Origin of the sequence: Burkholderia sp. Bp8992 (genome assembly GCF_003853705.1) — a bacterium.
Classification (GTDB): Bacteria; Pseudomonadota; Gammaproteobacteria; order Burkholderiales; family Burkholderiaceae; genus Burkholderia.
Map to the genome: position 1 here is coordinate 1 of NZ_QTQI01000033.1, position 55,663 is coordinate 55,663.

At 69.1% G+C, this 55,663-nt stretch carries 54 protein-coding genes and 2 pseudogenes (1 of these 56 cut by a window edge); 31 read left to right on the top strand and 25 right to left on the bottom strand.

Going from position 1 to position 55,663, the window contains the following annotated elements:
• Positions 1-77 (bottom strand): annotated as a pseudogene (locus tag DIE03_RS38890) (short-chain dehydrogenase); the annotation flags it as partial.
• Between DIE03_RS38890 and DIE03_RS33055 the strand changes: the two are divergent.
• Positions 41-418, top strand: a complete 378-nt coding sequence (locus tag DIE03_RS33055) for a hypothetical protein (protein ID WP_185658271.1) — start codon at positions 41-43, stop codon at positions 416-418. The pseudogene DIE03_RS38890 and the gene DIE03_RS33055 sit on opposite strands and share 37 nt — an antisense overlap.
• 27 nt (positions 419-445) lie before the next feature.
• On the opposite strand, the gene DIE03_RS33060 is transcribed toward DIE03_RS33055, so the two are convergent.
• Positions 446-1,291: an aldo/keto reductase gene (locus DIE03_RS33060; protein ID WP_124456362.1), complete on the bottom strand. Its 846-nt coding sequence runs from the start codon at positions 1,289-1,291 to the stop codon at positions 446-448.
• A gap of 166 nt (positions 1,292-1,457) precedes the next feature.
• On the opposite strand from DIE03_RS33060, the gene DIE03_RS33065 reads away from it, so the two are divergent.
• Positions 1,458-2,204: a GntR family transcriptional regulator gene (locus tag DIE03_RS33065; RefSeq protein WP_089440857.1), complete on the top strand. Its 747-nt coding sequence runs from the start codon at positions 1,458-1,460 to the stop codon at positions 2,202-2,204.
• Positions 2,205-2,232: 28 nt separating this feature from the next.
• Here the strand turns inward: DIE03_RS33065 and DIE03_RS33070 are convergent, their stop codons facing one another.
• Complete coding sequence (locus DIE03_RS33070) at positions 2,233-3,624, bottom strand: CoA transferase (RefSeq protein ID WP_124456363.1); 1,392 nt, start codon at positions 3,622-3,624, stop codon at positions 2,233-2,235.
• A gap of 169 nt (positions 3,625-3,793) precedes the next feature.
• A pseudogene (locus DIE03_RS33075) lies at positions 3,794-4,088 on the bottom strand (DUF2917 domain-containing protein).
• Between the two features lie 217 nt (positions 4,089-4,305).
• Between DIE03_RS33075 and mdtD the strand changes: the two are divergent.
• Both mdtD and DIE03_RS33090 read left to right on the top strand, forming a co-directional pair.
• Complete coding sequence (gene mdtD, locus DIE03_RS33085; protein WP_124456364.1) at positions 4,306-5,742, top strand: multidrug transporter subunit MdtD; 1,437 nt, start codon at positions 4,306-4,308, stop codon at positions 5,740-5,742.
• Positions 5,743-5,933: 191 nt separating this feature from the next.
• On the top strand, positions 5,934-7,208 hold the full coding sequence (locus DIE03_RS33090; RefSeq protein ID WP_124456365.1) for an EAL domain-containing protein: 1,275 nt from the start codon (positions 5,934-5,936) through the stop codon (positions 7,206-7,208).
• Positions 7,209-7,227: 19 nt separating this feature from the next.
• On the opposite strand, the gene DIE03_RS33095 is transcribed toward DIE03_RS33090, so the two are convergent.
• Both DIE03_RS33095 and DIE03_RS33100 read right to left on the bottom strand, forming a co-directional pair.
• Positions 7,228-7,833: a bifunctional 2-polyprenyl-6-hydroxyphenol methylase/3-demethylubiquinol 3-O-methyltransferase UbiG gene (locus tag DIE03_RS33095; RefSeq protein WP_124456366.1), complete on the bottom strand. Its 606-nt coding sequence runs from the start codon at positions 7,831-7,833 to the stop codon at positions 7,228-7,230.
• A gap of 165 nt (positions 7,834-7,998) precedes the next feature.
• On the bottom strand, positions 7,999-8,523 hold the full coding sequence (locus DIE03_RS33100; RefSeq protein WP_124456367.1) for a DUF962 domain-containing protein: 525 nt from the start codon (positions 8,521-8,523) through the stop codon (positions 7,999-8,001).
• Positions 8,524-8,604: 81 nt separating this feature from the next.
• Here DIE03_RS33100 and DIE03_RS33105 point away from each other — a divergent pair, with 81 nt between their 5' ends.
• Positions 8,605-9,312, top strand: a complete 708-nt coding sequence (locus tag DIE03_RS33105; RefSeq protein ID WP_124456424.1) for a Crp/Fnr family transcriptional regulator — start codon at positions 8,605-8,607, stop codon at positions 9,310-9,312.
• Positions 9,313-9,414: 102 nt separating this feature from the next.
• Positions 9,415-10,626 carry a chromate efflux transporter gene (chrA, locus tag DIE03_RS33110; RefSeq protein ID WP_124456368.1) on the top strand — a complete coding sequence of 404 codons (1,212 nt, stop codon included), beginning with the start codon at positions 9,415-9,417 and terminating at the stop codon, positions 10,624-10,626.
• A 105-nt stretch (positions 10,627-10,731) separates the two neighbouring features.
• Here chrA and sodB read toward each other — a convergent pair whose 3' ends face one another.
• Together sodB and xseA are read right to left on the bottom strand one after the other, a co-directional pair.
• Positions 10,732-11,310, bottom strand: a complete 579-nt coding sequence (sodB, locus tag DIE03_RS33115; RefSeq protein ID WP_011352986.1) for a superoxide dismutase [Fe] — start codon at positions 11,308-11,310, stop codon at positions 10,732-10,734.
• A gap of 227 nt (positions 11,311-11,537) precedes the next feature.
• Positions 11,538-12,920: an exodeoxyribonuclease VII large subunit gene (gene xseA, locus DIE03_RS33120; RefSeq protein WP_124456369.1), complete on the bottom strand. Its 1,383-nt coding sequence runs from the start codon at positions 12,918-12,920 to the stop codon at positions 11,538-11,540.
• A gap of 449 nt (positions 12,921-13,369) precedes the next feature.
• On the opposite strand from xseA, the gene lpxK reads away from it, so the two are divergent.
• The 5 genes from lpxK (at position 13,370) to DIE03_RS33145 (ending at position 17,292) form a co-directional block, all read left to right on the top strand.
• On the top strand, positions 13,370-14,398 hold the full coding sequence (gene lpxK, locus DIE03_RS33125) for a tetraacyldisaccharide 4'-kinase (RefSeq protein WP_124456370.1): 1,029 nt from the start codon (positions 13,370-13,372) through the stop codon (positions 14,396-14,398).
• Complete coding sequence (locus DIE03_RS33130) at positions 14,379-14,573, top strand: Trm112 family protein (RefSeq protein WP_006482216.1); 195 nt, start codon at positions 14,379-14,381, stop codon at positions 14,571-14,573. The genes lpxK and DIE03_RS33130 overlap by 20 nt, the downstream gene beginning before the upstream one ends.
• A gap of 100 nt (positions 14,574-14,673) precedes the next feature.
• Positions 14,674-15,465 carry a 3-deoxy-manno-octulosonate cytidylyltransferase gene (gene kdsB, locus DIE03_RS33135; RefSeq protein ID WP_059233379.1) on the top strand — a complete coding sequence of 264 codons (792 nt, stop codon included), beginning with the start codon at positions 14,674-14,676 and terminating at the stop codon, positions 15,463-15,465.
• Positions 15,466-15,673: 208 nt separating this feature from the next.
• Entirely contained in the window at positions 15,674-16,336 is a 663-nt protein-coding gene (adk, locus tag DIE03_RS33140; RefSeq protein ID WP_124456371.1) for an adenylate kinase, read from the top strand.
• Positions 16,337-16,533: 197 nt separating this feature from the next.
• Positions 16,534-17,292 carry an SDR family NAD(P)-dependent oxidoreductase gene (locus DIE03_RS33145; RefSeq protein WP_124456372.1) on the top strand — a complete coding sequence of 253 codons (759 nt, stop codon included), beginning with the start codon at positions 16,534-16,536 and terminating at the stop codon, positions 17,290-17,292.
• 67 nt (positions 17,293-17,359) lie between these two features.
• On the opposite strand, the gene DIE03_RS33150 is transcribed toward DIE03_RS33145, so the two are convergent.
• Together DIE03_RS33150 and murJ are read right to left on the bottom strand one after the other, a co-directional pair.
• A complete protein-coding gene (locus DIE03_RS33150; RefSeq protein ID WP_060313760.1) occupies positions 17,360-18,202 on the bottom strand; it encodes a SirB1 family protein in 843 nt (280 codons plus the stop codon).
• Positions 18,203-18,210: 8 nt separating this feature from the next.
• Complete coding sequence (gene murJ, locus DIE03_RS33155; RefSeq protein ID WP_124456373.1) at positions 18,211-19,761, bottom strand: murein biosynthesis integral membrane protein MurJ; 1,551 nt, start codon at positions 19,759-19,761, stop codon at positions 18,211-18,213.
• A gap of 304 nt (positions 19,762-20,065) precedes the next feature.
• Between murJ and rpsT the strand changes: the two genes are divergently transcribed.
• Complete coding sequence (gene rpsT / locus DIE03_RS33160; protein ID WP_006482211.1) at positions 20,066-20,338, top strand: 30S ribosomal protein S20; 273 nt, start codon at positions 20,066-20,068, stop codon at positions 20,336-20,338.
• 154 nt (positions 20,339-20,492) lie between these two features.
• Here rpsT and DIE03_RS33165 read toward each other — a convergent pair whose 3' ends face one another.
• Complete coding sequence (locus tag DIE03_RS33165; protein ID WP_124456374.1) at positions 20,493-20,813, bottom strand: DUF3579 domain-containing protein; 321 nt, start codon at positions 20,811-20,813, stop codon at positions 20,493-20,495.
• 413 nt (positions 20,814-21,226) lie between these two features.
• On the opposite strand from DIE03_RS33165, the gene argF reads away from it, so the two are divergent.
• Positions 21,227-22,156 (top strand): ornithine carbamoyltransferase, encoded by a 930-nt coding sequence (gene argF / locus DIE03_RS33170; RefSeq protein WP_124456375.1) that lies wholly within the window; start codon positions 21,227-21,229, stop codon positions 22,154-22,156.
• Positions 22,157-22,244: 88 nt separating this feature from the next.
• Here argF and murB read toward each other — a convergent pair whose 3' ends face one another.
• Positions 22,245-23,294: a UDP-N-acetylmuramate dehydrogenase gene (gene murB, locus DIE03_RS33175; RefSeq protein ID WP_124456376.1), complete on the bottom strand. Its 1,050-nt coding sequence runs from the start codon at positions 23,292-23,294 to the stop codon at positions 22,245-22,247.
• Positions 23,295-23,432: 138 nt separating this feature from the next.
• Between murB and DIE03_RS33180 the strand changes: the two genes are divergently transcribed.
• Positions 23,433-23,918, top strand: a complete 486-nt coding sequence (locus DIE03_RS33180) for a YajQ family cyclic di-GMP-binding protein (RefSeq protein WP_021162564.1) — start codon at positions 23,433-23,435, stop codon at positions 23,916-23,918.
• An 80-nt stretch (positions 23,919-23,998) separates the two neighbouring features.
• Here DIE03_RS33180 and plsY read toward each other — a convergent pair whose 3' ends face one another.
• Both plsY and ybaK read right to left on the bottom strand, forming a co-directional pair.
• Positions 23,999-24,637, bottom strand: a complete 639-nt coding sequence (plsY, locus tag DIE03_RS33185; RefSeq protein WP_124456377.1) for a glycerol-3-phosphate 1-O-acyltransferase PlsY — start codon at positions 24,635-24,637, stop codon at positions 23,999-24,001.
• Between the two features lie 116 nt (positions 24,638-24,753).
• On the bottom strand, positions 24,754-25,245 hold the full coding sequence (gene ybaK, locus DIE03_RS33190; RefSeq protein ID WP_124456378.1) for a Cys-tRNA(Pro) deacylase: 492 nt from the start codon (positions 25,243-25,245) through the stop codon (positions 24,754-24,756).
• Positions 25,246-25,508: 263 nt separating this feature from the next.
• On the opposite strand from ybaK, the gene DIE03_RS33195 reads away from it, so the two are divergent.
• On the top strand, positions 25,509-27,071 hold the full coding sequence (locus tag DIE03_RS33195; RefSeq protein ID WP_124456379.1) for a class I adenylate-forming enzyme family protein: 1,563 nt from the start codon (positions 25,509-25,511) through the stop codon (positions 27,069-27,071).
• A 73-nt stretch (positions 27,072-27,144) separates the two neighbouring features.
• Here the strand turns inward: DIE03_RS33195 and xerD are convergent, their stop codons facing one another.
• The 3 genes from xerD to queG all read right to left on the bottom strand — a co-directional run bounded on the left by xerD (position 27,145) and on the right by queG (position 29,849).
• Positions 27,145-28,095, bottom strand: a complete 951-nt coding sequence (gene xerD, locus DIE03_RS33200) for a site-specific tyrosine recombinase XerD (protein ID WP_124456380.1) — start codon at positions 28,093-28,095, stop codon at positions 27,145-27,147.
• Positions 28,095-28,562: a methylated-DNA--[protein]-cysteine S-methyltransferase gene (locus DIE03_RS33205; protein WP_124456381.1), complete on the bottom strand. Its 468-nt coding sequence runs from the start codon at positions 28,560-28,562 to the stop codon at positions 28,095-28,097. Before DIE03_RS33205 ends, xerD begins: the two co-directional genes overlap by 1 nt.
• A 63-nt stretch (positions 28,563-28,625) precedes the next feature.
• The gene (queG, locus tag DIE03_RS33210; protein ID WP_124456382.1) at positions 28,626-29,849 is read right to left on the bottom strand and encodes a tRNA epoxyqueuosine(34) reductase QueG; all 1,224 of its coding nucleotides are present in this window, start codon (positions 29,847-29,849) and stop codon (positions 28,626-28,628) included.
• A 17-nt stretch (positions 29,850-29,866) separates the two neighbouring features.
• Between queG and tsaE the strand changes: the two genes are divergently transcribed.
• Positions 29,867-30,421, top strand: a complete 555-nt coding sequence (gene tsaE / locus DIE03_RS33215) for a tRNA (adenosine(37)-N6)-threonylcarbamoyltransferase complex ATPase subunit type 1 TsaE (RefSeq protein WP_124456383.1) — start codon at positions 29,867-29,869, stop codon at positions 30,419-30,421.
• Positions 30,403-31,929: an N-acetylmuramoyl-L-alanine amidase gene (locus DIE03_RS33220; RefSeq protein ID WP_124456384.1), complete on the top strand. Its 1,527-nt coding sequence runs from the start codon at positions 30,403-30,405 to the stop codon at positions 31,927-31,929. The genes tsaE and DIE03_RS33220 overlap by 19 nt, the downstream gene beginning before the upstream one ends.
• 45 nt (positions 31,930-31,974) lie before the next feature.
• Here DIE03_RS33220 and DIE03_RS33225 read toward each other — a convergent pair whose 3' ends face one another.
• On the bottom strand, positions 31,975-32,853 hold the full coding sequence (locus DIE03_RS33225) for an EamA family transporter (RefSeq protein ID WP_185658275.1): 879 nt from the start codon (positions 32,851-32,853) through the stop codon (positions 31,975-31,977).
• Positions 32,854-33,005: 152 nt separating this feature from the next.
• Here DIE03_RS33225 and DIE03_RS33230 point away from each other — a divergent pair, with 152 nt between their 5' ends.
• Positions 33,006-33,887: a pirin family protein gene (locus DIE03_RS33230; RefSeq protein WP_124456386.1), complete on the top strand. Its 882-nt coding sequence runs from the start codon at positions 33,006-33,008 to the stop codon at positions 33,885-33,887.
• A 52-nt stretch (positions 33,888-33,939) separates the two neighbouring features.
• Positions 33,940-34,788 carry a thioredoxin gene (trxA, locus tag DIE03_RS33235; protein WP_124456387.1) on the top strand — a complete coding sequence of 283 codons (849 nt, stop codon included), beginning with the start codon at positions 33,940-33,942 and terminating at the stop codon, positions 34,786-34,788.
• 97 nt (positions 34,789-34,885) lie between these two features.
• Here trxA and DIE03_RS33240 read toward each other — a convergent pair whose 3' ends face one another.
• Positions 34,886-35,743 (bottom strand): ThiF family adenylyltransferase, encoded by an 858-nt coding sequence (locus DIE03_RS33240; RefSeq protein WP_124456388.1) that lies wholly within the window; start codon positions 35,741-35,743, stop codon positions 34,886-34,888.
• Positions 35,744-35,871: 128 nt separating this feature from the next.
• On the opposite strand from DIE03_RS33240, the gene pdxH reads away from it, so the two are divergent.
• From pdxH to DIE03_RS33255, 3 genes are all read left to right on the top strand, one after another.
• The gene (pdxH, locus tag DIE03_RS33245; RefSeq protein ID WP_124456389.1) at positions 35,872-36,516 is read left to right on the top strand and encodes a pyridoxamine 5'-phosphate oxidase; all 645 of its coding nucleotides are present in this window, start codon (positions 35,872-35,874) and stop codon (positions 36,514-36,516) included.
• Positions 36,517-36,637: 121 nt separating this feature from the next.
• Positions 36,638-37,858, top strand: coding sequence for a cyclopropane-fatty-acyl-phospholipid synthase family protein (locus DIE03_RS33250; protein WP_124456390.1), 1,221 nt, complete (start codon positions 36,638-36,640; stop codon positions 37,856-37,858).
• Positions 37,859-37,881: 23 nt separating this feature from the next.
• The gene (locus DIE03_RS33255) at positions 37,882-39,174 is read left to right on the top strand and encodes a DUF72 domain-containing protein (RefSeq protein WP_124456391.1); all 1,293 of its coding nucleotides are present in this window, start codon (positions 37,882-37,884) and stop codon (positions 39,172-39,174) included.
• 64 nt (positions 39,175-39,238) lie between these two features.
• Here the strand turns inward: DIE03_RS33255 and msrA are convergent, their stop codons facing one another.
• Positions 39,239-39,799, bottom strand: a complete 561-nt coding sequence (msrA, locus tag DIE03_RS33260) for a peptide-methionine (S)-S-oxide reductase MsrA (RefSeq protein WP_124456392.1) — start codon at positions 39,797-39,799, stop codon at positions 39,239-39,241.
• A 591-nt stretch (positions 39,800-40,390) separates the two neighbouring features.
• Between msrA and DIE03_RS33265 the strand changes: the two genes are divergently transcribed.
• From DIE03_RS33265 to DIE03_RS33275, 3 genes are all read left to right on the top strand, one after another.
• Positions 40,391-41,797 carry a selenium-binding protein SBP56-related protein gene (locus DIE03_RS33265; RefSeq protein WP_124456393.1) on the top strand — a complete coding sequence of 469 codons (1,407 nt, stop codon included), beginning with the start codon at positions 40,391-40,393 and terminating at the stop codon, positions 41,795-41,797.
• Positions 41,794-42,459, top strand: a complete 666-nt coding sequence (locus DIE03_RS33270) for a hypothetical protein (RefSeq protein WP_124456394.1) — start codon at positions 41,794-41,796, stop codon at positions 42,457-42,459. Before DIE03_RS33265 ends, DIE03_RS33270 begins: the two co-directional genes overlap by 4 nt.
• 301 nt (positions 42,460-42,760) lie before the next feature.
• On the top strand, positions 42,761-43,270 hold the full coding sequence (locus DIE03_RS33275; RefSeq protein WP_124456395.1) for a flavin reductase family protein: 510 nt from the start codon (positions 42,761-42,763) through the stop codon (positions 43,268-43,270).
• Here DIE03_RS33275 and DIE03_RS33280 read toward each other — a convergent pair.
• The gene (locus DIE03_RS33280) at positions 43,257-43,757 is read right to left on the bottom strand and encodes an Lrp/AsnC family transcriptional regulator (protein WP_006477992.1); all 501 of its coding nucleotides are present in this window, start codon (positions 43,755-43,757) and stop codon (positions 43,257-43,259) included. The genes DIE03_RS33275 and DIE03_RS33280 overlap by 14 nt on opposite strands.
• Positions 43,758-43,887: 130 nt before the next feature.
• Between DIE03_RS33280 and kynB the strand changes: the two genes are divergently transcribed.
• From kynB to kynA, 3 genes are all read left to right on the top strand, one after another.
• On the top strand, positions 43,888-44,529 hold the full coding sequence (kynB, locus tag DIE03_RS33285; protein ID WP_124456396.1) for an arylformamidase: 642 nt from the start codon (positions 43,888-43,890) through the stop codon (positions 44,527-44,529).
• A gap of 27 nt (positions 44,530-44,556) precedes the next feature.
• Positions 44,557-45,810 (top strand): kynureninase, encoded by a 1,254-nt coding sequence (gene kynU / locus DIE03_RS33290; RefSeq protein ID WP_409364441.1) that lies wholly within the window; start codon positions 44,557-44,559, stop codon positions 45,808-45,810.
• A 90-nt stretch (positions 45,811-45,900) separates the two neighbouring features.
• Complete coding sequence (kynA, locus tag DIE03_RS33295; protein WP_124456426.1) at positions 45,901-46,836, top strand: tryptophan 2,3-dioxygenase; 936 nt, start codon at positions 45,901-45,903, stop codon at positions 46,834-46,836.
• A gap of 20 nt (positions 46,837-46,856) precedes the next feature.
• Here kynA and DIE03_RS33300 read toward each other — a convergent pair whose 3' ends face one another.
• From DIE03_RS33300 to mdlC, 4 genes are all read right to left on the bottom strand, one after another.
• Positions 46,857-48,254, bottom strand: a complete 1,398-nt coding sequence (locus DIE03_RS33300) for an MFS transporter (RefSeq protein ID WP_124456397.1) — start codon at positions 48,252-48,254, stop codon at positions 46,857-46,859.
• Between the two features lie 255 nt (positions 48,255-48,509).
• Positions 48,510-49,454 (bottom strand): ketopantoate reductase family protein, encoded by a 945-nt coding sequence (locus tag DIE03_RS33305; RefSeq protein WP_124456398.1) that lies wholly within the window; start codon positions 49,452-49,454, stop codon positions 48,510-48,512.
• Positions 49,455-49,468: 14 nt separating this feature from the next.
• Positions 49,469-50,920 (bottom strand): aldehyde dehydrogenase family protein, encoded by a 1,452-nt coding sequence (locus DIE03_RS33310; protein ID WP_124456399.1) that lies wholly within the window; start codon positions 50,918-50,920, stop codon positions 49,469-49,471.
• 29 nt (positions 50,921-50,949) lie between these two features.
• Positions 50,950-52,557, bottom strand: a complete 1,608-nt coding sequence (mdlC, locus tag DIE03_RS33315) for a benzoylformate decarboxylase (protein ID WP_124456400.1) — start codon at positions 52,555-52,557, stop codon at positions 50,950-50,952.
• A 99-nt stretch (positions 52,558-52,656) separates the two neighbouring features.
• Here mdlC and DIE03_RS33320 point away from each other — a divergent pair, with 99 nt between their 5' ends.
• From DIE03_RS33320 to xylB, 3 genes are all read left to right on the top strand, one after another.
• A complete protein-coding gene (locus DIE03_RS33320) occupies positions 52,657-53,568 on the top strand; it encodes a LysR family transcriptional regulator (RefSeq protein WP_124456401.1) in 912 nt (303 codons plus the stop codon).
• 166 nt (positions 53,569-53,734) lie between these two features.
• Positions 53,735-55,129, top strand: a complete 1,395-nt coding sequence (gene dalD, locus DIE03_RS33325) for a D-arabinitol 4-dehydrogenase (protein WP_124456402.1) — start codon at positions 53,735-53,737, stop codon at positions 55,127-55,129.
• Positions 55,130-55,212: 83 nt separating this feature from the next.
• Positions 55,213-55,663, top strand: partial view of a xylulokinase gene (gene xylB / locus DIE03_RS33330; protein WP_124456403.1) — the beginning only. The gene runs 1,031 nt beyond the window's last position; the window shows 451 of its 1,482 coding nt (coding positions 1-451); its start codon is at positions 55,213-55,215; its stop codon lies off the right edge, out of view.

Below are 55,663 nucleotides of genomic sequence, written 5' to 3' on the forward strand. Positions count from 1 at the left end.
CCGAGCGACTCGCGCGCATCGTGGATGACCTGCAGCACGGATGCCTCGTCGCGCACGTCGAGCGGCCGGCCGACCGCACGGCAACGGCGACGGCGGTGGCCATGGCACCGGTGGTCACGGCAATGGTGGTGGCAACGGCAATGGCAACGGCAGTGGTGGCGCTGGCAATGGTGGTGCCAATGGCGTTGGCAACGGCAACGGCGGCTCAGGCAACGGTGGCGGTAACGGCAACGGTGGCCAGGGCAACGGCGGCAACAACGGCAACGGTGGCCACGGCAATGGCGGCGGCAACGGCAATGGCAACGGCAGTGGTGGCGCCGGCAACGGCGGGCCCAACGGGGTCGGCAATGGCCACGGTACCGGCAACGGCAATGGCGGCGGTCACGGCAACGGCGGCTCGTCCGGCGGCAACCACTGACCGGACGCGTTGCCCGGCCGGGTGCCGTCAGAGCATCTCGAGCGCGCGCTTGCTGCGCGGCGGACGGAAGTACGCGTCAAGCTGCGCGCGCTCGTCATCGCTCAATTCGAAATCGAGCGCGGCGCGATTGTCGCGCACGTGCTCGATCCTCGATGCCTTGGGGATCGCGAATACGCCCGGCTGCGCGAGCACCCATGCCAGCGCGACGCGCATCACCGACACGCCGCGCAGCCGCGCAATCTCGTCGAGCGGCGAACGCTTCGGCAGCCGCCCGTGGTCGACCGGGCTGTACGCCATCGCCGGCATCCGGTGATCGGCGAGCCATGGCAGCAGGTCGAATTCCGGGCCGCGCCGCGCGATGTTGTAGAGGATCTGGTTGGTCGCGCAGGCACCGCCGCCCGCGTCGTCGACGAGTTCTTCCATATCGGCCGTATCGAAGTTGCTCACGCCCCAGCGACGAATCTTGCCCGCTCGCTGCAGCGCCTCGAAGCCCTCGACCGTCTCCGCGAGCGGCACCGCGCCGCGCCAGTGCAGCAGGTACAGATCGAGACGATCGGTGCGCAGGCGCTTGAGGCTCGCGTCGCATGCGGCGACGACGCCGCGCCGGCTCGCATGGTGCGGATAGACCTTGCTGACGAGGAACACGTCGTCGCGCAGGCCCGCGAGTGCTTCTCCGACCAATTCCTCGGTCGCGCCGTCGCCGTACATCTCGGCGGTATCGACCAGCGTCATCCCGAGTTCGATGCCTTCGCGCAGCGCGGCGATCTCGTCCGCCCGGCGGGCCGGCCGCTCACCCATTTCCCAGGTGCCCTGGCCGAGCTTCGGAATCGTTTCGCCGTCCGGCAGGACGACCGTGGCGATCGTGTCAGTCATGCGTTCCTCGTTGCGGATTCGTGGCCGCGCAGCGCGGCCGAATCATGGAATACGACGCGTCAGTGTAGTCAATCGGCACGCCGACGGCCTGTTGCACGGCAAAAACCGGCTATAACGGCACCGCATGATGACTTAGAATGGCCGCAACCTGATCGATACCCATTCCATGAAGGCACCCACGGACGACCGGTGGCAGGACCTGCGCCCCGACCCGGACAACGACACGCCGCTGTACCTGCAGCTCGCCCGCAAGCTCGGCGACGCGATCCACGACAACCGCTGGACAGCCGGCGAGGCCCTGCCTTCGGAGCGCGTGCTGTCCGATGCGCTCGGCGTGTCGCGCATCACCGCGCGCAAGGCGATCGCGCTGCTCGTCGAGCAGGGCTTGATCCGCCGCACGCAGGGCGCGGGCAATTTCATCCAGCCGCGCTACGAGGATCCGCTGTCGCGACTGTCGAGCTTCAGCGAAATGCTCGAGCGCCGCGGCTTCAAGCCGAGTTCGCAATGGCTCGCGCGCGAAATCCAGCCGGCGAACCGCGACGAAGTGATCCAGCTCGGGCTGTCGCCTGCCGCATCCGTTACACGCCTGAAACGCCTGCGCCTCGCCGACGGCATCGTGATGGCCGTCGAGAACTCGACGTTCCCCGCGACGCTGATTCCCGATCCGCAAGCGATCGGCGGTTCGCTGTACAGCTATCTCGAAGCGCGCGGCACGCCGATCGTGCGTGCGCTGCAGCATTTCCGCGCGGTCAACGCGACCGACGAAATCGCCGAACAGATGGGCATCGCGCCGCACGACGCGCTGCTGCTGATCACGCGGATCGGCTATACGTCAGACCAGCGCGCCATCGAACTGACCGATACCTACTGCCGCAACGACTACTACGACTTCGTCGTCGAGCTGCGCAAGTAAGGGCGGCCGCGCGGCCGGCGCTTGCCGCTCACAGCCAGCGCGCGACGTCGGTGCCGAGCGGCACGGGCGGCCGCGCGAACGCGGGCGGCGTGGCCGACAAGCGCTCGGCCGGCCGCACGGTATCGAGCATGCCGAACGGCGATGCGACGCGATCGATCCGGTCGCGCACGTCGGCGGCCGCGAGGTCGGGCACACTCAAGCCGTCCGGCACGTTGCCGAACGACTGCAGCCAGCGCCCCGTCTGCGCGAGCGACATCCGCACAAGCCAGCTTCCGCCTTCGCTCGCCCGCCGCGCGAGCGCAATCATCGCGCCGAACGCCGCGAGATACCCCGTCGCGTGATCGAGCGCCTGGCACGGCAGGTGGCGCGGCGTGGCCGCATGGGCGGCCTGCTGCTCCTGCGATGCGATCCCGCTCGCCGACTGCACGAGACTGTCGAAGCCGCGCCGCTCCGCCCACGGCCCCGTGTGTCCATACGCCGAGATCGATACGTACACGATGCCGGGCCGCCGCTCCGCCAGCGCGTGCGGCGCGAAACCGCGGGCCGCGAGCGCGCCGGGGCGGTACGACTGCAGGAACACGTCCGCATCGCGCACGAGCGCCTGCAGCCTAGCGACACCCGCCTTATCGCGCAGGTCGATCCACGCCGAACGCTTGCCGCGCCCGTTGTCGATCACCAGCGGTGCGATGTTCGGCAGGTGCGGCCCGTTGACGAGCAGCGTCTGCGCGCCATGCGACGCCAGCGTGCGACCCGCGACCGGCCCCGCGATGATGCGCGTGAGATCGAGCACGCGCACGCCGGCGAGCGGCTGCCCGGATGCGCCACGGCCGATCGGCTCGACCGGCGCGTCGCCGATCCGCTCGATCTCGAACAGCGGCAGCGATGCGATCGCATGCGCCTGCCCGTGCGCCGCCCATTCGTCAGGTGTTCTGATCAATGCCGCGCACAGACCGGCCTCGGCCAGCGCGCTATCGAGCGCCGTGCCGTCCCATGTGCGGATCGCCGCGGCGACGTCGGCCCGCTGCGCGCCGCAACCGAGCACGTCGAGGATTCCGCGCAGGTGATGCGGGAAGTTCGCATGCAGCTGGATCCAGCGTCCGTCGCCCGTCTCGAAGAAGCCCGTCACCGGATGACGCAATTCCGGCGGCGGGCCATCGTCCACGCGCAAATAGCGTTCGCTGCGGAACGCGACCAGCGCATCGCACACCGACACGTCGACGGCTTGCGCGACGCCCGTGCGAAGCCGGTGGCACTCGGCAGCCGCGAGCCCGGCAGCCGCGATCGTGGCTGCCGCGAGCGCGCCGACATGAAACGTCGACGGCAGCGTCGGGTCCTGCCCCGTCACGTTCGCGCGGGCCAGCGCGTCGCGCTCGCCGCGTGCGAGTTGCCACAGATGCGTCAATGCGAATTCGGGCGTCATGGTGAACGGAGCGCGATGGAGGGCACGGATTCGAGTCTAGAATTCGCGCCCGGCGCAATCAATCCGGATTGCGCGAATCCACGTGCGGGCATGCTTCATGCGGCACGGCAGGCGAGATCGCGCACGACATCCGCCGGCTTCCTCCATATTCGTGCGAACGCCCCGCACGCTACGTCGGCAGCGACGCGGCCGCGCGGCGCCGGCCGTCGCGCCACGCGACGAGCGGCCGCCACCACGCGTGCGCAACACGCACGGCCGGCGCCGCGTGGCCCCGCGCTGATCCACACGCGCACGCCGGGCTCGAACGCCAGCGAATCGCCGGCGCCGAGCCAGTGGTCGTCGGGCCGGCCCTCGACCGTCACCCACGCTTCGCCGTCGGCCACCTGCAGTGCGGTGCGATCGACGATCCGCCAGCGTCCGGCCGGCTCGTCGCCGTCGATCACGTAAAGTCGCAGTTCGCGCATGGCAGCCTCCTGGTCGCACGGGTTCGATGGCACCAGTATTTCGGACAGTGGCGGCACACGGACAGATACGGCTGCAGACACTTTTGACTGAACTGTACTGGCCGGGCGACGGGGACGGCATCCGGTTGCCGGCATTCGCGTCACACCGGGCGCCGAACCTGCACGGCCCATCGGCTTTCCCTACAATGTCGGCTGTCCCGCGCCACCGCCTACCCTCATGTTCCAGCGTCCACCTGCCGTCGCCCCCGGCGAAAAGAACCTCACCGTGATGCTCTGGCTCGTTGCGACGGGCTTCTTCATGCAGACGCTCGATGCGACGATCGTCAATACGGCGCTGCCGTCGATGGCCGCGAGCCTCGGCGAATCGCCGCTGCGGATGCAGTCGGTCGTGATCGCGTACTCGCTGACGATGGCGGTGATGATCCCGGTGTCGGGCTGGCTCGCCGATACCTTCGGCACGCGGCGCGTGTTCTTCAGCGCGATCCTGGTGTTCTCGCTCGGCTCGCTGCTGTGCGCGAATGCGCATACGCTCACGCAACTTGTCGCGTTCCGCGTCGTGCAGGGGGTCGGCGGCGCGATGCTGCTGCCGGTCGGACGGCTCGCGGTACTGCGCACCTTTCCGGCCGAGCGCTACCTGGCCGCGCTGTCGTTCGTCGCGATTCCCGGCCTGATCGGCCCGCTGATCGGGCCGACGCTCGGCGGCTGGCTCGTGAAGATCGCGTCGTGGCACTGGATCTTCCTGATCAACGTGCCGGTCGGCGTCGCGGGCTGCATCGCGACCTTCTACTCGATGCCCGATTCGCGCAATCCTGCCGTCGGCCGCTTCGACCTGAAGGGCTACCTGCTGCTGACGATCGGCATGGTCGCGATCTCGCTGTCGCTCGACGGGCTCGCCGATCTCGGCATGCAGCACGCGGCCGTGCTCGTCCTGCTGATCCTGAGCCTCGCGTGCTTCGTCGCGTACGGGCTGTACGCGGTGCGCGCGCCGCAACCGATCTTCTCGCTCGAACTGTTCCGGATCCACACGTTCAGCGTCGGGCTGCTCGGCAACCTGTTCGCGCGGATCGGCAGCGGCGCGATGCCGTACCTGATCCCGCTGCTGCTGCAGGTGAGCCTCGGCTACTCGGCGTTCGAGGCCGGGCTGATGATGCTGCCGGTCGCGGCGGCCGGGATGTTCTCGAAGCGGATCATCACGCGGCTGATCACGCAGCACGGCTACCGCAAGGTGCTGCTCGCGAACACGATCATGGTCGGCGTGATGATGGCGAGCTTCGCGCTGATGCGCGACTCGGTGCCGGTATGGGTGAAGGTCGTGCATCTCGCGCTGTTCGGCGGCTTCAACTCGATGCAGTTCACCGCGATGAACACGCTGACGCTGAAGGATCTCGGCACGGGCGGCGCGAGCAGCGGCAACAGCCTGTTCTCGCTCGTGCAGATGCTGTCGATGAGCCTCGGCGTCACGGTCGCGGGCGCGCTGCTCGCGACGTTCACGGGCATGCTGCGCACCGTGACACCGAGCAATACGCTGCCGGCGTTCCACGCGACCTTCATCTGCGTCGGGATCATCACGGCCGCGTCCGCGTGGATCTTCGCGCAACTCGCGCCCGAGATCCGCAGCACCGCGCGCAAGACCGATCCGTCCGAGCGCGCGTGATGCGCGGCGCGCGCCGTTTCGGGGGCCGCACCGCCGTCGCGCGCACCATTGAGGTGCATATCGCCCCGTCGATGCGCGCGTCGCAGCGCTCTTTCCCGTCCGCGACGCGCGGCCGCACGCGGCGCGATGCCGTGCATGCTTCTTGCTCGCCTATTCTCTAGGTAAACTGGCAGTCTTCCATCGGCGACATCATGAGCATGATCGAAATCGATCCCCCCGGCTTTCAGCCGCCCCGCCCCGTCGCCGGCGACGACGGGAACCGGCGCACCGTGCTGTACGGCGGCTACACCGTGTTCAGCGTGTTCCAGCCCGTTTTCTCGGTGTCGCACCGCCGCGCGATCGGCTATCACGCGTCGCTGCGCGCGCACGACGAGGAAAGCCGCCAGGTGGCATCGCACGAGGTGTTCACGCAGGCCGCGCGCCGCGGCGACCTGCTCGAACTCGGCCGGCTCGCCGAATCGTTGCATCTCGGCAACTTCCACGCGTTCGACAGTCACGACGAATGGCTCTTCCTGAGCCTGCATCCGGCGGCGCTGATGGACACCATCTACAGCGACGCGCTGCTCGCGAACCTGAAGGCGCTCGGGCTGCCGCCGCACCGTGTGGTGCTCGAGGTGCCCGAGCAGGCCGGCGGCGAAACGCCGCGTTACGCGGCGATCATCGACGGGCTGCGCAAGGCCGGCTTCCTGATCGCGCTGGGCGGGTTCGGCGCGAAGCATTCGAACATCGACCGCGTGTGGCACCTGCATCCCGACATCGTCACGCTCGACCGCGGCATCCTCGCGCAGGCAAGCGAGCACTCGCACCTCGAGCGCGTGCTGCCGGGGCTCGTGTCGCTGCTGCACGAATCCGGCCAGCTCGTACTGATGGGCGGCCTGTCGACCGAGCGCGACGCGCTGATCGCGCTCGAATGCGACGTCGATTTCGTGCAGGGCCAGTATTTCGCGGGGCCGAGCGTCGATCCCGTGCAACCGCAGGCCGCCGCGGGCTGCATGGATACGCTGTCGGCCGCGCTGCGGCTGCGCGTCGCGCAGCGCGAGCGCACGCAGGCGGAACGGCTCGCGCCGTATGTCGCCGCGCTCGAGGAAGCAAGCCAGAAGCTCGTCGCGGGCGAATCGCTCACCGACGCGGCCGTCGCCGTGCTGGGGCTGCCCGAAACCGCACGCTGCTTCCTGCTCGACGCATCGGGACGCCAGATCGGCGACAACGTGCTCGCGCGCGGCAGCGTATCGCAGCGCGCGAAGCGCTTCCGGCCGCTGCTGCATTCCGAAGGGGCAAGCTGGGAGCGTCGTCCGTACTTCATCGACGCGATGCGCGCGCCGGGGCGCGTGCACCTGACGCCGCCCTACCTGTCGATCAACGAGGCGCACCTGTGCGTGACCGCGTCGATCGCGGCGCCCGCCGCGACCGGCATGCAGGTGCTCTGCGTCGACATCAACTGGGAAGCGGCGCTCAGCCGCGAGTGAGCGCGCCGGCGCGCCGCCTTCACGCGGCGCCGGCCGCCTTGCGCATGATCAGCCGGTGTACGCGCTTGCCGGACGAGGCGCTCACGACCTCGTGCTCGTCGATCACGTGCACGCCGGCGCCGAGCGCCGCATGCATCCGCGCCGAATCCAGTGCCGTGTAGAGACGGCCGCGCTCGTCGCGCAACGTGCCGTTTCCGGCCACCCGCCAACTCAGGTACAACGTGCCGCCCGGCATCAGCAGATCGGCCAGCCGCGCGGCGGCCGCCGCCGCATCGGCCTGTTCGAGATGCATGACGACCGTTTCGCACAGCACGTTGCGAAACGCGCCGGACGGCACGCCGGCCAGCGCCGGCAGCACGGCGAGTTCGAAGGTCAGGCCCGGATGGTGCCGCCGCGCCTCGTCGAGCAGCGCGGCGCTCGCGTCGTAGCCGCGCACGTCGAAGCCGCGCGACGCGAGCCAGGCCGTATCGCGCCCCGCGCCGCAACCGACGTCCGCGGTCGGCCCCGGCGAGAAATGCTGTTCGAGCAGTGCGTACATGTCGTCGGGCGCGGCCTGGTCGAGCCAGTCCTGCGCGTATTGCGCGGCATGGGCGTCGTAGGCGTCGAGTGTCGGGCGATCCACCATGGCGAGTGCTCCGCATAGGCGTCGTATGACGCTCCCCGCATCTTAGCCGTTGCGCCCGGCCTGTGGTGCCGCGCGCGGCCCGCGCCGGCGATCGCGTGAAGCCGGGCTACGCGGCCGACGAGATAGCAGCCGATGGCGCCTGCACCGAACACGCAGACCGGCACATCAGACATGCGAGTGTGCACCGCCGTGCACGGGGCCGGCGCGCCGCTCGACTTCGCGGCGGACGTCGCCGCGCAGCCCCGCAAGGAACGCGACTTCGGCCACGACGAACAGCGGCCCGACCATCAGGCCCACCAGATCGTCGACGAACGCGGGCTTGCGCCCTTCGAACCAGTGCCCGACGAACTGCACGATCCAGCCGACGACGAACGTGCCGATGCCGATCGCGAGCCATTGCGCGGTCGGCAGCGGCGCGAGCGATTGCGCGGCCCACAACCCGAGCGCGAACAGCGCGGCCATCACGATCCCGAACCGCAGGTCGAGGCGCAGGTAAAAGACGACGAACGCGAGCGCCAGCAGCAGCGCCGGCGACAGCGCGACGCCGGCCAGCATCCCGACCGCCGGCCGCGACAGCAGCACCTCGGCCGCGAACACGATCATCGGAATGCCGACCAGGTGCGTCGCGATGTTGCGCGCGTCGCGATGGTAGGCCGCATACTGCGAAAGGTGATCTTCGAGCGTCTTCATCGCGTCTCCTGGTCGGTTATTGAGCGCTATGATGCGCGTCACGCCCGAGAACCTCTGTCAGCTACCCGACATCGCGTGCCCATGCCTTCCTCGCTCGCCCCGTACCTGCCGCAGATCGAAGCGCACCCGTGGTTCGCCGCGCTGCCGCCCGCGTTGCGCGCGGACCTGCTCGCCGGCGCGGTGCTGCGCCGCCTGCCGGCCGGCCATGCGCTGTTCCGGCGCGGCGACCCGCCGTGCGGGCTGTATGCGGTCCTGGCCGGTTCACTCACGATAGGTGCGGTCGACCCGCAGGGCAAGGAAACGCTGCTGACGGTGGCCGAGCCCGTCACGTGGTTCGGCGAAATCGCCCTGTTCGACGGCCAGCCGCGCACGCACGACGCCATCGCGCTCGACGACGCACTGCTGCTGCACGTCCCGCAGGCCGCGCTGCTCGCGATCCTCGAGGCGACGCCGCAATACTGGCGGCAGTTCGCGCTGCTGATGGCGCAGAAGCTGCGCCTGAGCTTCCTGACCGTCGAGTCGATGAGCGTGATGCCGGCCGCGCAACGGCTCGCCGCGCGCCTGCTGATGATCGCCGACGGCTATGGCGGCATCAGCGCCGGGCGCACGCGCGTTCGGCTGTCGCAGGAAACGCTCGCGTCGATGCTGTCGATCACGCGGCAGACCACCAACCAGCTGCTGAAGGCGCTGCAGGCCGACGGCGTCGTGCGGCTGCATGTCGGCGAAATCGAACTCGTCGACATCGATGCGCTGCGCCGCGCGAGCGGGCTGGGCGACGGCACGCGCTGAGCGACGCGCACTGCACTGCACTGCACTGCACTGCAGTACGTTGCCCCGCCGCTGCCGCATTGCGCTATCGTGGCGGCTCGTCCGTTCTCCCCGCGCCCCGTCTTGAATCCATCGACCGCCGCCGCCCCGTCCCGTCATCCGTGGCCCGTCTTCGTCGCGTTCCTGCGGCTCGGCCTCACGTCGTTCGGCGGCCCGGTCGCGCACCTCGGCTACTTCCGCGCCGAATTCGTCACGCGGCGCGGCTGGCTCACCGAACGCACGTATGCCGATCTCGTCGGGCTGTGCCAGTTCCTGCCGGGGCCCGCGAGCAGCCAGGTCGGGATGGCGATCGGCCTCGCGCGCGCCGGCTATGCGGGGATGTTCGCCGCGTGGCTCGGCTTCACGCTGCCGTCGGCGCTGCTGATGATGCTGTTCGCGCTCGGCGTGCATGCGACGGGCGCGCCGATCGAAGCCGGCGCGCTGCACGGGCTGCGCATCGTGTCGGTCGCGGTGATCGCGCAAGCCGTCTGGGGGATGGCGCGCACGCTGTGCCCCGATGCGCGCCGCGTCACGCTGATGGCCGCGGCCGCATGCGTCGCGCTGCTCGCGCCGGCCGCGTGGACGCAGATCGCGGTGATCGTCGCGGCCGGTGCGGCCGGCCTCGCGCTGCTGCCACAACCGGCACGCGACGCGCACGAACCGTTGCCGCTGCACGTGTCGCACCGCGCGGGCATGCTGTGGCTCGCGCTGTTCGCGGTGCTGCTCGTCGCGCTGCCGTTCGCGGCCCGCGCGCTCCACTCCGATACGCTCGCCGTCGTCGATGCATTTTTCCGCACCGGCGCGCTCGTGTTCGGCGGCGGGCATGTGGTGCTGCCGCTGCTGCAGGCGGCCGTGGTCGCGCCCGGCTGGGTCGGCGATTCGACGTTCCTCGCCGGGTACGGCGTCGCACAGGCCGTGCCGGGGCCGCTGTTCACGTTCTCGGCGTTCCTCGGCGCGTCGCTGCGCGATGCGCCGAACGGCTGGCTCGGCGGCACGATCGCGCTGGTCGCGATCTTCGCGCCGTCGTTCCTGCTCATTGCCGGCACTGCACCGTTCTGGGAGCGCCTGCGCCGCAGCGCGCGCATGCAGGCCGCGCTCGCGGGTGTGAACGCGGCCGTCGTCGGGCTGCTGCTCGCCGCGCTCTATCACCCGGTCTGGACCGACACGATCGCCGCACCGCGCGACCTGGCCGCCGCGCTCGTCGCATTCGTCGCGCTGGTGTTCTGGCGCGTGCCGCCGTGGGCCGTCGTGATCGCGAGCGCGGCACTCGGCTGGGCGCTCGGCCTGGTCGCCTGATCCCGGCAAGCGTGCCGCCTTCCTGCACGATAAAAACAAAAAAGCCCTCGTTTCGAGGGCTTTTTGCTGGGTGCCGCGCGCCGTGGCGACGCGCCGGCGCCGGACTTACGCGAAGTTCTTCGCTGCGAAGTCCCAGTTCACGATGTTCCAGAACGCTTCGACGAACTTCGGACGTGCGTTGCGGTAGTCGATGTAGTACGCGTGTTCCCACACGTCGATCGTCAGCAGTGCCTTGTCGGCGGTCGTCAGCGGCGTCGCTGCGTTGCTCGTCGACACGATGTCGAGCGAACCGTCAGCCTTCTTCACGAGCCATGCCCAGCCCGAACCGAACGTGCCGACCGCGGCCTTCGTGAACGCTTCCTTGAATGCGTCGTACGAACCCCACTTCGCGTTGATCGCGTCGCCCAGCGCGCCCGTCGGTGCGCCGCCGCCGTTCGGCGACAGGCTGTTCCAGAAGAACGTGTGGTTCCAGATTTGCGCGGCGTTGTTGAAGATGCCGCCCGACGACTTCTTCACGATCTCTTCCAGCGACAGGTTTTCGAATTCCGTGCCCGGGATCAGATTGTTCAGGTTCGTCACATAAGCCTGATGGTGCTTGCCGTAGTGGTACTGGATCGTCTCGAGCGAGATGGTCGGCGCGAGTGCGTCTTCAGCGTACGGGAGCGGCGGGAGCGTATGAGCCATGGCGATTCCTTCGTTGAGTATGTAGGGAGGCTGTGTTGGATGCTGCCGAGCGTCCGATTGTAGGCGAGGACGAATAACCCCGCAAACTCACGGGCCATTTATCCGCGGTATGCGGAAAAGCGATGTTTGCGCAACGTCCGGCAGGATGAACCCGATGCGGAGCAGCCTCCGTTCCCGAGCACGTTGCGTCCGTTGCAGCAGCCTTCGCCCCGCTTGCCGCCGTTACGTCAGATCGTATCGGCCAGCCGCGGCTGCACGTCGGCGAGCGACACGTCGGCCGAGCCTTCGGCCAGATGCACGGTCAGGCGCCGCTGCGGCTTCAGCGCGTTCGGCGCACGCACCGCACGACCCGTCTGCGCATCGATCAGCGCCGCATAGCCGCGCTCGAGCGTGCGCTGCGGGCTCAGCACCTCGAGCCGTGCCGCACAGGCCGACACGCGCGCCGTGTCGCGTTCATGACGGCGCTGCAATGCAATGACGAGACGCTGCGACAGCCCCGCGAGCGCCTGGCGCGCCTGCGACGCATCGGGCCGCGCGCGCTGCCAGCGCAGTTGTGCCAGCGCGAAGCGCGCGCGTGCGTCGCGCACCGGCCGCGACGCCGCGGACGCGAGCCGCACCGCGAGCTGCTCGACGTGCGTGCGCTGCCGCTGCAGCCGCTCGGCCGGGCTCACGAGCCGGCGCGCGAGCCAGTCGAGCTGCTGCGCGCGCTGTTCGAGCCGGCGCGCCATGCCGCGCGCGAGCGCACGCTGGCGCTCGTCGACCTCGCGCAGCAGCAGCGCACGCTGCGGGCTCGCGAGCTCGGCCGCGCCGGTGGGCGTCGGCGCGCGCACGTCGGCCGCGAAGTCCGCGATCGTGAAATCGGTTTCGTGCCCGACACCGCTGACGACCGGCAATTCGCTCGCCGCGATCGAGCGCGCCAGCGCTTCGTCGTTGAACGACCACAGATCCTCGATCGAGCCGCCGCCGCGACAGACGAGCAGCACGTCGACCTCACGGCGCGCATTCGCGGCCTCGACGGCCGCGACCAGTTTTTCGGCGGAACCGGCGCCCTGCACGGGCGCCGGATAGACGATCACCGGAATGTGCGGCGCGCGCCGGGCAAGCGTGGTCAGCACGTCGCGCAGCGCGGCTGCCTGCAGCGACGTGACGATGCCGATCGCGCGCGGGTGGACCGGCAGCGGCCGCTTGCGCTCGGGGGCGAACAGGCCCTCGCCTTCGAGTTGCGCCTTCAGCCGCAGGAACGCCTCGTACAGGCGCCCCTGCCCGGTGCGCCGCACGGCTTCGACGTTCAGCTGCACTTCGCCGCGCGGCTCGTACATCGTGACGACCGCGCGCACCTCGATGCGGTCGCCTTCGCGCGGCGTGAATTCCGCGTACTGCGCACGGCCGCGGAACATCACGCAGCGCATCTGCGCCTGCTGGTCCTTGATCGAGAAATACCAGTGGCCGCTCGCGGCGCGCGTGAAATTCGAGACTTCGCCCGAAATCCACAGCAGCGGAAACGAGCGCTCGAGCATCGTCGAAATCGCGCGATTGAGCGCCGAAACGGGAATCACTTCGTCGCCGCCGCGCGTCGCGCCGGGTGCGGAAAAAGGAGAGTCGGAAAGCATGGACGATTGGATGAATGCTGGCGGCGTCACGATAGTCCGACCTGCGCGCGACGTCCAGCGCCGCGGCATTCGCCGCCGAGCGCGGAAGGTGTCCACACTCTGGCATTCGTCCGCCTAAAACGCCTGGAAACCGCCAAAAAACCCAGACGATTCTTCGTAACACATTGATTTTTATAATTTTTTAAACCTTTCGAAATGATTCTCATCCGATTCGATGCCCGCCGGACGGGCGTTTGACGCAATCGACCGAGGAGTTTTTCACAGAGTTATCCACAGGCAGCCGCGATCCGGCCCCGCGGGCGGCGTCGGCCGGTCGCGCTTGCCGCGCCGGCGTGCGGCGCGCTAGAGTGCCGCCTTCCGCAGACCCCGCGGCATGTGCCGCCCAACGGAGAATCCGCCTTGACGAATCCGTCCCACGCCGCGGCGCACGACGCGCCGCGCCCGGCCCGATGAGCGCGCCCGGCGGCCCGCTCGCGCGGCTCGAAGCGCGCCTGACACGCGAATGGCAGCGGCGCGGCGCGCTCGCCTGGGCGCTCACGCCGTTCGCCTGCGTGTTCGGCCTGTGCGCGGCGCTGCGGCGCACCGCCTACACGCAGGGGTGGAAACGACCGGTCGACGTCGGCGTGCCCGTCGTCGTGGTCGGCAACGTGACCGTCGGCGGCACCGGCAAGACGCCGACCGTGATCGCGCTCGTCGACGCGCTGCGCGCGGCCGGCTTCACGCCGGGCGTTGTGTCGCGCGGCTACGGCGCGAACGTGAAGGCGCCGACTGCCGTCACGCCCGCGTCGCGCGCCAGCGTCGGCGGCGACGAACCGCTGCTGATCGCGCGCCGCACCGACGCGCCCGTCTGGGTGTGCCCCGACCGCGTCGCGGCCGCGCAGGCGCTGCGCGCCGCGCATCCGGACGTCGACGTGATCGTCAGCGACGACGGCCTCCAGCACTACCGCCTCGCACGCACGGTCGAGCTCGTCGTGTTCGACCACCGGCTCGGCGGCAACGGCTTCCTGCTGCCGGCCGGGCCGCTGCGCGAGCCGCTGTCGCGGCACCGCGACGCCACGCTCGTCAACGATCCGTACAGCGGCGCGCTGCCGCCGTGGCCCGACACCTACGCGCTGGCGCTGACGCCGGGCGCCGCGTGGCACCTCGACCAGCCCGCGCTGCGCCGCCCGCTGTCGCAGTTCGCGCACGAGCGCGTGCTCGCCGCGGCCGGCATCGGCGCGCCGGAACGCTTCTTCGCGACGCTGCGCGCGGCCGGTCTCGCGCCGGCGACGCGCGCGCTGCCCGACCATTACGCGTTCGCCGACAATCCGTTCGTCGACGACGCCGTCGACGCAATCCTGATCACCGAGAAGGATGCAGTAAAATTGGGCGCTTCCTGGCGCGACGCTCGACTGTGGGTGGTCCCCGTCGAAGCCGCGCTCGACCCTCGCCTCATTGCCCTCGTTGTGGAGAAACTCCGTGGACGCTCGCCTGCTTGAAATCATTGTGTGCCCTATCTGCAAAGGCCCGCTCCACTACGACCGCGCCGCGCAGGAGCTGATCTGCAACGCGGACAAGCTCGCGTACCCGATCCGCGACGGCATCCCCGTGATGCTCGTCGACGAAGCGCGCCAGACCGTCGAAGGCACGCCGGTCGATCCGGCCGGCCGCTAAGCCGCCCGACGCCACCCCGGCCCCGGCCGGGGTGACGAACCCTGCCGGCCGACCGGCTCCGGACGCGCCGCCTGCCCCGTTCTTCTCACCGCTCACCCCGATGACTCACCCGCAACCCTTCATCGCCGTCATTCCCGCCCGGCTCGCGTCGACGCGCCTTCCGAACAAGCCGCTCGCCGATCTCGGCGGCAAGCCGATGGTCGTGCGCGTCGCCGAGCGCGCGCGCGAAGCGGGCGCGCAGCAGGTGCTCGTCGCCTCCGACGCGCAGAGCGTGCTCGACGCGGCGCGCGATCACGGCTTCGAAGCGGTGCTCACGCGTGCCGACCATCCGTCCGGCACCGACCGGCTCGCGGAAGTCGCGGCGGCGTTCGGGTGGAGCGACGACACCGTCGTCGTCAACGTGCAGGGCGACGAGCCGCTGATCGACCCCGTGCTCGTGCGCGACGTAGCGTCGCACCTCGCCGCGCATCCGGCGTGCGCGATCGCGACTGCCGCCCACCCGATCCACGACGCGGCCGACGTGTTCAACCCGAACGTCGTGAAGGTCGCGCTCGACGCGCAAAGCGTCGCGCTGTACTTCTCGCGCGCGCCGATTCCGTGGAGCCGGGATGCGTACCAGCCGCACTGGCCGGACGTCGCGGCCATGCCAGCACCGGCTTTCCCGGTCTACCGGCACATCGGCCTCTATGCCTATCGCGCGCGTTTCCTGCGCACGTATCCGTCGCTCGCGCAGGCGCCGATCGAGCAGGCCGAGCAGCTCGAACAGCTGCGCGCGCTGTGGCACGGCGAGCGCATCGCAGTGCTGATCACCGAATCCGCACCCGAAGCCGGGATCGACACGCCTGCCGATCTCGCGCGCGTGCAGGCCCTTTTTCAGCCGGGTTCAAAATAACCCGTGGCATAATCAGGCGATTGTGCGAGCCGTCCGCGACCAGCGCGTCCTCGCTTGACCCCGCCCGCGGCCCTGCCGGCAGCCGCGCGTCGCCCAAGTCGACGCGCCGCATCAGACCGGTCCGCCGCGCGCCAGGCAAGCCCCGCGCCCGCTGTCGCCGACGCCTTCGAGGCTCGCCACACGAATCTACATACTTGGAGATATCACCATGCGTTTGATCCTGTTGGGCGCGCCCGGCGCGGGAAAGGGCACCCAGGCAAACTTCATCAAGGAAAAGTTCGGCATCCCGCAAATCTCGACGGGCGACATGCTGCGCGCGGCCGTGAAGGCCGGCACGCCGCTCGGCGTCGAGGCGAAGGGCTACATGGACGCCGGCAAGCTCGTGCCGGACGCGCTGATCATCGGCCTCGTCAAGGAACGCCTGAAGGAATCCGACTGCGCGAACGGCTATCTGTTCGACGGTTTCCCGCGCACGATCGCGCAGGCTGACGCGATGAAGGACGCCGGCGTCGCGATCGACTACGTGCTCGAGATCGACGTCCCGTTCTCGGAAATCATCGAGCGCATGAGCGGCCGCCGCACGCACCCGGCCTCGGGCCGCACGTACCACGTCAAGTTCAACCCGCCGAAGGTCGAAGGCCATGACGACGTGACGGGCGAGCCGCTGATCCAGCGCGACGACGACAAGGAAGAAACCGTCAAGAAGCGTCTCGAAGTGTACGAAGCGCAAACCAAGCCGCTGATCACGTACTACGGCGACTGGGCGCAGCGCGGCGAGGAAAACGGCCTGAAGGCCCCGCAGTATCGCAAGATCTCGGGTCTCGGCGCGGTCGAGGAAATCCGCGAGCGCGCGTTTGACGCACTGAAGTAAGCAGCGCGTCTCGCCCTCGCAGAAGCCGCCCTTTCCGGGCGGCTTTTTTTTTCGCCCGATGGGGATGCGCACGGCCGTGCGGGTATCGCCTTCGCGTGACGACGCCCCGTACAATCGCTCGGATGCGCGCCCCGCTCTCGCGGCGCACCGGCTTTCCGACTGCCCGATCGGCATCGGACAGAACCCTGGAGACAGTCATGGACATTCGCGGCAACGTGTTTCTGATCACGGGCGGTGCATCGGGCCTCGGCGCCGGCACCGCGCGGATGCTCGCGCAGGCTGGCGGCACGGTCGTGCTCGCCGACCTGAACGAAGCGGCGGGCACCGCGCTCGCGACCGAGCTGGGCGGCGCATTCGTACGCTGCGACGTGTCGAGCGAAGCCGACGCGCACGCGGCCGTCGACACGGCGACGCGCGCGGGCACGCTGCGCGGCCTCGTGAACTGCGCGGGCATCGCGCCGGCCGCGAAAACCGTCGGCAAGGACGGCGCGCACCCGCTCGACGTGTTCGCAAGGACGATCAACGTCAACCTGGTCGGCACGTTCAACATGATCCGGCTCGCGGCCGCCGCGATGGCCGCGACCGCGCCGACCGCGGAAGGCGAGCGCGGCGTGATCGTCAGCACCGCGTCGGTCGCCGCCTTCGACGGCCAGATCGGCCAGGCCGCCTATGCGGCGTCGAAGGCCGGCGTCGCGGGCATGACGCTGCCGATCGCACGCGACCTGGCGCGCAGCGGGATCCGCGTAATGACGATCGCGCCCGGCCTGTTCGAGACGCCGATGCTGCTCGGCATGCCGCAGGACGTGCAGGACGCGCTCGGCGCGATGGTGCCGTTCCCGCCGCGGCTCGGCAAACCGGCCGAATACGCGATGCTGGTACGCCAGATCGTCGAGAATCCGATGCTCAACGGCGAAGTGATCCGCCTCGACGGCGCGATCCGGATGCAGCCGAAGTAAACCGCGCATGAAAAAACGCCCGCGATGCGGGCGTTTTCGTTACGGGCTCAGGCAGCCGCGCTGCGGCTCAATCCTCGCCGTCGCGCTGCATCCGCTGGCGCAATTCGCTCACCTGCGACTCGACGACGGTCGCATCTTCCGCCTCCGGCCGCTCGCCGAGATACTGCTCGAGATCCTCGAGCGCGGGGCGCAGGTAATCGAGCCGCGCATACGCGAAGCCGCGGTCGCGCACCTCGTCGAGTTGCTCGGGCAACAGGATCACGAGCCGCTGCTGTACCGCGAGCAACCGCTGCCAGCGTTCCGTCTGCAGATAGATCGTCTTCAGGTTGCGCAGCATCCGCGCGATGATCTCGCGGCTCGTCGCCGGTTGCAGCAGCGCGCGCAACGCGCTGTCGACCGCCCCCGCCGCACGCGCGACGTACGGCTCGAGCATCTCGACCATCTCGGCTTCGGACAGCGAATGGCCGTTGGTCGGATCAATGATCAGGTCGCCGTCCGGCAGCGTCACGCGCAGCAGGAAATGGCCGGGGAACGACACGCCGCGCGCCGGCACGCCGATCTGCTCGGCGAGCTCCAGGTACAGCACCGACAGCGAGATCGGAATCCCCCGCCGCCGCTTCAGCACCGCGTTCAGGTGGCTGTTATCGGGGTCGTAGTAATCGTTGTGATTGCACGCGAAGCCGAGTTCGCGGAAGAAGAAGTCGTTCAGCGCGGCGACGCGGCCCTTCAGGTCCGCATCGTCGGCGAGCCGCCGGCGCAGTCGCGCCGCCAGCATGTCGAGCTCGGCCAGCGTGCCCTGCAGGTCGAGGTCGGGATACGCGTCCTGCGCCAGCGACAGCGCGGCTTCCGTGACGGGCAGACTGTCGTCGTCCGCCACGAGCGTGCTGAAGTAGTCGAGGACGCGGGTCATTGCGGTCGTCACTTGGCGCGCCTTCTGAAGTAAGCGTATTTGAAGCCCATCACCCACAACATACCGAAATATAGTGCAGCGAACAGCACGAGGCACGCCGCCATCAGCGCAATGCGGTCGAGCGGCTGCGTGCGCATCCCGGTCCAGTCGAAGTTGATCGCGCACCAATGCATCAGGCCCGCGAGCACGAGCGCCGCGCCGACGAGCTGCACGAAGAAGCGCAGCCAGCCCGGCGACGGCTGGTAGATGCCGCGCTTGCGCAGCCCGAGGAACAGCAGCAGCGAATTCAGGCACGCGCCGACGCCGATGCTCAGCGTGAGGCCCGCGTGGCCGATCAGCGGCACGAACACGTAGTTCGAGAGCTGCGTGACGATCAGCACGCCGATCGCGATCTTCACGGGCGTCTTGATGTCCTGCTTCGCATAGAAGCCCGGCGCGAGGATCTTGATCAGGATGATGCCGACGAGGCCGATCCCGTAGGTGGCGAGCGCGCGCGCGACCATCGTGACGGTATGCGCGTCGAACTTGCCGTAGTTGAACAGCGTCGCGGTAAGCGGCGTCGCGAAGAAGAACAGCGCGAGCGCGCTCGGCGCCGCGAGCAGGAACGTGACGCGCAGCCCCCAGTCGAGCAGCGCCGAATATTCGTGCGAATCGGCGTCGACGTGCGCCTTCGACAGGCTCGGCAGCAGGATCGTGCCGAGCGCGACGCCGAGCAGCGCCGTCGGGAATTCCATCAGGCGGTCGGCGTAGTTGATCCACGACACGGCGCCCTGCCCGAGCCGCGACGCAATGTTGGTGTTGATGATCAGCGACAGCTGCGCGACCGACACCGCGAACGTGGCGGGCACCATCTTCGCGAGCACGCGCTTCACGCCCGGGTGGCGCAGCGCGCGCAGCGGGTTCAGGCCGATCAGCGGCACCATGTCGATCTTCTTCAGCCCCGGCAGCTGCACGAGGAACTGCAGCACGCCGCCGACGATGACGGCCCATGCGAGCGCGTAGACCGGCACCTTCAGGTGCGGCGCGACGAACACGGCCGCGGCAATGAACGCGACGTTGAGCAGCACCGGCGCGAACGCGGGCAGCGAGAAGCTCTTGTACGTGTTGAGCACGCCGGACGCGAGCGTCGTCAGCGAGATGAACACGATGTACGGGAACATGATCTGCGTCATCGTGACCGCGAGCGGGAACGCCTGGCCATCGGTGTGCAGGCCGGACGCGACCGCGAACACGACCCACGACGCGCCGGCGATCCCGAGGACCGACAGCACGGCAAGCGCCCACGCGAGCACGGTGGACATCGCGTCGACGAGCGCCTTCGTCGCATCGTGCCCCTGCTGGTTCTTGAACTCGGCGAGGATCGGCACGAACGCCTGCGAGAACGCGCCTTCGGCGGACAGGCGGCGCAGCAGGTTCGGAATGCGGAAAGCGACGTAGAACGCGTCGGTGTATTGACTGGCGCCGAACGCACGGGCGATCAGCGTCTCGCGGGCCAGTCCGGTCACGCGCGACAGCAGCGTGAAGCCGCTGACCGTCAGCAGGGCTCGGAATAGATTCATGGGGCGCTTATTATACGGACGTTGCGCGACCCGGCCAGCGGCCGATGCCGAAAAGCGCGCACGCCGCCGGCGGCCCGTCCGGCGGATGTCACTTCGAACTTGCCACTCGCTTGATTTTGTTGCTATAATCGCCGGTTTCTGGGCTCGTACATGCACGGCAGCTGCCGTTTTCATGTCCCTGCCTCGGTTAAAATCACCGTTTTTTTATGCGCCCCTGGGCAATCGTTCTCAGGGGACGGATCGAAAAGCAGCGCTTGGCCGTCAGGCTCCAAGCTCTGGAAACAGGACAGGATAAGGAACCGTCATGGCTAACTCCGCACAAGCACGCAAGCGCGCCCGCCAGGCCGCGAAGGCAAACTCGCACAACTCGGCGCTGCGCTCGAAATTCCGTACCGCGATCAAGTCGGTTCGCAAGGCTGTTGAAGCCGGCGACCAAGCAAAGGCTGCCGAGCTGTTCAAGGCTGCCGTGAAGACGATCGACACGATCGCCGACAAGAAGATCGTTCACAAGAACAAGGCCGCTCGCAGCAAGAGCCGCCTGGCCGCAGCCGTCAAGGGCCTGCAGGCAGCAGCGTAATCCGGTGCGCCCGCTTACGCGGGCGTTCCTGTTTCCTGCGATCACGAAAAAGCCCGCCTAGGCGGGCTTTTTTGTTGCCTGTCGCCCGCGCATCATGCGAGGCGGCGACGGCACTTGCCAGGGCGGGCGCTGCATGCGCCCTCGCCCGTCGGCATCACTTCTTCGTGTTGTAATCCGGCAATTCGCAGGCCTCGGTGACGACGAGGTTGTTGTCCTTCGCGAAATTCAGCACGAAATCGAAAGCCATCGGTTCGATGTCGCGCAACCGCGAATCGAGGATCACGCATTTCAGGTCGCCGAGCATCGTCGGGCGCACGTACAGCGAATACTTGAGACGCGCATTCGGCCCGCTCGCCCCCGGCCCGAAGCAGGCCATCACACCGGCCAGACGCTCCGACCAGTCGCTCGGGCGAAACTTTTTCCCTTCTTTCGTGATGCCCTGGATGAAGAATTCGGTCGGAGGGGTTTCAGCCATGTGGTTACCCAAGTGACGGCCCGGCGATGTCCAGGCAACGGCGCCTGGATACGCGAACACAAAGCTGGAACGGACGGCGGCACAAGCATTCCGGTATCCCGAAAACGGGACGTCGATGCGCGCCGCCGGTAAACTGCACCGGATTTGTGCAGCGCACGGCTTGTGTCCGGCAGAGCGCGAAAAGCCTTGCCTGCCGGGCTGGAGAAAACTTTCGAATTATACCGCAGCGCGCCATCGCGCGTCGTCCCGACGGCCGCCTTCCCGCGCCATCCGCTGCCGGTCGCGATCGTGCCCCGTTTCGTTCGACGGCTCGTCAAAGCACAGAAAATCCTTTATGCTGCTTTGAGTTATCCACACCCGACGGCGGCGCCGTCCGGCCTCGCTGCCGGGTGAAACCCGCCGTATTTCGCTTCATGACCGCCAAAACCATTCGTCACTACCTGCAGTTCAAGGATTTCTCGCTGGAAGACTACGAGTACGTGCTCGAACGCACGGGTATCCTGAAGCGCAAGTTCAAGAACTACGAGACCTATCACCCGCTGCACGACCGCACGCTCGCGATGATCTTCGAGAAGAGCTCGACGCGCACGCGCCTGTCGTTCGAGGCCGGGATCTTCCAGCTCGGCGGCCACGCCGTCTTCATGAGCACGCGCGACACGCAGCTCGGCCGCGGCGAACCCGTCGAGGATTCCGCGCAGGTCATCTCGCGGATGGTCGACATCATCATGATCCGCACGTTCGAGCAGGACGTCATCACACGCTTCGCGGAAAACTCCCGCGTGCCGGTGATCAACGGCCTGACGAACGATTACCACCCGTGCCAGGTGCTCGCCGACATCTTCACGTACTACGAGCACCGCGGCCCGATCGCCGGCAAGACCGTCGCCTGGGTCGGCGACGCGAACAACATGCTCTACACGTGGATCGAAGCCGCGCAGATCCTCGGCTTCAAGCTGCGCCTGTCCACGCCGCCCGGCTATGCACTCGACATGAAGCTCGTGTCGCCCGGCAGCGCGCCGTTCTACGAGGTGTTCGACGATCCGAACGAAGCATGCAGGGGCGCCGATCTCGTCACCACCGACGTGTGGACGAGCATGGGCTTCGAAGCCGAGAACGAGGCGCGCAAGCAGGCGTTTGCCGACTGGTGCGTCGACGAGGAAATGATGGGCCACGCGAACCCGGACGCGCTCTTCATGCACTGCCTGCCCGCGCACCGCGGCGAGGAAGTGACGGCCGGCGTGATCGACGGCCCGCAGAGCGTCGTGTGGGACGAGGCGGAAAACCGCCTGCACGTGCAGAAGGCGCTGATGGAGTTCCTGCTGCTCGGCCGCCTCAAGCACTGACGCGCCGGAACGCACACGCGTAAAAAAAGCGCCGATCGACGATCGGCGCTTTTTGCTTGGGCACCTGGAAAGCGGCGCAGGACCGGCGCTACAGGCAGACCGGCTCCGCCTCCAGCTCGACGCCGAATTGCGCACGCACGTCAGCCTGGATCGCCTGCGCCAGCGCCAGCACGTCGGCGCCCGTCGCGCCGCCGCGATTGACGAGCACGAGCGCCTGGCGGTCGTGCACGGCCGCCGCACCGAGCGCGCGGCCCTTCCAGCCGCAGCGGTCGATCAGCCAGCCGGCCGCCAGCTTCACCTGCCCGTCCGGCTGCGGATACGACACGACCTCGGGTGCGCGGGCGCGCAGCGCGTCGAACTGCGCGGCGTCGATCACCGGATTCTTGAAGAAACTGCCCGCGTTGCCGAGCACGAGCGGATCGGGCAGCTTCGCGCGGCGGATCGCGACGACCGCGTCGAACACGTCGCGCGGCGTCGCCGCATCGGCCGCGATGCCCCGTGCGTCGAGCTCGCGCGTGACGTCCGCGTAGCCGAGCCGCGGCGTCCATTGCTTCGGCAGCCGGAACGTCACCGACACGATCGCGAACCGGCCGCGCCCGTCCCGCTTGAAGAAGCTGTCGCGGTAGCCGAACGCGCAGCGCGCGGCGTCGAAGCGCTCGCTGCGCCCCGTCGCCAGCTCGACCGCGACCAGCGAGTCGAAATACGCCTTCATCTCGAGGCCGTACGCGCCGATGTTCTGGATCGGCGCGGCGCCGACGGTGCCGGGAATCAGCGCGAGGTTCTCGAGGCCCGGCATCCCGTGCTCGAGCGTCCACGCGACGAACGCGTGCCAGTTCTCGCCGCCGCCGGCCTCGACGTACCACGCGCCGTCGTCCTCGCGCACGACGCGGCGGCCGGCGATCTCGTCGAGCAGCACGACGCCGTCGAAATCGCGCGTGAACACGACGTTGCTGCCGCCGCCGAGCACGAGCTGCGGCAGGTTCGCGACGCGCGGATCGCGGTGCAGCGCCTCGAACTGCGACGCCTGCGTGATGCGCGCGGCAAAGCGCGCGTTCGCGGCAATGCCGAACGTGTTGTGCGCGGCGAGCGGATGGTCGGGAAGCAGCGACAGGGCGGAATCGTCAGGAGGCATCGGCATTCGCGGTCACGTCGGCCCGGGGCCGGCGGACGGCCGGCCTTGGGCAAACGGAGGGGCATCGGTAAAATGGCAAACAGTCCGCAATTATAGCGAGTGCCCGCGCGCGAGCCGGGTGCCCGCATCTCAAGGGAGAATGCCATGCCATCGTTCGACGTCGTTTCCGAAGCGAACATGATCGAAGTGAAGAACGCCATCGAGCAGTCGAACAAGGAAATTTCGACGCGCTTCGACTTCAAGGGCTCCGACGCGCGCGTCGAGCAGAAGGAACGCGAGCTGACGCTGTTCGCCGACGACGATTTCAAGCTCGGCCAGGTCAAGGACGTGCTGATCGGCAAGCTGGCCAAGCGCAATGTCGACGTGCGCTTCCTCGACTACGGCAAGGTCGAGAAGATCGGCGGCGACAAGGTCAAGCAGATCGTCACCGTGAAGAAGGGCGTGACGGGCGATCTCGCGAAAAAGATCGTGCGCCTCGTGAAGGACAGCAAGATCAAGGTGCAGGCGAGCATCCAGGGCGATGCGGTGCGCGTATCGGGCACGAAGCGCGACGACCTGCAGAGCACGATCGCGATGCTGCGCAAGGACGTGACGGACACGCCGCTCGACTTCAACAACTTCCGCGACTGATCGCCAGCCGATCCGTCGCGTCATCCCGCCGGGCCCCGCATACGCGGCGCGCCCGGCGCGCGGCCAGGCGCCGCGCTTTCTCAGGCTTTCCCGCCGTCCTGCGCGCTGCTGTCTGCAGCCGCCTTCTTCTTGTCGCCGATCCGGCTTTCCTGCCCCGCAAGCAGCTTCGAAATGTTGCCGCGGTGACGCCACACGAGCAGCACGCTCATCGCGAGCACGGCCCACGCGACCGGATTGTGGCCCGTGCCGAACAGGAACACGTCGAACACCGGCGCGAACACGGCCGCCACCAGCGCCGCGAGCGACGAGTAGCGGAAGAAGAACGCGACGATCAGCCAGGTCAGCGCTGTCGCGAGCCCGAGCACCGGGTGCACGGCGAGCAGCACGCCGGCGGCCGTCGCGACGCCCTTGCCGCCCTGGAAGCGGAAGAACACCGGATACAGGTGGCCGAGGAACACGGCGATCGCGACCCACGCGACCGCGACGTCGGGCAGGCCCAGGCGCCGCGCGAGCCAGACGGCAATCCAGCCCTTGAATGCATCGCCGACGAGCGTCAGGATCGCGGCCTTCTTGTTGCCGCTGCGCAGCACGTTGGTCGCGCCGGGATTCTTCGACCCGTACGAACGCGGGTCGGCCAGGCCCATCGCGGAACTGACGACGACGGCGAACGACACCGAACCGATCAGGTAGGCAACGAGGGCGGCGAGCAGGATCTGCATGCGGAGGACTCTTCTTTCAACGTATCGGTGAAGGGACGGCCGTGCGCGGCAAGCCGGCAGGCCGAAACGGCGCCCATTCTACCGAACGGGCGCGGGGTGCCACGAAGGTGAAACCCTCAGTCGACGCTCGCGCACTGCACGGGCTGCGCGCCGAGCAGCGACACGAGCACCGCCGGCGCGAGGCTGACGAGGTAGCCGCGGCGGCCGCCGTTCAGGTAGATCGTCGGCAATTCGAGGATCGTCGCCTCGACGTAGACGGGCATCGTCTTGCGCGTGCCGAACGGCGACGTGCCGCCGACGAGATAGCCCGAATGGCGGTTCGCGACCTCGGGCTTGCACGGCTCGACGCGCTTCGCGCCGATCTGCCGCGCGAGGTTCTTCGTCGATACGGTGCGATCGCCGTGCATCAGCACGATCAGCGGCTTCGCGTGCTCGTCTTCCATCACGAGCGTCTTCACGACGCAGTGCTCGTCCGCGCCGAGCTGGCGCGCCGATTCGCCGGTGCCGCCGTGCTCGACGTAGTCGTACGGGTGCTCGCCGAACGTCACGCCATGGCGGCGCAACAGCTGGGTCGCGGGGGTTTCGGACACGTGTCTGGATTTGCTCATGGCGGCATTTTAATGGCGAACGACCGGCAGGCGGGCGGCCACGTGCGCGGGCCGGCGGGTGGGTCGGCGGTATACTCGCGGCCCGTTTTCCGCCGGATGGCCGCCCGGGTCGCCGCCACCACCGCCACGATTCCGCCCGTCATCATTGCGGACATCGCGAAGTGCTATTGCCCGATTGGCCGATTGTGGCGTGTGCGCCGTCATGGCACGATCGTTCGCAAACATCGTGAAGCCGCCGCCCGGCCCCCTTTTCTGGAGACGCCATGCCCTCGCCCATCCATTCTTCCGAGTCGCTCGACGTCGACGCCCTGCTCGCCGCGCTGCCGCGCCGCATCGCCGACGTGCCCGCGCGCTGGGCCGCGCAGGCGCCCGCGCATCCGGCGCTGATCGAAGATGCGCGCCGCCTGTCGTACGGCGAGCTGGCGCAGGCCGTCGATGCGGCGGCCGCGCGGCTCGCGAGCCTCGGCGTGCAGGGCGGCGACCGCGTGATGATCGTCGCCGAAAACTGTGTCGCGCAGGTCGTGCTGCTGTTCGCGGTCGCCCGCGTCGACGCGTGGGCGCTCGTGTCGAACGCGCGGCTGTCGGCCGGCGAACTCGATGCGATCGCCGCGCACGCGCGCCCGAAGCTGGTCGTGTTCACGATCGACGCATCGCCCGACGCGCGCGCGCATGCCGCGCGGCTCGGCGCGACGCCCGCCGGCGCGCTGCCGGTCGACATCGGCGCGTGGTCGTATCGCGTCGACGCGAACGCGCCCACCGAACCGGTCGCCGCCGACGGCGCTGCGCAATGTGCGGCGCTGATCTACACGACCGGCACGACGGGTGCGCCGAAAGGCGTGATGCTGTCGCACCGCAACCTGCTGTTCATCGCGGCCACGTCGAGCACGCTGCGCCGCGTGTCGCCCGACGACGTCGTCTACACGGTGCTGCCCGTGTCGCACGTGTACGGGCTCGCGTCGGTCTGCCTCGGCAGCCTGTACGCGGGCGCGACGCTGCGGCTTGCGCCGCGCTTCTCGCCGGAAGCCGTGCGCATCGCGCTCGCCGAAGAAGGCGTGACGATCTTCCAGGGCGTGCCCGCGATGCACGCGAAACTGCTCGAGCACCTGCACACGCACGGCCACGCGTGGCACGCGCCGCGCCTGCGCTTCGCGTATTCGGGCGGCTCGCCGCTCGACGCGAACCTGAAGGCACGCGTCGAGCGCCAGTACGGCGTGCCGCTGCACAACGGCTACGGGATGACCGAAAGCAGCCCGACGATCACGCAGACGCCGCTCGACGCGCCGCGCGCCGACAGCTCGGTCGGCGTGCCGATTCCGGGTGTCGAGATGCGGATCGTCGCGCCGGACGGCACCGACGTGCCGCCGGGTGAAGTCGGCGAGATCCGCGTGCGCGGGCCGAACGTGATGCTCGGCTATTACCGCAACGCCGACGCGACGCGTGCGGCCGTGTCGCCGGACGGCTGGCTGAGTACCGGCGATCTCGCGCGGCAGGAAGCCGACGGCGCGGTGACGATCGCGGGTCGCAGCAAGGAGCTGATCATCCGCTCGGGCTTCAACGTGTACCCGGTGGAAGTCGAGCAGGTGCTGAACGCGCATCCGGACGTCGTGCAGGCGGCCGTGATCGGCCGCTCGGTCGACGGCAACGAGGAAGTGCTCGCGTTCGTCGAGCTGGTGCCGGGCGCGACCGCGGACGAAGCCGCGCTGCACGCGTGGTGCGCGGAGCGGCTCACGCCTTACAAGCGCCCGGCGCACATCCGCGTGCTCGACGCGCTGCCGGCCGCCTCCACCGGCAAGGTGCTGAAGCACAAGCTGCGCGAGCTGGTCTGACGCCGGCGGCGGCTGCGCGCACATCGAGCGCACACCGGCGCCCGCGCGGTGCCGGATACGCGCGCCCCGCGCACTAACCGCGCGGGTGGTGCTGCGCGTGCAGCGTCTTCAGCCGCTCGCGCGCGACGTGCGTGTAGATCTGGGTGGTCGAGATGTCGCTGTGGCCGAGCAGCATCTGCACGACGCGCAGGTCGGCGCCGTGGTTCAGCAGGTGTGTCGCGAACGCATGCCGCAGCGTGTGCGGCGACAGGTGCGCACGCACGTCGGCCTGCTGCGCGTGGCGCTTGATGATGTTCCAGAACTGCTGGCGCGTCATCCCGTCGCCGCGCGCGGTCACGAACAGCGCGTCGGCCGCGCGCGCGCCGAGCAGTGCGGGCCGCGCCTCGCGCAGGTAGCGCTCGATCCAGCCGTGCGCGACTTCGCCGAACGGCACGAGCCGCTCCTTCGAACCCTTGCCCATCACGCGCACGACGCCTTCGTTCAGGCCGACCTCGACCGTCTTCAGCGTCACGAGCTCGCTCACGCGCAGCCCGCTCGCGTACATCAGCTCGAGCATCGTGCGATCGCGCAGGCCGAGCGGCGTGCCGACGTCGGGTGCGCCGAGCAGCGCCTCGACCTGCGCCTCCGACAGCGTCGACGGAAACCGCGCCGCCTGTTTCGCGGACGTGATCCGCAGCGTCGGGTCGGCGCTCGCGCGATGCTCGCGCACGGCCCAGCCGTAATAGCGACGGAACACCGACAGCCGCCGGTTCGACGACGTAGCCTTGCCGTCGCTGCGTGCGGCGATGTAGCCCGTCACCATCGCCTCGTCGGCCAGATCGAGCTGCGTATCGTGCGTCTCGGCCAGCCACTGGCAAAACAGCACCAGATCGCGCCGATAGGCATCGAGCGTGTTGCGCGCGAGCCCGTGCTCGAGCCACAGCGCATCGCAGAAGACGTCGATCGACGCGCGGCTCGCGAGCAGCGCGGGCGAGGCCGCGGCAGCATCGCCGTCGGCTTCGGGAGTCGTCAGTGGTTCACTCATCAGTACGGCACGCCTTCGTGCGCCAGCAGCCAGCGCTTCACTTTCTGGTAATAGCCGTTGTCGTCGTGGTTCGCGAAGCCGCCGAGGCCGCCCGCCGCGACGACGCGATGGCACGGAATCACGAGCGGGAAATAGTTCGCGCCGCACGCCTGGCCAACCGCGCGCGGTGCGCTGCCGATCCGCTTCGCGACCTGCCCGTAGGTCAGCACCGTGCCGGGCGGGATATCGCTGATCACGTCCCACACGCGGTGCTGGAATGCACTGCCGACTTCGGCGAGCGGCAGGTCGAAGCGCGCGGACGCACGCCCGAAATAACGTTCGATCTGCTGGACCGCGCGCTTCGCGAGCGGCGAATCCGGATCGACCGACTTCACCGATTCGGGCAGATAGACGATCTCGCGCACCACCGCGGCGTCCGTGCGGATGCCGACCTTGCCGAACGGCGCGTCGATCACTGCGTTGAACATTGCCTTCTCCTGACCGATGAATGCGCGCCCCGTGCCGCGCGCCGACGACACTTTACGCCGCCTTCACGCGGCACGCAGCGCCCATTCGACATGCTCGCGCACGACCGGCGACGGATCGTCGGCCCGCGCACGCAACGCGGCGACGATCGCGTCGCGCGCCGGCGGCGTGAGCCGGTCCGCGTCCGCGCGCAGCGCGTTGCCGAGCCCGACCGCGAGATTGCGCAACCAGCTTTCATAACCGATGCGCCGGATCGCGCTGCCCTGCATCCGCGTGTCGAATGTCTCCGCGTCCCACGCGAACAGCTCGACGAGCGTCGCGCGGTCGAGGCCGTGCCGCACGTCGAAATCGGCGACGGGCGCGGCCTGCGCGAACTTGTTCCACGGGCACACGAGCTGGCAGTCGTCGCAGCCGTACACGCGATTGCCGATCATCGGCCGCAGCGCTTCGGGGATGCTGCCTTTCAGCTCGATCGTCAGGTACGAGATGCAGCGGCGCGCGTCGACGCGGTACGGCTCGACGATCGCACCGGTCGGACACGCATCGATGCAGCGCGTGCAGCTGCCGCAGTGCGCACCCGGCGTCTCGGGCGCGGCATCCGGCGACGTGTGCGCGTCGGTCGGCAGCGGCAGGTCGACGTAGATCTCGCCGAGGAAGAACAGCGAGCCGGCGTCACGCTGCAGCAGCAGCGTGTGCTTGCCGCGCCAGCCGACGCCGGCCTTCTGCGCGAGCTCGACCTCGAGCACGGGCGCCGAATCGGTGAACACGCGGTAGCCGAATGCGCCGATCTCATGCTCGATGCGCTCCGCGAGCGTCTGCAGCCGGTTGCGCAGCACCTTGTGATAATCGCGACCGCGCGCATAGATCGACACGACGGCGGCCTGAGGATCGTCGAGCCGCGCGCGTTCACGGGCACGCCAGTCGTGCGGCACGAGCGCGCCGGGCTCGCCGCCCGCGAGCGTTTCTGCCGGCAAATAGGCGAGCCGCACGGAAACCACGCGTCGCGTACCGGCCACAAGTTCGGCCGGGCGCGCGCGTTTCATCCCATGTTTCGCCATATAATCCATTTCGCCGTGGTATCCGGCTTCCAGCCAGGCGGCGAGGCCTGCTTCGGCATCCGAGAGATCGGTATCGCTGATGCCGATCGCCCCGAAACCCAATTCGCGCCCCCACGCCCTGATGCGAGCGGCGAGCGCAGTCAACGCCGCATCATCGAGCGCGCACGGCGCCGCGCCTTCGGCATGAGTCGAAGGCCTGTCGGATGCGGCGAGTTCCGGTAATCGGTTCATCGCACTATTTTACGAGAATGCCAGCCACGTCCAGCCAATCGCCTCACGACGCCATGCTGCCCGCCCCGCTCGCGGAGCGCGTGATCGCGCTCGCCGACGAAGCGGCGACCGACGCATTCGGCACGCGCTTCGCGCACGCGCTCGACGCGGCACGCCTCGAACTCGACCGCGCCCATGCGTTCGACGGGCTGCAGATCCAGCTGGTGGGCGATCTCGGCGCGGGCAAGACGACCCTCGTGCGCGCGATCCTGCGCGGCCTCGGCCACCAGGGCCGCGTGCGCAGCCCGACCTACACGCTCGTCGAGCCTTACGCGCTCGAACGCAGCGATGGGGAACTCGAGGTCTATCACTTCGATCTGTATCGATTCAACGATCCGGCCGAATGGTCCGATGCAGGCTTTCGCGAATATTTCAATTCCAGCGCGATCTGCCTCGTCGAATGGCCGCAACAGGCGGGCGCCCTGCTCGGCGTGCCCGATCTGGTTTTCTCGCTCGACGTGGATGGCGACGGCCGCGCCCTCACCGTCCGGGCGTACAGCGCTTCAGGAAAGGCATGTCTCGAAAGATGTTGATCAAACCGTTCCGCTCGATCGAATCGGCGGCCACCGCGACGCACAACTGGCGGCGCCGCCAGATCCTGCGCGCGGGGGCGTCCACGCTGGTGCTCGGCCTCGTCGCGCCGCGGCTCGCGCACGCGTCGTCGGTGCTCGGCGTGCGCGTGTGGCCCGCGCGCGATTACACGCGCGTCACGATCGAATCCGACCAGCCGCTGCAGAATAGCCAACAGCTGCTGCAGGGTCCCGACCGTCTCGTCGTCGACCTGACCGGCCTCGATCTCGACCAGGCGCTGCGCGACCTCGTGTCGAAGATCGCGCCGAACGATCCGCAGATCCAGTCGGTGCGCGTCGGCCAGTACCAGCCGCACGTGGTGCGGATGGTGTTCGACCTGAAAGGCTCGGTGAAGCCGCAGGTATTCACGCTGCCGCCCGTCGGCACCTACAAGTACCGGCTCGTGTTCGACCTGTATCCGGCCGTCGCGCCCGATCCGCTGTCCGACCTGATCGCGCAGACGGAACGCAAGGAACAGGCGCTCAACGACAACGCGCGCGCGCAGCAGATGCAGCCGCCGTCCACGCTGGCCGGCCCCGGTACGCCGCCGCCCGGCGCGGGCGACAACAGCGACGCGTTCTTCCAGCGCTTCGCGCAGAACACGCCGGCCACGCCGCGCACGCCGCCGGCGGCCGGCACGCCTTCGACGCCGCCGAAGCCGGCCGTCAAGCCGCCGCCCGTCATCGCGCGCCGCGACGACAGCGACGACGACGGCGACACCTACAAGTTCACCGCGCCGAAATCCGGCAAGGGCGGCACCGTGCGCCTGCTGACGGTCGCGATCGATCCGGGCCACGGCGGCGAGGATCCGGGCGCGATCGGCGGCGGCGGCACGTACGAGAAGCACATCGCGCTCGACATCGCGAAGAAGCTGCGCGCGAAGATCGACGGCGCACCGAACATGCGCGCGATGATGACGCGCGACGCCGACTTCTTCGTGCCGCTGAACGTGCGCGTGCAGAAAGCGCGCCGCGTCGGCGCCGACCTGTTCGTGTCGATCCACGCGGATGCATTCACGACGCCGTCCGCGCGCGGCTCGTCGGTGTTCGCGCTGTCCGATCACGGCGCGACGAGCGCCGCGGCGCGCTGGATGGCGAACAAGGAGAATTCGTCCGACCTGATCGGCGGGATCAACATCAAGACGGCGGACGCGGCCGTGAACCGCGCGCTGTTCGACATGTCGACAACGGCCCAGATCCGCGACTCGCTGCGCTACGGCAACTACGTGCTGAAGGAAGTCGGCGGCATCAACAAGCTGCACAAGGGGTCGGTCGAGCAGGCCGGGTTCGCGGTGCTGAAGGCGCCCGACATTCCGTCGATCCTCGTCGAGACCGCGTTCATCAGCAACCCGGAAGAGGAAAGCCGGCTGAACGACGACAGCTATCGCGACCAGATGGCCGACGCGATCTTCCGCGGCATCAAGCGCTATTTCGCCGCGAATCCGCCGCTCGCGAAGAACCGGATGGCCTGACGGCCGTCCGTCCCCTGCCGCCGGCACGCATCGCGTGCCGGCGCGTCACGACGCCGAGAAGCGGCGCATCAGTTTCCCGCCGAACACGTTCACCGCGAGCCCGCCCATCACGAGCGCCGCGCCGATCAGCTGCGCTTGCGTCAGGTGCTCGTCGAGCAGCAGCGCCGACGACGCGAGCCCGACGACCGGCACCAGCAGCGAGAACTGCGCGACCTGCGCGGCCGGGTAGCGCGACAGCAGGCGGCTCCACAGCCCGTAGCCGAGCAGCGTCGCGACGAACGCGAGATAGACGACCGCGAAGATCGACGCGCCGTCGAGCCCCGCGAGCGCGGTCGCGATGCGCTGCGGCCCTTCGAACCACAGCGACAGCAGGAAGAACGGCACGGGCGGCACGAGGCTCGCCCACACGACGAGCGACACGAGGTTCGCCTTCCCGACCTTCTTCGTGACGATATTGCCGAACGCCCACATCGCGGCCGAGCCGATCGTCAGCAGGAAGCCCGCGAGCGTCATCGCGCGGCCGCCCTGCGCGGCGATCACGACGAGCCCGCCCGCGGCGATCGCGAGCCCGACCAGGTTCTGCACGCGCAGCCGTTCGCCGAGGAACAGCATCGCGAACACGAGCGTGAAGAACGCCTGCGACTGCAGCACGAGCGACGCAAGGCCGGCCGGCATGCCGACGTACATGCCGGTGAACAGGAACACGAACTGGCCGAGCTGGATCGTCGCGCCGTACAGCACCAGCAGGCGCCACGGAATCTGCGGCCGGCGCACGAAGAACACCGCGGGTACGGCCGCGAGCGTGAAGCGCAGCGCGCCGAGCAGCATCGGCGGCATGCCGTGCAGGCCGACCTTGATCACGACGAAGTTCACGCCCCACGCCAGAATCACGACCAGCGCGAGCAGCAAGTCCTTCGGGGCCATCATCGGTGTCTCCTCGATTCGAATCGTTGTTCCGAAGCGCGTCAGTCTAGCGGGTTTCGCCGGGCGGGCCGATACCCGCGCGGCGCGCATGGAATCGGCGGCGGGCGGCCAGTACAATGACCGGCATCCCCCGCCGCCTCACTGGAGCCGCCATGACCGACTCGATCAAAGCCCTGCTGAAGCCGCACGTGCGCGACATCGGCAACCTGCAGGTTCGCCGCACGCTGCCGGCGCTCGCCGCGCGCCTCGTCGGCCCGTTCATCTTCTTCGATCACATGGGCCCCGCCACGCTGCCGGCCGGCACGGGGCTCGACGTGCGCCCGCATCCGCACATCGGGCTCGCGACCGTCACCTACCTGTTCGACGGCGCGATCCTGCACCGCGACAGCCTCGGCTCGCTGCAGGCCATCGTGCCGGGCGACGTGAACTGGATGACGGCCGGCCGCGGGATCGTCCACTCCGAGCGCACGCCCGACGCGCAGCGCGCCAGCGGTCACACCGTGCACGGGATCCAGACCTGGGTCGCGCTGCCGCAGGCGCACGAGACGACCGAGCCGTCGTTCGAGCACCATCCGGCCGACACGCTGCCGAAGCGCGACGAAGACGGCGTCGCGCTGACGGTGATCGCAGGCGACGCGTTCGGGCTGCGCTCACCCGTCACGACGTTCTCGCGCACGCTGTACGTCGCGGCCGAATTCGCGGCCGGCGGCCGGCTCGAACTCGACGCGTCGCACGAGGAGCGCGCGGTCTACGTGGTCGACGGCACGCTCGCGATCGACGGCACGCCGGTGCCGGCCGAACAGATGGCCGTGCTCGCGCCGGGGGCGGCGGTCACGCTGACGAGCGACAGCGGCGCGCGCGCGATGCTGCTCGGCGGCGACAGGATCGACGGCGAACGCTTCATCGAATGGAATTTCGTCGCCAGCAGCCGCGACGCGATCGAGCGCGCGAAAGCGGCCTGGACGCGCCAGGAAATGGGCAAGGTGCCGGGCGAGACCGAGTGGATTCCGCTGCCCGAGTCGAAGCCGCGTTGAAAAAGAGGCGCACCGCCCTCATCCTGACGATATTCGAACCGAAGAGAACGACATGGACACCACGCTTGCCACTTTCGAGAAAGACGTCATCGAGGCGTCGCTGGACACGCCCGTGCTGGTCGACTTCTGGGCGCCGTGGTGCGGCCCCTGCAAGACGCTCGGCCCGCTGCTGGAAAAACTCGAGGCCGACTACGAAGGCCGCTGGAAGCTCGTAAAGGTCAACGTCGACGAGAATCAGGAACTCGCCGCGCACTTCCAGACGCGCAGCATCCCGCACGTGATCGCCTTCGCCGACGGCCGCCCGGTCGACCAGTTCGTCGGCGTGCTGCCCGAAGGCCAGTTGCGTGCATTCCTCGACCGGCTGCTGCCCGCCCCCGAGGAAGCCGAGCGCCGCGCCGCGCAATACGCGATGGCCGAACAGCGCTACGACGACGCGCTCACGCACCTCGAAGCGGCGCTCGCGCTGAACCCCGGCTTCGACGACGCGCGCCTCGACCTGATCGAGCTGCTGCTCGCGAGCAACGAGGTCGACGCCGCGCGCGCCGAGACCGAGCGCCTGTCGCCGCAGACCGTCCAGAACGGCGATCCGCGCTACCAGGCGATCAAGACGCGATTCGACGCGCTCGACGCCACGGCCGACCTGCCGCCGACCGACGCGCTCGAAGCACGCATCGCGGCGAACCCGGCCGATCTCGACGCGCGCTTCGACCTCGCGCAGAGCCTGATCGCGCGGCGCGCATACGAAGGTGCAGTGGAGCAGTTGCTGGAAATCGTCCAGCGCGACCGCGCGTACGGCGACGATCTCGGCCGCCGCACGTTGATCTCGGTGTTCGAGCTGGCCGGCGATCGCCCGGACCTCGTCGCCGGATGGCGACGCAAGCTGAGCATGGCGCTCAACTGACACGCGACGCAACGCAACGCGCCGGGCCGCAACGGCCCGGCCGGATCGCCGTCTTGCTTGCGGCGCACGACCCGCGCCGCAGCCTCCTCTCCCTCGCTCAGCCGGCAGCCTGCGCCGCGATCGCGCGCAGCGCATGCGCGGCGGCCGCGAACCCGAAGCTCGCGGTCACGCACACGCTCGAACCGAATCCCGCACAGTTGAGCCCCGCGACATGCGCGGCCGCGGACGGCTCGGCACCGTCCTCGATATCGCACGCGGCCGCTTCCGGATAGATCAGCGGCTCGTCCGAATACACGGCGCTGACCTTGAAACGCGCCTTCGGCCCGCGCGGAAAGCCGTGCTGCTTGCGCAACTGCGCGCGCACCTTCGACAGCAGCGGATCCTGGATCGTCAGCGCAAGATCGTCGATACGGATTCGTGTGGGGTCGAGCTGACCGCCCGCGCCGCCGACGACGACGAGCGGCTGCCGCTTCGCGACGCACCACGCGATCAGCGCGACCTTCGTGCGTACGCTGTCGATCGCGTCGATCACGTAGTCGAAACCGCCGCCGAGCAGCGCGTCGAAGTTGTCGGGCTCGACGAAATCCTCGATCCGGTTCACCCGGCACGCGGGATCGATCAGCGCGATCCGCTCGGCCATCGCGTCGACCTTCGGCTTGCCGTAATTGCCGTCGAGTGCGTGGACCTGCCGGTTCGTATTGCTTTCCGCGACGTTGTCGAGATCGATCAGCGTCAGCGTGCCGATCGCATTGCGCGCGAGCGCCTCGGCCACCCACGACCCGACGCCGCCGATCCCGATCACCGCGACGTGCGCCCGCTCGAACGCGGCGGCGGCCGGCGCGCCGTACAGGCGCGCGACGCCGCCGAAGCGCCGGGCGCGATCCACGTCAAGCTGGATTTCCGGGGTCGGGGTAAGATCAGAAGAACTGGGCGGGGCAGCGTCGGCAACGGACATGGCAGCAAGGAAAACGTAAGTCGTGCAGCCCTCTATTTTGCCTGAACTCCCCGCTCGCACGCGCCACTCTGCACGCACGATTCTTGCGCGTTCGCTATACTGGCCCCAGATTGAAGCGTTTGCATAACATGACGACTCTCGCCGATCTCCGCATCAACTATTCACGTGCTTCGCTCGACGAAGCCGATGCCGCCCCCGACCCCCTCGCCCAGTTCGATCGCTGGTTCAAGGAGGCGCTCGCCGCCAAGCTGCCCGAGCCGAACACGATGACGCTCGCGACCGTCGGCGACGACGGCCGGCCGTCGGCCCGGATCGTGCTCATCAAGGGCGTCGACGAACGCGGGTTCGTCTTCTTCACCAATTACGAAAGCCGCAAGGGGCGCGATCTCGCCGCGCATCCGCAAGCCGCGCTGCTGTTCTACTGGATCGAGCTCGAGCGCCAAGTGCGCATCGAAGGCCGGATCGAGAAAACCAGCGCGGAAGAAAGCGACCGCTATTTCGCGTCGCGCCCACTCGGCTCGCGCATCGGTGCGTGGGCATCGGAGCAGAGCGCGGTGATCGACAGCCGCGCGACGCTCGAAGCGCGCGAAAAGGCCGTCAGCGAACGCTACGGCGACAACCCGCCGCGGCCGCCGCACTGGGGCGGCTACCGTCTCGTGCCCGACTCGATCGAGTTCTGGCAAGGCCGCCCGTCGCGGCTGCACGACCGCCTGCTCTACACGCGCGACGCCGCGGCGGCGTCGGGCTGGACGATCTCGCGCCTGTCGCCGTAAGCGCGGCACCGGCGCGCGCCGGTCGTGTCTCGTGTTGCATCCGGGCGCCCGCTTCGCAAGCGGCGGGCGCCGGTCAAGATACTTGGCTGTATTCGATTCAACGAACAAACGGAGAATCCAAATGTTCTGGGAAAAGAAGCTGGCACAGTGGGCGGACGAGGTACGGGCGAAAGCGGACATACCGGCGCGCCTCGTGCTTTGGAACGGCGATCAACTCGATTTCGGCACCTTCAGCGCACCGCAGGTCACGCTGAAGGTCAACAGCGCGTCGGCGTTGCCGCTGCTGCTCGATCCGAGCCTCGACAATCTCGGCGAGGCGTACGTGAAGGGCAAGATCGACATCGAAGGCCGGCTGTCGGACATCATCAACGTCAGCTACTCGCTCGCGCGCAGCACGGTGACGAACGCGAGCAAGCTCGCACGCGTGAAGCGCTACTTCAATCACTCGAAGAGCACCGACAAGAAGGCGATCCAGTATCACTACGACGTCTCGAACGCGTTCTACCAGCTGTGGCTCGACGAGAACATGGTGTACTCGTGCGCGTACTTCGAGAACGGCGACGAGGATCTCGCCACCGCGCAGATCAAGAAGATCGATCACATCCTGACGAAGATCCAGCTCCAGCCCGGCCAGCGCCTGCTCGACATCGGCTGCGGCTGGGGCGCGCTCGTGCTGCGCGCCGCGCAGAAGTTCGGCGCGACGTGTCTCGGCGTGACGCTGTCGCAGAACCAGTTCGACCTCGCGACCGCGCGCGTGAAGGCCGCGGGGCTCGAGGACAAGATCGAGATCCGCCTGCAGGATTACCGCGAGATCGACGGCCAGTTCGACCGCATCACGAGCGTCGGGATGTTCGAGCACGTCGGCCGCAAGAACCTGCCGCTCTATTTCTCGCGCATCCGCGAGCTGCTGACCGACGACGGCATCGCGATGAACCACGGGATCACGTCGACCGACGCGGAAAGCGGCGAGACGGCGCTCGGCGGCGGCGAATTCATCGACCGTTACGTGTTCCCGGACGGCGAACTGCCGCACATCAGCCTCGCGCTCGAAGCGGCGCAGCGCGGCGGACTCGAGGCGGTTGACGTCGAAAGCCTGCGGCGGCACTATGCGCGCACGCTCGAGATCTGGACGGAGAACTTCGAGGCGAAGGCCGACCAGGCGAAAGCGCTCGTCGACGACGAAAAATTCCGCATCTGGCGCGTGTATCTTGCCGGCTGCGCGTATGCATTCGAGCACGACGACGTGTCGATCTTCCAGATCGTGTGCCGCAAGGCCGGCCGCAGCGCGAAAACGCTGCCGTGGTCGCGGCGCTACATGTACGAACACGCGCTGCCGCGCTAGGCGGCGCCTCACGCTGGGCATGCATGGGTGACGGCAGGACGCGGCGCAAGGCGCCGCAGGAACGACAGCAGCGCGACAACCTGGACGCGCCGCACGCCGACGGCCAGTTCGACCTGTTCGGCGTGCCGGCGGACGCTGCACGCGTGTCGCCAGCGCCGGCGGACGACGGCCGCCCCGCCCGCCCCGATGAACGTGTGACGCCGCACGCGCAGGACGCAGCACCGCCCGCACCTGCACCTTCCCGCGCCGCCGACGACGAACCGGCACCTTCTTCGGGCCTGCTGTGGGACGAACCGTCGCCGCCCGCCACGCCGCCGAAGAAAGGCCGGCGCAAGCGCGGCGTGCTGCCTGCGCCGATTGCCGCTGACGTCGCCGACGCCGCGGCCGGCCTGCCGCCGAACGTCCGGCTCGGCACGTCGTCGTGGTATTTCCCCGGCTGGAACGGCATCGTCTACGACGGCGATTTCGCGCAGACGAAGCTGTCGCGCGAAGGGCTCGAAGCGTACGGCGCGCATCCGCTGCTGAAGAGCGTGAGCCTCGACCGGTCGTTCTACGGCCCGCTGTCGGTGGCCGACTACCTGCGCTATGCGCAGCAGGTGCCCGACGACTTCCGTTTCGTCGTGAAGGCGCCGGCATCGGTGACCGATGCGGTGATCCGCGGCCGCCGCGGCGAGCCGTCGGGGCCGAACCCGACCTTCCTCGACGCGCAGCTCGCGACCCGAGAATTCGTGCAGCCGTGCCTCGAAGGGCTCGGCCGCAAAGCAGGCGTGCTCGTGTTCCAGTTCTCGCCGCTGCCCGACCCGCTGCTTGCCGAGCCGGCCGCACTGATCGACCGGCTGACCGCGTTCTTCGCGGCGCTCCCGCCGCTGGCGCCGGAAGCCGACGGCACGCGCTACGCGATCGAGATCCGCGACGCGAGCCTGCTTACGCCGCGCTTCATCCGCGCGCTCGCGTCGCTCGGCGTGCGCTACTGCGTCGGCCTGCACGCGCGGATGCCCGACCCGCTGCGCCAGGCCGCCGCGCTCGCGCTGCTCGACGGCGACGCACCGGGCCCGCTGATCGTGCGCTGGAGCCTGCACGGCGGCTTCAAGTACGAACAGGCGAAAGCGAAATACGAGCCGTTCGACAAGCTCGTCGACGAGGATCCGGCCACGCGCTCGGCGCTCGCCGAACTGGCCGCGCGCTACGCGCTGGCCGGGCAGCCGGTGATCATCACGATCAACAACAAGGCGGAAGGCTCCGCGCCGCTGTCGTGCATCGCGCTCGCACGCGAAATCGCCGCCGCGTGCGCGCAGTGGCGCAACGAGGCGGCGTAACACCTGTTCTCGCCTGTTCTCGCCTGTTCTCGCGTGTCTTCGCCGGCTTCCGCCGGTTGCACGCCTACGCGCCGCGCAGCGACTTCAGCCGGTGCGAGAACTTCTGCCGGAATTTCGCGAGCTTCGGCCCGATCACGACCGAGCAGTAGCCCTGCCCGGGGTTCCGCGCGTAATAGTTCTGGTGATAGTCCTCGGCCGGCCAGTAGTTGCCGTCGAGCGGCACGACCTGCGTGACGATCGGCTGGCCGAACACCTGCTCGCGCTCCAGCCCGCGGATCACGTCGAGCGCCGTGTCGCGCTGCGCATCCGAATGCGTGAACACGACCGACCGGTACTGCGTGCCGACGTCGTTGCCCTGCCGGTTCAGCGTGGTCGGATCGTGCGTCGCGAAGAAGATCTCGAGGATCTCGCGATAGCCGATGCGCGCCGGATCGAACGTCACGTTGACGACTTCCGCGTGGCCGGTGTCGCCTTCGCAAATGTCGCGGTAGCCGGGATTGCGCGTATGGCCGCCCGCATAACCCGACTGGACGGCCGTCACGCCGTCGACATCGAGAAACACGGCCTCCGTGCACCAGAAACACCCGCCTCCCAAAGTCGCGGTTTCAAGCATCTCGTTCCCCATGAATTCAGACCCTCGTTGATGACGGCAGCGGCACGCCCGTGCCGGCCGCCGCCGTTCCATCCCGCCGCTGCGCGCCCGTGATACGGGACACCGCGGCACTCCGGCAAGTATCTCACTCGCGCGCGAACCTGGCAGATTACGCAGGTGCCGCGCCCGACTTCCCTGCGCGATTCTCGTCTACACTTAGGCACGCGCCAGCGCGGTGGCAAACCCGCCGTCACGCGCGCAGCGTCCGATGCATGCCCGACCCTGATGCAAACATCATCTGCCGGAACATCGCTATGCATGCCTTGACAGAATTCGCCCGCATCACCCGCCCGGCCGCTGCCGCGTCGCGGGGTGCCGCTTCGACTGCTTCATCACGTTGCCGTGCATCCGTCCCGCTCCCCGCGCGGCGATCCGGCCTGTCGCCGTTACCCGAGTTCCCCGCTTTCACGATCTGATGCACGGCGCCGCGCGTGGCACCGACACGCGCGTCCGTGCGTCGATCGCACCCGCCGGCACGCTGCACGCCGCGCGGCCATCCCGACCCGCACGCCCGCAACGAACGGCCGTGCGTTCACGATCCGAACCCATCGAGGAGGCATCACCATGAGCATGCGGCCTGACCCGACGTTTCACGCTTCTCCCGAGCTTGCAATGCAGGCGCCGGCGGAAGAATTCGCCTATACGTTGTTGCTGAGCCCCGATTTTTCCAGACCCGACGCGCTCGCCGTTATCGACGTGAAGCCCGGTTCGCCGACCTACGGGAAAATCGTGCACACGGTGACGATGCCGAACACCGGCGACGAGTTTCACCACTTCGGCTGGAATGCGTGCTCGTCGTCGCTGTCGCCGCTGACCGGCCATGCGTTCCTCGAGCGCCGCTTCCTGATCATCCCCGGCCTGCGCTCGTCGCGCATCTACGTGATCGACACGAAGCCGCACCCGACGCAAGCGCGCATCCACAAGATCATCGAGCCCGACGAAGTCTTCGCGAAGACCGGCTATTCGCGCCCGCACACCGTGCACTGCGGCCCCGAAGGCATCTACGTGAGCACGCTCGGCGGCGCGGGCAAGGACGGCACCGACGGCGCGCCCGGCATCTTCATCATGGATTGCGAGACGTTCGACGTACTCGGCCGCTGGGAGATCGATCGCGGCTCGCAGGACAAGCACTACGACTTCTGGTGGAACCTGCCGCGCGACTACATGGTATCGAGCGAATGGGCGCTGCCGCCGCAATTCGAGAACGGGATCGTCCCCGAGGACCTGCTCGCGAACAAGTACGGGCACCGGCTGCATTTCTGGGACCTGCGCGCGCGGCGCAACGTGCAGACGATCGATCTCGGCGCGCAGCACCAGATGGCACTCGAGGTGCGGCCCGCGCATGACCCCGCGCGCGAATACGGGTTCGTCGGCGTCGTCGTCGATACGACGAATCTCGAAGGCTCGATCTGGACCTGGTGGCGCGAAGGCGGCCAGTTCCATGTGAAGAAGACGGCGACGATCCCGGCCGAGCCGGCCGCGGCCGACGAACTGCCGCCGCTGCTGCAAGGATTCGGCGCGGTGCCGCCGCTCGTGACCGACATCGACCTGTCGCTCGACGACCGCTTCCTGTACGTGTCGTGCTGGGGCACCGGCGAGATGCGCCAGTACGACGTGTCGGATCCGCACAATCCGGTGCTCGCGGGGTCGGTCCGCATCGGCGGCATCGCGCGCCGTGCGCCGCACTCGAACGGCCGCACGTTCGCGGGCGGCCCGCAGATGGTCGAGATCAGCCGCGACGGCCGGCGCGTGTACTGGACCAACTCGCTGTATTCGACGTGGGACGACCAGTTCTATCCGGACGGCGTGCCGGGCGCGCAGGTGCTCGCGCATGCGGGGCCGGACGGCGGGCTGACGCTCGCCGACGACTACTGGGTCGAATTCCCCGACGGCTACCGCGCGCACCAGATCCGGCTCGAAGGCGGCGACTGCTCGACCGACTCGTTCTGCTATCCGTCGGTCAAGCGTTGAGCGCCGGCCTGCACGCGCAGGCCGCCCTGTGGGCGGCCGTGCTCGCGAGCGGCGTCTACCACGGGCTCAATCCCGCGATGGGCTGGCCGCTCGCGGTGTCGAACGCGCTGATGACGCGCCGCGGCACCGCGCTCGTCGCGGCGCTCGGCTATCTCGCGCTCGGCCACGCGCTCGCGGTGTTCGCGGTAATGCTGCCGTTCGGGCTGCTCGCCGCGCTGCTCGCGTGGCAGTCGGCGATCCGGATCGGCGCGAGCGCGCTCGTGATCGGCTTCGGCGCCGTGCTGCTGATCCGGCGCCGGCATCCCCGTGCGCTCGCACGGATCCCGCCGGCGCGGCTCGGCCTGTGGTCGTTCGCGATCGCGATCGCGCACGGCGCGGGGCTGATGCTGGTGCCGATCTACCTCGGGCTGTGCGGGCTCGACCGCGATGCCGGCCACCGTGCGGCCGCCATGCTCGTCGATGCGCATCTCGGGATGGCGCTCGTCGTCGCGGCCGTGCACGCGGCCGCGATGATCGCCGCCGGCGGCGGGCTCGCATGGCTCGTGTACCGCTATCTCGGGCTGAAGTTCGTGTCGCGGAGCTGGTTCAATCTCGACGCGGTGTGGGCATCGAGCCTGATCGTGACGGGCGCGCTGTCGCTCGGACTGGCGGCGTCGCAATAGTGCGGTGGTCGACGGCCGGTGGGATGCGGCGGCGCCAGTCCGAACGGCGGCGCCGCACGAAAACACGACGGAACGGCCACGCCGGCTACCTGCAGCGGCACATCGAGCAACGCGCCGCAGTGTTCGCTACGCCACCCTGCCTCCGCAATGCGCCGTCCGGCCGGGCTCGACGGCCCCGATTCCGCTAAAATCGGGCCATGCGCACCCCTTCCCAATCGACCGCCTTGTCGCCTTTCGTCCGCCGTGCCCGCCCCACCCGCGTCGCGCCGCGCCTGCCCGTCCCGTTCCGGATGGCGGCCCGATGAGCCGCGCCAACCCGCCGGATTTCGACGCGACGGCCTTCCGGCAGGCACTCGGCCAGTTCGCGACGGGCGTGACGGTGATCACGACGCGCGCGCCGTCCGGCCAGCTGATCGGCATCACCGCCAGCTCGTTCAACTCGGTCTCGCTCGATCCGCCGCTCGTGCTGTGGAGCCTCGCGCACAAATCGGCGTCGACGCCCGTGTTCCGCGGCAACAGCCATTACGTGGTGAACGTGCTCGCGGCCTCGCAGCTCGACCTGTGCAAGCGCTTCTCGACCTACAAGGGCGACCGCTTCGAAGGGATCGCGCATGCGGCCGGCAACTCGGGCATGCCCGTGCTCGACGGCGCGCTCGCGTGGTTCGAATGCCACAACCGCAGCCGCTACGATGAAGGCGACCACGTGATCTTCGTCGGCGAAGTCGAACGCTGCGGCGTGCGCGCGGTATCGGACACGGCGCCGCCGCTCGTGTTCCACGGCGGCGGCTTCCACGGCCTCACACCGCTTTGATCGCTCCCGTGCGCGCCAGCCCGACCGGCGCGCCGGCTTCATCCTTCAGCGTCTGCAGCACGATGTTCGACCGGATGTCCATCACGCCCGGCGCCTTGTAGAGCCGGTTCAGCACGAAATCCGAATAGTGCTTGAGGTTATGCGCGAGCACGCGCAGCAGATAGTGGCTCTCGCCCGTCACGACGAACGCGCCGACCACCTCCGGCCATTCGCGCAGCGCTTCCGCGAAGCGCTCGTGCCATTGATTCTCTTCGTTGCGCATCGACACCTGCACGAATGCCTCGAGCTCGAAGCCGAGCTTCTCGCGGCTCAGGCACGCGCGATAGTGCTCGATCACGCCCTGCTCCTCGAGCAGGCGCATGCGGCGCAGGCAGGCGGATGGCGAAAGCGAGATACGTTCCGCCAGGTCGAGATTGCTGATTCTGCCCTCCTCCTGCAATACCGCCAGAATCCGGCAGTCGGTGGCATCGAGCGTGATCGCGTGCATTTTTGGTCCCCGTTTTCCCTCTGAGTCGAATTATCTGCCAATCCGGCGGATTGTCCATGTTTATTTCGCAAGCACTTTCTGCGAGCGTCCACCTATCATTCGAAGGATCGACTCATCGAAACGTCATGCCATGGACACACTCTGGGACATCTCCCCGCCGGTCAGCCCCGCCACCCCCGTGTGGCCGGGCGATACGCCGGTTTCCGTCGAACGCGTGTGGCGGATGGAGGCCGGCTCGCCGGTCAACGTCGCGCGCCTGACGCTGTCGCCGCACACGGGCGCGCACTGCGACGCGCCGCTGCACTACGACGCCGACGGCGCACCGATCGGTGCCGTGCCGCTCGACACCTATCTCGGCCCGTGCCGCGTGATCCATTGCATCGGCGCGTCGCCCGTCGTGCGACCGGCCGATGTGGAAGCCGCGCTCGACGGCGTGCCGCCGCGCGTGCTGCTGCGCACGTATGCGCGCGCCGCGGTCGAACAATGGGACAGCGCTTTCTGCGCGGTCGCGCCCGAGACCGTCGACCTGCTCGCCGCGCATGGCGTGAAGCTGATCGGCATCGATACGCCGTCGCTCGACCCGCAGGAATCGAAGACGATGGATGCGCATCGCCGCGTACGCGCACACCGGATGGCGATCCTCGAAGGCATCGTGCTCGACGACGTGCCGCCCGGCGACTACGAACTGATCGCACTGCCGCTGAAATTCGCGACGCTCGACGCGAGCCCCGTGCGCGCGGTGCTGCGCGCGCTGCCCGCGCAGGCTTCCTGATTACCCAACCTACGACCCCACATCATGATGATCAAGACCCGTGAAGACGCGCTCGCGCTCGACCGCGACGACCCGCTTGCCCCGCTGCGCGACCAGTTCTCGCTGCCCGACGGCGTGATCTACCTCGACGGCAACTCGCTCGGCGCGCAACCGAGCGCATCGGCCGCGCGCGCGCAGCAGGTGATCGGCGCCGAATGGGGCGAAGGCCTGATCCGCAGCTGGAATACGGCCGGCTGGTTCGCGCTGCCGCGCCGGCTCGGCGACAAGCTCGCGACGCTGATCGGCGGCGCGCCCGGCGAGACGGTCGTCACCGACACGATCTCGATCAACCTGTTCAAGCTGCTGTCGGCGATGCTGCGCCACCAGGCCGAGCGCGCGCCGGAGCGCCGCGTGATCGTGTCGGAACGCTCGAACTTCCCGACCGACCTGTATATCGCGCAGGGGCTGATCGAACAGCTCGGCGGCGGCTACGAGCTGCGCCTGATCGACGATCCGGCCGACCTGCCGGCCGCGCTCGGCGCGGACACGGCCGTCGCGATGATCACGCACGTGAACTACCGCACCGGCTACATGCACGACATGCCGGCCGTCACGCAGCTCGTGCACGACGCGGGCGCGCTGATGCTGTGGGATCTCGCGCACTCGGCCGGCGCGGTGCCGGTCGACCTGAACGGCGCGCGCGCGGACGGCGCGGTCGGCTGCACGTACAAGTACCTGAACGGCGGCCCCGGCTCGCCCGCGTTCGTGTGGGTGCCGCAGCGCCATCTCGCACATTTCTCGCAGCCGCTGTCCGGCTGGTGGGGCCACCGCGCACCGTTCGCGATGCAGCCGGCCTTCGCGCCCGATCCGGGCATCGCGCGCTTCCTGTGCGGCACGCAGCCGATCGTGTCGATGTCGATGGTCGAATGCGGGCTCGACGTGTTCCTGCAGACCGACATGCACGCGATCCGCCGCAAGTCGCTCGCGCTGACCGACGCGTTCATCGCGCTTGTCGAAGCACGCTGCGCAGGCTTGTCGCTGAAGCTCGTCACGCCGCGCGCGCATCACCAGCGCGGCTCGCAGGCGAGCTTCGAGCATCCGCACGGCTACGAAGTGATGCAGGCGCTGATCGCGCGCGGCGTGATCGGCGACTACCGCGAGCCGTACGTGCTGCGCTTCGGCTTCACGCCGCTCTATACGCGCTTCGCCGACGTGTGGGATGCCGTCGAGACGCTGCGCGACATCCTCGCCACCGGTGCGTGGAAGGCACCCGAATTCGCCGAACGCGGCGCGGTGACCTGACCGGTTTTGCGCGGCGCGCCGCCGTTGCATGCGGATCGCGCGCCACGCGTTCGTCATTCAAATCTGGAGAAAGTCGTGAATTCTGGTCATATGCAGCCACCCGGCGGCGACGCGCCGGCGGGCTGCCCGTTCTCGGGCGCACGCGCCGCACAACCGGCGCAAGCCGCGCATGAAGCGCCGCACGTGCCGGGCGAAGCCGACACGCAAGCCGGCTGGCACAACGCGCAGCTCGATTTCTCGAAGTCGATGAGCTATGGCGACTACCTGTCGCTGAATTCGATCCTCGACGCACAGCATCCGCTGTCGCCCGATCACAACGAGATGCTGTTCATCATCCAGCATCAGACGAGCGAGCTGTGGATGAAGCTCGCGCTGTTCGAACTGCGCGGCGCGCTCGACGCGGTGCGCACCGACGCGCTGCCGCCCGCGTTCAAGATGCTCGCGCGCGTGTCGCGCATCCTCGAGCAGCTGGTGCAGGCGTGGAACGTGCTGTCGACGATGACGCCGTCCGAATACTCGGCAATGCGGCCGTATCTCGGCCAGTCGTCGGGCTTCCAGTCGTACCAGTATCGCCAGCTCGAATTCCTGCTGGGCAACAAGAACGTCCAGATGCTGCAGCCGCATGCGCATCGGCCCGACATCCTCGAACAGGTGCGCGCGACGCTCGAAGCGCCGTCGTTCTACGACGAAGTCGTGCGCCTGCTCGCGCGGCGCGGATTCCCGATCGCGCCGGAGCGGCTCGATCGCGACTGGACGCAGCCGACGCGGCACGACGAGACGGTCGAAGCCGCGTGGCTCAAGGTGTATCGCCACCCGCAGCAGCACTGGGAGCTGTACGAGATGGCCGAGGAACTCGTCGATCTCGAGGATGCGTTCCGCCAGTGGCGCTTCCGCCACGTGACGACCGTCGAGCGCATCATCGGCTTCAAGCAGGGCACCGGCGGCACGAGCGGCGCGCCGTACCTGCGCAAGATGCTCGACGTCGTGCTGTTCCCCGAGCTCTGGCACGTGCGCACCACGCTGTAACGCACGCCACGCGCCCGCCGTCACGACGACGTGCGGGCCAGTTCCTCCCCTTCGCGCGGCGCCGCCGGCACGCGCGACAGCCGCGGAATGTGCCGCCGCACCCCAAGCAGCGCGACGCATACGACACCCATCGCGACGGCCAGCATTGTCAGGTACGCACCGGCGCCGCCCGTCGTGATCACGATCGCGCCCGCGAACGCGCTGAGGATCGCGCCGAGCCGGCCGAACGCGAGCGCACTCGCGGTGCCCGTCGCGCGCACGGCCGTCGGGTAGATGTACGCGCAGAGCGCATACATCGTCGACTGCACGGCGTTGACGAACAGCCCGTGCAGGCCGAGCCCGACGATCAGCCAGCTCGTATGGCGGCCGGCATCGACCCCCATCAGCCATACCGCGCTCGCCGCGCCGCCGATGCTGCACAGCGCGAGCGGCCAGCGCGACCCCGCATGCGCGATCGCCCATGCGCACAGCAGCGCGCCGATCACGCCGCCAAGGTTGTACGCGGTGAGCCCCGCGCCCGCGACCGACACGCTCAACCCGCTCGCCGCGAGCATCGTCGGCAGCCAGCTGAACGCCGCATACACGGCGAGCAGGCACATGAAGAACGCGCACCACAACGCGATCGTGTCGCGCGCCTGGCCGCTCGCGAACAGCGCGCCGAAGCCGCCGCGCCCGCCGGCCGCGCGTGCGTCCTTGATGTCGGTGAACACGGTGCCCGGCGCGACCGGCCGTTGCATCCGCGCGAGCAGCGCGCCGAGTTCCGGCCAGCGTGCGGGGCGTCGCGCGAGATAACGCGGCGATTCGGGCAACGCGCGCACGAGCACGAAGCCGAGCACGAGCGGCAGCGCGCCGCCCGCGAAGAACAGCCCGCGCCAGCCGTAGCGCGGCAGTACCTCGTGCGCGAACAGGCCGGCCAGCATCCCGCCGAGCGGCACGCAGACGATCGTCGCGGTCACCATCATCGTGCGGCGCCGCGCGGGCGTGTATTCGGCCGTCATCGTCGTGGCCGTCGGCAGCGCGCCGCCGATCCCAAGCCCCGCGAAGAAGCGCAATGTCGCGATCGCCGCGACGTCGGGCGCGAAGCCGATCGCGCAGGTCGCGATCCCGAACAGGAACACGCTGCCGATCACGGCCTGGCGGCGGCCGAAACGATCCGCGACGATCCCCGCGCACGCGCTGCCGATGCCCATCCCGATCAGCCCGGCCGCGACGGCCGGCGCGAACGCGCCGCGCGTGATGCCCCACTCGCGGATCAGCACGGGAATCGCGAAACCGATCAGCTGGCCGTCGAAGCCGTCGAGCACGATCGCAAGCGCGGCAAGCAGCACCACGCAGCGCTGCATCGTCGTGAACGGCCCGTCGTCCAGCGTCGTGCCGATGTCGACCGACGGCGTCGGCAATCCGTCGCGCGTGCTCATGCGGCCTCCCGTGCGCCGCGCGCCGGCGGCAAGGTGCGCGACCGGCGCGCGGCAAGACAACGGCATTCGATGGCTTTCATGGCGTCTCCAGTTGCCCGGGCTGGCGCGCATGCGCGTGCCCGGATCTCTCGCTGCGCGGCCGGCGTCGATGCGCCGGTGCCCTCACGATGTCCCATCCGTGACGATCCGGCGCCATCGGCTACCCGTCGTGCGCGCGTCTCGTCGTGCGGCGCCAGCCGGCCGCCGGCTTGCCGCTCAGTTCACCCTTGCTTCGATCAGCCGGACGAGTGCGAGCAGCGTCTCCGCATGCGGCACCGCGACACCCGCTTCGCGCGCGGCCGCGACGACCTTGCCGCTGATCGCGTCGATTTCGGTGCGGCGGCCCGCCAGCACGTCCTGCAGCATCGACGGGCGATGGCCGCGATGCTCGCGGATCGCATGCTCGACGTTGCGGGCGATGCGTTCGCCGTCGACCGCGATACCCTTCGCGCGGGCGACGGCGGCCGTCTCGGCAGCAATCGCGAGCGCAAGCCGCGGCCCGTCGTGATGATGGCCGAGCTGGTCGACCGTGCAGCCCGTCGCCGCGCACAGCGTGTTGAGTGCCGCGTTGAACGCGACCTTCTCCCAGACCGCGGCCCAGACGTCGGCGTCGAGCGTGCACGCAAGCCCCGCGCGCGACAGCGCATCGGCGACGGCCGAGGCGAACGGGCGCGCCGCGCCGTCGGCCGTCATCATGCGGATCGTGCCCGCGCCGTGCGAGCGCACGTGTGCGGGCCCGGCCGCATCGGCCGGCCACGTCGTCACGCCGACCAGGATGCGCTCGAGCGGCACGAACGCATTGAGCGTCTCGACGTTGCCGAGTCCGTTCTGCAGCGTCAGCACGCAGGTGTGCCGTGACAGCAGCGCACGCACGCCGTCGAGCGCGGCACGCGTGTGCAGCGACTTCGTGAAAACGATCAGCAGGTCGAACGGGGTGTCGGGCGAGGCCAGCGCATCCGCATTGGCCGCTTCCGGCCGCACGGCCTGCAATGCGCGGATGCGCCGCTCGCCGCGCGCGTCGTCGATACGCAGCCCGTCGCGGCGGATCGCGTCGAGATGCGCGTCGTTCACGTCGATCAGCGTGACGGCTTCGCCGCTTTCGGCGAGCCGCCCGCCGAACAGCGAGCCCATCGCGCCCGCTCCCAGAATCGCGATCCTCATCGTCGATGCCCTCGTCAGAACGGGTAGTGGCGCGGCGCGGTCTGCACGGTGATCCAGCGCAGGTCCGTGAATGCCGCAATGCCGGCCTTGCCGCCGAAGTGGCCGAAGCCGCTGTCCTTCACGCCGCCGAACGGCATCTGCGCCTCGTCGTGCACGGTCGGGCCGTTCACGTGGCAGATGCCCGATTCGATACGTGCGGCGACGCGCAGCGCCCGGGCGACGTCACGGCTGAACACGGCCGACGACAACCCGAACGCGTTGTCGTTTGCGCAGCGGATCGCGGCTGCTTCGCCATCGACGCGCACGATACCCTTCACCGGGCCGAACGATTCTTCCGCATAGATGCGCATCGCCGGCGTCACATGGTCGAGCAGCGTCGCGGGAAACAGCGTCGTATCGGCCTTGCCGCCGCACAGCAGCGTCGCGCCGTGCGCGAGCGCATCGTCGATCAGCGCGTTGCAGCGCTCGACGGCTTTCATGTCGATCAGCGAACCGAGCACGACGGGCCCGTTGCGCGGGTCGCCGAGCGGCAGCGACGCAGCCTTGTCGGCGAGCTTCGCGGCGAACGCATCGGCGATCGCCGCGTCGACGACGATGCGCTCGGTCGACATGCAGATCTGCCCGGAATTCGCGAATGCGCCGAACGCGGCCGCTGCGACCGCCGCGTCGAGATCGGCATCGTCGAGCACGACGAACGGCGCCTTGCCGCCGAGCTCCAGCACCGACGGTTTCAGGTGGCGCGCGCAGGCTTCGGCGACGATCCGGCCGACCCGCGTCGAGCCCGTGAAATTCACGCGGCGCACGGCCGGATGCGCGATCAGCGCATCGACGACGGCGCCCGCCTCCTCCGGCGCGTTCGTCACGAAGTTGACGACACCCGGCGGCAGCCCGGCTTCCTGCAATGCCTCGACGATCAGCCCGTGCGTGACGGGACACAGCTCCGAGCCCTTCAGCACGACCGTGTTGCCGCACGCGAGCGGCAGCGCGAGCGCGCGGGTCGCGAGGATCACCGGCGCATTCCACGGCGCGATGCCGAGCACGACGCCGGCCGGCTGCCGCACGCCCATCGCGAGCGAGCCCGGCACGTCGGACGGAATCAGCTCGCCGCCGACCTGCGTGGTGAGCGACGCGGCCTCGACGAGCCCGCTCGCGGCAAGCTGCACGTTGAAACCGGCCCACAGCGCGGACGCGCCCGTCTCGGCCGCCATCGCGGCGACGAACTGTTCGTGCTTCGCTTCGAGCGCCGCGGCCGCCTTCAGCAGCAACGCGCGACGCGCACCGGGGCCGAGCGCGGCCCAGTCGGGAAACGCGCGGGCGGCCGCATCGGCCGCCGCACGCGCATCGTCGACAGTACACGCGGGCGCTTCGGACGCGACTTCGCCATCGAGCGGGTTGTGGCGCACGAAGGTCGCGCCGCTGGAAGAATGTCGGCGTTGGCCGCCGATCAGCATCGATACGGTTTGCATGAATTCTCCGGAAAGACGCGCGCGGCGCGTCAGGCAATCTCGACGTCGACGACGACCGGCGTCGCCGCACGCAGCGCGTCGGTCAGCGTATCGCGCAACTGCGCCGCATCGGCGACGCGCACGCCGCGGCAGCCCATCCCTTGCGCGAGCGCGACGAAATCCAGGTCCGGCAGATCGGTGCCCTGCACGGCATCGTCCGGGCCGAAGCCGAACACGGGCGCGAAATCCTGCAGCGCCGCATAGCGGCGATTGTTCAGGATCACGAACGTGATCGGCAGCTTCAGCTGCGCGGCGCTCCACAGCGCCTGGATCGAATACAGGCTCGAGCCGTCGCCGATCAGCCCGATCACGCGCCGCTCCGGGTGCGCGAACGCGACGCCGACGGCGGCCGGCATGCCGTAGCCGAGCCCGCCGCTGTCCATCGTGTAGAACGTGCCGCTGCGCGTGAACGGCAAATGCGCCTGCATCACCGGCCGCGCGCTCGGCGCCTCTTCGACAACGATATCGTGCGCGTCGCGCACGTCGGCAAGCGTCTGCAGCGCGAATGCGACCGACATGCGCTCGCCCGCAGCGGGCGCGTCGACGCGCACTCGCGGCGCCCGCGGCGCGGGCATCGGCCGCTCGGGCGGCGCCGGGCGCGCCAGCAGGTCGCGTGCGGCGAGCCGCAGGTTACCGACGACCGCGTCGCCCGACGGCGTCCACGCGGCGACGCCCGGATCGTCGACGAGTTGCACGAGCGACGCGCCCGGCGGCACGTGCGGGCCGAAACCCTCGATGTGATAGGTGAACGCGGGCGCGCCGAACGCAAACACGAGGTCGTGCCCGTCGAGCCGCGCGACGATCTTCTCGCGGATCGCGGGCAGGAAGCCGGCGAACAGCGGATGGTCCTCGGGGAAGCTGCAGCGCCCCGACATCGGCGCGACGAACACGCGCGCACGGTGCCGCTCGGCGAGCCGCACGACGTCATCCCACGCACCGGCGCGATCGACGGCCGCACCGACCACGAATGCGGGGTGCCGCGCGGCGTCGAGCGTGTCGCCGAGACGCGCAAGCGCGTCCGGATCGGGCCGCACGACGCTGCTGACGTCGCGGCGCGGCAGCAGGTCGGCCGGCTGATCCCAGTCGTCGACCGGGATCGACACGAACACCGGGCCGCGCGGTTCCTGCATCGCGATGCGGTACGCGCGAGCAATGGCAGCCGGCACGTCCTGCGCGCGAGCGGGCTCGATGCTCCACTTCACGTACGGCTTCGGCAGTTCGGCGGCCTGCGTCGCGCCGAGGAACGGGTCGAACGGCAGGATCGCGCGCGCCTGCTGGCCCGCGGTCACGATCAGCGGCGTGCGGTTCTTGAATGCGGTGAAGAGATTGCCCATCGCATTGCCGACGCCCGCCGCCGAATGCAGGTTGACGACCGCCGCATTGCCGGTGGCCTGCGCATGGCCGTCGGCCATCCCGACCACGACGGCTTCATGCAGACCGAGCACGTAGCGGAAATCGTCCGGGAAGTCGCGGAACATCGGCAGCTCGGTCGAGCCGGGATTGCCGAACACGCGGTCGATGCCGAACTGGCGAAGCAGATCGATCACCGCATCGCGAACGGTGACCGATGCGGCGGAAGGGGGCGGATGGCCGGACATGCTCGGGTGTCTCCTCGATGGCTTGGCGGTTTCCACAGTATCGAAGTGCAAGCCATTCTCGGATACTGTATTTTTTGCGATAAGTCATTACACAACGGCATGAGTTTCGATCTCCGGCAATTGCGCGCCTTCACGACGATCGTCGCGTGCGGCAGCCTCGGCCGCGCGGCCGACGCGCTGCATGTGACGCAACCGGCACTGAGCCGGATCCTGAAGCGGCTCGAGGATCAGGTCGGCGCGCCGCTGTTCGAGCGCCACTCGAAGGGCGTGCAGCTCACCGCGTTCGGCGAGGCGCTGCTGCCGCATGCGACGCTGCTGCAGCACGAGGCCGAGCACGCGCGCGAGGAGCTCGACGCGATGCGCGGGTTCGCGAAGGGTACGATCAAGGTCGGCGCGGTGGGCAGCATCGCGAGCCTCGTGCTGCCGGTCGCGGTCGGCCGCGTGCTCGACCGCTGGCCGAACCTGCGCGTCGAGATCATCGAAGGCGTGTGGGACCGGCTCGCGGAAGGGCTGAACAAGCACGAGATCGATCTCGCGCTGTCCGCGCACGGGCCCGACACCGACGAGATCGTCGCGATTCCCGAGTGCCGCTGGGAGGATCGCAGCCATATCGTTGCGGCGCCGCACCATCCGCTGCGCACGCTCGGCCGCGCGCCGACGCTCGCCGACACGCTGCACGCGCGCTGGGCGATTCCGCCGCGCGGCACCGCACCGTTCGACCACATGCGGGCGACCTTCGACGCGCACGGGCTCGCGCTGCCCGACATCGCGGTCGAGACGCGCTCGGTGACGACGCTGAAAAGCCTCGTCGCGCATGCCGGCTTCCTGAGCTGGATGGCCGAGCCGATGTACGGCGCCGAGCAGCGCGCCGGCACGATCGACACGCTGCCCGTGCGCGAGGTCGTCGCGGTGCGCACGCTCACCGCGTTCCGGCGCCGCCACGGGATCCTGCCGGGGCCGGCCGGCAAGCTGCTCGACGAACTCGTCGCGCTCACCCGCGAAGGGCGCTGACGCCCTGTTCCTTCCGCACCGCCGCACCCGCGCTGCCGCCGCAGCGCACCATCGAAATACCGTTTCCCCGCCTTGACTTTCGCTCGCCCGAATACGATCATTCGCTCACATAAAGAGCAAATGATCGTATTCGACTGGAAAGACAGGCACGAACAGGAGACACCGCATGAGCGAATCGCCCTCCGCCCGCGCGCCCGTGCTGCTGCACATCGGCGCCGGCTCGTTTCACCGCGCGCACCAGGCGTGGTATCTGCATCGCGTGAACGCGGCCGTGCCGGCCGGCGAACGCTGGTCGCTGACCGTCGGCAACATCCGCGACGACATGCGCGCGACGATGGACGCGCTCGCCGCGCAGCACGGTGAATACACCCTCGAAACCGTCACGCCGCAAGGCGAGCGCGCATACGAGACGATCCGCGCGATCACGCGCGTGCTGCCGTGGTCGATCGACCTCGCCGCGCTGATCGACGCCGGCGCCGATCCGGCATGCCGGATCGTGTCGTTCACCGTCACCGAAGGCGGCTACTACCTCGACGAACACAACCGGCTCGACATCGCGAACGCCGATCTGGCGGCCGACCTGCAGGGCGCGCGCACGACCCTGTACGGCGCGCTCGCGGCACTGCTCGCCGAACGCATGAAGCGCGGCGCGGGCCCGCTCACGCTGCAGAGCTGCGACAACCTGCGCAACAACGGCGCGCGCTTTCGCGCCGGGATGCGCGAATTCCTCGAACGGCGCGGTGAAACCGCCCTGCTCGCGTGGTTCGACGCGAACGTCGCGACGCCGAGCGCGATGGTCGACCGCATCACGCCGCGCCCGACCGCCGACGTGCGCGAGCGCGTACTCGCGGCCACCGGCTTCGACGACGCGTGCCCGGTGATGGGCGAATCGTTCATCCAGTGGGTGATCGAGGACCGCTTCGCAGCCGGCCGGCCGCGCTGGGAGCTGGCCGGCGCCGAACTCGTCGACGACGTGCACCCGTACGAGGAAGCGAAGATCCGCATCCTCAACGCGACGCACAGCTGCATCGCGTGGGCCGGCACGCTCGCGGGCCATACGTACATCCACGAAGGCACGCACGACGCGGCGATCCGCCGCTTCGCGCACGACTACGTGACGCAGGACGTGATCCCGTGCCTCACGCCGAGCCCGCTCGATCTCGCGCGTTACCGCGACGTCGTGCTGGAGCGCTTCGGCAACCCGTACGTGCTCGACACGAACCAGCGCGTCGCGGCCGACGGCTTCTCGAAGATCCCCGGCTTCATCGCGCCGACGCTCGTCGAATCGTTCGCGCGCGGTGCGGCGCCGGTCGCCACCGCCGTGCTGCCCGCGCTGTTCCTGCGCTTTCTCGAACGCCGGGCACGCGGCCTGCTGCCGTATGCGTACCAGGACGGCGTGATGGATGAAAGCACCGCGCGGGCGATCGTCGAGGCCGACGATCCGGTCGTCGCGCTGTGCGCGAGCCGCGCGCTGTGGGGTTCGCTCGCCGGCAACGCGGCGCTGTTCGAGGCGCTGCGCGCGGGCCTCGCGCGGGTCGATGCATGGCTGGCGCAGCGCTGACGCGCATCCGGGCGAACCTGCCTTGGCACGTGCGCTGCCGCGCGGCTAAAGTAGCGATTCCCCACTGACGGAACGAACCGCTCATGTATCTCGGCATCGACCTCGGCACCTCGGAAGTGAAGGTATTGCTGCTGGCCCCCGACGGCACGGTCGTCGGCACGGCCGGCACGCCGTTCACCGTGTCGCGGCCGCATCCGCGCTGGGCCGAACAGCATCCGGACGACTGGTGGCAAGGCACGCTCGCCGCGCTCGCCACGTTGCGCGAACGGCACCGCGACGCGTTCGCGCAAGTGCGCGGCATCGGCCTGTCGGGGCAGATGCACGGCGCCGTGCTGCTCGGCCGCGACGACCGCGTGCTGCGCCCCGCGATCCTGTGGAACGACATGCGCAGCGCCGACGAATGCGCACTGCTCACCGAACGCGCGCCCGATCTGCACGCACTGGCCGGCAATCTCGCGATGCCGGGCTTCACCGCGCCGAAACTGCTGTGGGTCGCGAAGCACGAACCCGACGTGTTCGCGGCCACCGCCTGCG

Coding starts and splice junctions, on each gene's coding strand:
- DIE03_RS33055 (WP_185658271.1), top strand. CDS start 41: ATGCCTCGTCGCGCACGTCGAGCGGCCGGCCGACCGCACGGCAACGGC.
- DIE03_RS33060 (WP_124456362.1), bottom strand. CDS start 1,291: ATGACTGACACGATCGCCACGGTCGTCCTGCCGGACGGCGAAACGATT.
- DIE03_RS33065 (WP_089440857.1), top strand. CDS start 1,458: ATGAAGGCACCCACGGACGACCGGTGGCAGGACCTGCGCCCCGACCCG.
- DIE03_RS33070 (WP_124456363.1), bottom strand. CDS start 3,624: ATGACGCCCGAATTCGCATTGACGCATCTGTGGCAACTCGCACGCGGC.
- mdtD (WP_124456364.1), top strand. CDS start 4,306: ATGTTCCAGCGTCCACCTGCCGTCGCCCCCGGCGAAAAGAACCTCACC.
- DIE03_RS33090 (WP_124456365.1), top strand. CDS start 5,934: ATGAGCATGATCGAAATCGATCCCCCCGGCTTTCAGCCGCCCCGCCCC.
- DIE03_RS33095 (WP_124456366.1), bottom strand. CDS start 7,833: ATGGTGGATCGCCCGACACTCGACGCCTACGACGCCCATGCCGCGCAA.
- DIE03_RS33100 (WP_124456367.1), bottom strand. CDS start 8,523: ATGAAGACGCTCGAAGATCACCTTTCGCAGTATGCGGCCTACCATCGC.
- DIE03_RS33105 (WP_124456424.1), top strand. CDS start 8,605: ATGCCTTCCTCGCTCGCCCCGTACCTGCCGCAGATCGAAGCGCACCCG.
- sodB (WP_011352986.1), bottom strand. CDS start 11,310: ATGGCTCATACGCTCCCGCCGCTCCCGTACGCTGAAGACGCACTCGCG.
- xseA (WP_124456369.1), bottom strand. CDS start 12,920: ATGCTTTCCGACTCTCCTTTTTCCGCACCCGGCGCGACGCGCGGCGGC.
- lpxK (WP_124456370.1), top strand. CDS start 13,370: ATGAGCGCGCCCGGCGGCCCGCTCGCGCGGCTCGAAGCGCGCCTGACA.
- kdsB (WP_059233379.1), top strand. CDS start 14,674: ATGACTCACCCGCAACCCTTCATCGCCGTCATTCCCGCCCGGCTCGCG.
- adk (WP_124456371.1), top strand. CDS start 15,674: ATGCGTTTGATCCTGTTGGGCGCGCCCGGCGCGGGAAAGGGCACCCAG.
- DIE03_RS33145 (WP_124456372.1), top strand. CDS start 16,534: ATGGACATTCGCGGCAACGTGTTTCTGATCACGGGCGGTGCATCGGGC.
- DIE03_RS33150 (WP_060313760.1), bottom strand. CDS start 18,202: ATGACCCGCGTCCTCGACTACTTCAGCACGCTCGTGGCGGACGACGAC.
- murJ (WP_124456373.1), bottom strand. CDS start 19,761: ATGAATCTATTCCGAGCCCTGCTGACGGTCAGCGGCTTCACGCTGCTG.
- rpsT (WP_006482211.1), top strand. CDS start 20,066: ATGGCTAACTCCGCACAAGCACGCAAGCGCGCCCGCCAGGCCGCGAAG.
- DIE03_RS33165 (WP_124456374.1), bottom strand. CDS start 20,813: ATGGCTGAAACCCCTCCGACCGAATTCTTCATCCAGGGCATCACGAAA.
- argF (WP_124456375.1), top strand. CDS start 21,227: ATGACCGCCAAAACCATTCGTCACTACCTGCAGTTCAAGGATTTCTCG.
- murB (WP_124456376.1), bottom strand. CDS start 23,294: ATGCCGATGCCTCCTGACGATTCCGCCCTGTCGCTGCTTCCCGACCAT.
- DIE03_RS33180 (WP_021162564.1), top strand. CDS start 23,433: ATGCCATCGTTCGACGTCGTTTCCGAAGCGAACATGATCGAAGTGAAG.
- plsY (WP_124456377.1), bottom strand. CDS start 24,637: ATGCAGATCCTGCTCGCCGCCCTCGTTGCCTACCTGATCGGTTCGGTG.
- ybaK (WP_124456378.1), bottom strand. CDS start 25,245: ATGAGCAAATCCAGACACGTGTCCGAAACCCCCGCGACCCAGCTGTTG.
- DIE03_RS33195 (WP_124456379.1), top strand. CDS start 25,509: ATGCCCTCGCCCATCCATTCTTCCGAGTCGCTCGACGTCGACGCCCTG.
- xerD (WP_124456380.1), bottom strand. CDS start 28,095: ATGAGTGAACCACTGACGACTCCCGAAGCCGACGGCGATGCTGCCGCG.
- DIE03_RS33205 (WP_124456381.1), bottom strand. CDS start 28,562: ATGTTCAACGCAGTGATCGACGCGCCGTTCGGCAAGGTCGGCATCCGC.
- queG (WP_124456382.1), bottom strand. CDS start 29,849: ATGAACCGATTACCGGAACTCGCCGCATCCGACAGGCCTTCGACTCAT.
- tsaE (WP_124456383.1), top strand. CDS start 29,867: ATGCCAGCCACGTCCAGCCAATCGCCTCACGACGCCATGCTGCCCGCC.
- DIE03_RS33220 (WP_124456384.1), top strand. CDS start 30,403: ATGTCTCGAAAGATGTTGATCAAACCGTTCCGCTCGATCGAATCGGCG.
- DIE03_RS33225 (WP_185658275.1), bottom strand. CDS start 32,853: ATGGCCCCGAAGGACTTGCTGCTCGCGCTGGTCGTGATTCTGGCGTGG.
- DIE03_RS33230 (WP_124456386.1), top strand. CDS start 33,006: ATGACCGACTCGATCAAAGCCCTGCTGAAGCCGCACGTGCGCGACATC.
- trxA (WP_124456387.1), top strand. CDS start 33,940: ATGGACACCACGCTTGCCACTTTCGAGAAAGACGTCATCGAGGCGTCG.
- DIE03_RS33240 (WP_124456388.1), bottom strand. CDS start 35,743: ATGTCCGTTGCCGACGCTGCCCCGCCCAGTTCTTCTGATCTTACCCCG.
- pdxH (WP_124456389.1), top strand. CDS start 35,872: ATGACGACTCTCGCCGATCTCCGCATCAACTATTCACGTGCTTCGCTC.
- DIE03_RS33250 (WP_124456390.1), top strand. CDS start 36,638: ATGTTCTGGGAAAAGAAGCTGGCACAGTGGGCGGACGAGGTACGGGCG.
- DIE03_RS33255 (WP_124456391.1), top strand. CDS start 37,882: ATGGGTGACGGCAGGACGCGGCGCAAGGCGCCGCAGGAACGACAGCAG.
- msrA (WP_124456392.1), bottom strand. CDS start 39,799: ATGGGGAACGAGATGCTTGAAACCGCGACTTTGGGAGGCGGGTGTTTC.
- DIE03_RS33265 (WP_124456393.1), top strand. CDS start 40,391: ATGAGCATGCGGCCTGACCCGACGTTTCACGCTTCTCCCGAGCTTGCA.
- DIE03_RS33275 (WP_124456395.1), top strand. CDS start 42,761: ATGAGCCGCGCCAACCCGCCGGATTTCGACGCGACGGCCTTCCGGCAG.
- DIE03_RS33280 (WP_006477992.1), bottom strand. CDS start 43,757: ATGCACGCGATCACGCTCGATGCCACCGACTGCCGGATTCTGGCGGTA.
- kynB (WP_124456396.1), top strand. CDS start 43,888: ATGGACACACTCTGGGACATCTCCCCGCCGGTCAGCCCCGCCACCCCC.
- kynU (WP_409364441.1), top strand. CDS start 44,557: ATGATCAAGACCCGTGAAGACGCGCTCGCGCTCGACCGCGACGACCCG.
- kynA (WP_124456426.1), top strand. CDS start 45,901: ATGCAGCCACCCGGCGGCGACGCGCCGGCGGGCTGCCCGTTCTCGGGC.
- DIE03_RS33300 (WP_124456397.1), bottom strand. CDS start 48,254: ATGAGCACGCGCGACGGATTGCCGACGCCGTCGGTCGACATCGGCACG.
- DIE03_RS33305 (WP_124456398.1), bottom strand. CDS start 49,454: ATGAGGATCGCGATTCTGGGAGCGGGCGCGATGGGCTCGCTGTTCGGC.
- DIE03_RS33310 (WP_124456399.1), bottom strand. CDS start 50,920: ATGCAAACCGTATCGATGCTGATCGGCGGCCAACGCCGACATTCTTCC.
- mdlC (WP_124456400.1), bottom strand. CDS start 52,557: ATGTCCGGCCATCCGCCCCCTTCCGCCGCATCGGTCACCGTTCGCGAT.
- DIE03_RS33320 (WP_124456401.1), top strand. CDS start 52,657: ATGAGTTTCGATCTCCGGCAATTGCGCGCCTTCACGACGATCGTCGCG.
- dalD (WP_124456402.1), top strand. CDS start 53,735: ATGAGCGAATCGCCCTCCGCCCGCGCGCCCGTGCTGCTGCACATCGGC.